The sequence below is a fragment of the Micromonospora sp. NPDC005686 genome (assembly GCF_042871665.1).
In the GTDB taxonomy this organism is placed as follows: domain Bacteria; phylum Actinomycetota; class Actinomycetes; order Mycobacteriales; family Micromonosporaceae; genus Micromonospora.
On record NZ_JBIAIY010000012.1, the window covers coordinates 57672 to 114735 of the forward strand.

55 protein-coding genes, 1 pseudogene and 1 riboswitch (2 of these 57 only partly in view) are annotated in these 57064 nt (G+C 73.2%); of the genes and pseudogenes, 49 read left to right on the forward strand and 7 right to left on the reverse strand.

The window, feature by feature from the left end; all coding sequences use genetic code 11:
• The 3 genes from alaS to mltG all read left to right on the forward strand — a co-directional run.
• On the forward strand, positions 1-1036 hold the final stretch of the coding sequence (alaS, locus tag ACFYON_RS25150) for an alanine--tRNA ligase (protein WP_355095998.1). Its footprint begins 1646 nt before the window's first position; 1036 of the gene's 2682 nt are visible here — the last part of the coding sequence; the start codon falls outside the window, past its left edge; its stop codon occupies positions 1034-1036.
• Positions 1037-1163: 127 nt separating this feature from the next.
• Positions 1164-1625, forward strand: coding sequence for a Holliday junction resolvase RuvX (gene ruvX, locus ACFYON_RS25155; protein WP_354866959.1), 462 nt, complete (start codon positions 1164-1166; stop codon positions 1623-1625).
• Positions 1622-2824 carry an endolytic transglycosylase MltG gene (gene mltG / locus ACFYON_RS25160; protein WP_354866957.1) on the forward strand — a complete coding sequence of 401 codons (1203 nt, stop codon included), beginning with the start codon at positions 1622-1624 and terminating at the stop codon, positions 2822-2824. The genes ruvX and mltG overlap by 4 nt, the downstream gene beginning before the upstream one ends.
• A 73-nt stretch (positions 2825-2897) precedes the next feature.
• Here the strand turns inward: mltG and ACFYON_RS25165 are convergent, their stop codons facing one another.
• On the reverse strand, positions 2898-3149 hold the full coding sequence (locus ACFYON_RS25165) for an RICIN domain-containing protein (RefSeq protein WP_355096000.1): 252 nt from the start codon (positions 3147-3149) through the stop codon (positions 2898-2900).
• 437 nt (positions 3150-3586) lie between these two features.
• On the opposite strand from ACFYON_RS25165, the gene ACFYON_RS25170 reads away from it, so the two are divergent.
• From ACFYON_RS25170 to ACFYON_RS25180, 3 genes are all read left to right on the forward strand, one after another.
• Positions 3587-4411, forward strand: coding sequence for a shikimate dehydrogenase (locus ACFYON_RS25170; protein WP_354866953.1), 825 nt, complete (start codon positions 3587-3589; stop codon positions 4409-4411).
• Positions 4412-4569: 158 nt separating this feature from the next.
• Positions 4570-5748 carry a chorismate synthase gene (gene aroC / locus ACFYON_RS25175; RefSeq protein ID WP_354866951.1) on the forward strand — a complete coding sequence of 393 codons (1179 nt, stop codon included), beginning with the start codon at positions 4570-4572 and terminating at the stop codon, positions 5746-5748.
• The gene (locus ACFYON_RS25180) at positions 5745-6254 is read left to right on the forward strand and encodes a shikimate kinase (RefSeq protein WP_354866949.1); all 510 of its coding nucleotides are present in this window, start codon (positions 5745-5747) and stop codon (positions 6252-6254) included. Before aroC ends, ACFYON_RS25180 begins: the two co-directional genes overlap by 4 nt.
• Positions 6255-6483: 229 nt before the next feature.
• Here the strand turns inward: ACFYON_RS25180 and ACFYON_RS25185 are convergent, their stop codons facing one another.
• Complete coding sequence (locus ACFYON_RS25185; protein WP_355095084.1) at positions 6484-7284, reverse strand: cytochrome c oxidase assembly protein; 801 nt, start codon at positions 7282-7284, stop codon at positions 6484-6486.
• Complete coding sequence (locus ACFYON_RS25190; RefSeq protein WP_355095082.1) at positions 7281-7823, reverse strand: DUF2243 domain-containing protein; 543 nt, start codon at positions 7821-7823, stop codon at positions 7281-7283. Before ACFYON_RS25190 ends, ACFYON_RS25185 begins: the two co-directional genes overlap by 4 nt.
• Positions 7824-7916: 93 nt before the next feature.
• Between ACFYON_RS25190 and aroB the strand changes: the two genes are divergently transcribed.
• From aroB to nusB, 4 genes are all read left to right on the forward strand, one after another.
• Positions 7917-8993, forward strand: a complete 1077-nt coding sequence (gene aroB / locus ACFYON_RS25195) for a 3-dehydroquinate synthase (protein ID WP_355095080.1) — start codon at positions 7917-7919, stop codon at positions 8991-8993.
• The gene (gene aroQ / locus ACFYON_RS25200) at positions 8990-9430 is read left to right on the forward strand and encodes a type II 3-dehydroquinate dehydratase (RefSeq protein WP_355095078.1); all 441 of its coding nucleotides are present in this window, start codon (positions 8990-8992) and stop codon (positions 9428-9430) included. Before aroB ends, aroQ begins: the two co-directional genes overlap by 4 nt.
• An 86-nt stretch (positions 9431-9516) precedes the next feature.
• On the forward strand, positions 9517-10074 hold the full coding sequence (gene efp, locus ACFYON_RS25205) for an elongation factor P (protein WP_354866941.1): 558 nt from the start codon (positions 9517-9519) through the stop codon (positions 10072-10074).
• Positions 10075-10097: 23 nt separating this feature from the next.
• Positions 10098-10508 carry a transcription antitermination factor NusB gene (nusB, locus tag ACFYON_RS25210; RefSeq protein ID WP_174361785.1) on the forward strand — a complete coding sequence of 137 codons (411 nt, stop codon included), beginning with the start codon at positions 10098-10100 and terminating at the stop codon, positions 10506-10508.
• 62 nt (positions 10509-10570) lie between these two features.
• On the opposite strand, the gene ACFYON_RS25215 is transcribed toward nusB, so the two are convergent.
• Positions 10571-11059: a transcriptional regulator gene (locus tag ACFYON_RS25215; protein ID WP_013285505.1), complete on the reverse strand. Its 489-nt coding sequence runs from the start codon at positions 11057-11059 to the stop codon at positions 10571-10573.
• Positions 11060-11343: 284 nt separating this feature from the next.
• Here ACFYON_RS25215 and pyrR point away from each other — a divergent pair, with 284 nt between their 5' ends.
• From pyrR to ACFYON_RS25315, 20 genes are all read left to right on the forward strand, one after another.
• Positions 11344-11928 carry a bifunctional pyr operon transcriptional regulator/uracil phosphoribosyltransferase PyrR gene (gene pyrR, locus ACFYON_RS25220; RefSeq protein WP_354866938.1) on the forward strand — a complete coding sequence of 195 codons (585 nt, stop codon included), beginning with the start codon at positions 11344-11346 and terminating at the stop codon, positions 11926-11928.
• Positions 11925-12851, forward strand: coding sequence for an aspartate carbamoyltransferase catalytic subunit (locus ACFYON_RS25225; RefSeq protein ID WP_354866936.1), 927 nt, complete (start codon positions 11925-11927; stop codon positions 12849-12851). Before pyrR ends, ACFYON_RS25225 begins: the two co-directional genes overlap by 4 nt.
• On the forward strand, positions 12848-14125 hold the full coding sequence (locus ACFYON_RS25230) for a dihydroorotase (RefSeq protein ID WP_354866934.1): 1278 nt from the start codon (positions 12848-12850) through the stop codon (positions 14123-14125). The genes ACFYON_RS25225 and ACFYON_RS25230 overlap by 4 nt, the downstream gene beginning before the upstream one ends.
• Positions 14126-14186: 61 nt before the next feature.
• The gene (gene carA / locus ACFYON_RS25235) at positions 14187-15359 is read left to right on the forward strand and encodes a glutamine-hydrolyzing carbamoyl-phosphate synthase small subunit (RefSeq protein WP_355095086.1); all 1173 of its coding nucleotides are present in this window, start codon (positions 14187-14189) and stop codon (positions 15357-15359) included.
• Entirely contained in the window at positions 15352-18699 is a 3348-nt protein-coding gene (carB, locus tag ACFYON_RS25240; RefSeq protein ID WP_357706822.1) for a carbamoyl-phosphate synthase large subunit, read from the forward strand. Before carA ends, carB begins: the two co-directional genes overlap by 8 nt.
• 130 nt (positions 18700-18829) lie before the next feature.
• Positions 18830-19843, forward strand: a complete 1014-nt coding sequence (locus ACFYON_RS25245) for a quinone-dependent dihydroorotate dehydrogenase (RefSeq protein WP_387189136.1) — start codon at positions 18830-18832, stop codon at positions 19841-19843.
• Positions 19844-19971: 128 nt separating this feature from the next.
• The gene (locus ACFYON_RS25250; RefSeq protein WP_354866928.1) at positions 19972-21246 is read left to right on the forward strand and encodes an adenosylmethionine--8-amino-7-oxononanoate transaminase; all 1275 of its coding nucleotides are present in this window, start codon (positions 19972-19974) and stop codon (positions 21244-21246) included.
• 86 nt (positions 21247-21332) lie between these two features.
• Positions 21333-22172, forward strand: a complete 840-nt coding sequence (gene pyrF / locus ACFYON_RS25255; RefSeq protein ID WP_355096938.1) for an orotidine-5'-phosphate decarboxylase — start codon at positions 21333-21335, stop codon at positions 22170-22172.
• 175 nt (positions 22173-22347) lie between these two features.
• Positions 22348-22665: an integration host factor, actinobacterial type gene (gene mihF / locus ACFYON_RS25260; protein ID WP_013285515.1), complete on the forward strand. Its 318-nt coding sequence runs from the start codon at positions 22348-22350 to the stop codon at positions 22663-22665.
• 25 nt (positions 22666-22690) lie between these two features.
• Positions 22691-23242: a guanylate kinase gene (locus ACFYON_RS25265; RefSeq protein ID WP_355096936.1), complete on the forward strand. Its 552-nt coding sequence runs from the start codon at positions 22691-22693 to the stop codon at positions 23240-23242.
• A gap of 3 nt (positions 23243-23245) precedes the next feature.
• Positions 23246-23512, forward strand: coding sequence for a DNA-directed RNA polymerase subunit omega (gene rpoZ / locus ACFYON_RS25270; RefSeq protein ID WP_013285517.1), 267 nt, complete (start codon positions 23246-23248; stop codon positions 23510-23512).
• Positions 23513-23526: 14 nt separating this feature from the next.
• Positions 23527-24735 carry a bifunctional phosphopantothenoylcysteine decarboxylase/phosphopantothenate--cysteine ligase CoaBC gene (coaBC, locus tag ACFYON_RS25275; RefSeq protein ID WP_354866921.1) on the forward strand — a complete coding sequence of 403 codons (1209 nt, stop codon included), beginning with the start codon at positions 23527-23529 and terminating at the stop codon, positions 24733-24735.
• 82 nt (positions 24736-24817) lie between these two features.
• Positions 24818-26023: a methionine adenosyltransferase gene (metK, locus tag ACFYON_RS25280; RefSeq protein WP_355015143.1), complete on the forward strand. Its 1206-nt coding sequence runs from the start codon at positions 24818-24820 to the stop codon at positions 26021-26023.
• Between the two features lie 59 nt (positions 26024-26082).
• Positions 26083-28077: a primosomal protein N' gene (locus ACFYON_RS25285; RefSeq protein WP_354866917.1), complete on the forward strand. Its 1995-nt coding sequence runs from the start codon at positions 26083-26085 to the stop codon at positions 28075-28077.
• 223 nt (positions 28078-28300) lie between these two features.
• Positions 28301-29278: an AAA family ATPase gene (locus tag ACFYON_RS25290; RefSeq protein WP_354866915.1), complete on the forward strand. Its 978-nt coding sequence runs from the start codon at positions 28301-28303 to the stop codon at positions 29276-29278.
• 94 nt (positions 29279-29372) lie between these two features.
• Entirely contained in the window at positions 29373-30635 is a 1263-nt protein-coding gene (locus tag ACFYON_RS25295; RefSeq protein ID WP_354866913.1) for a cytochrome P450, read from the forward strand.
• Between the two features lie 42 nt (positions 30636-30677).
• A complete protein-coding gene (def, locus tag ACFYON_RS25300; RefSeq protein ID WP_354866911.1) occupies positions 30678-31238 on the forward strand; it encodes a peptide deformylase in 561 nt (186 codons plus the stop codon).
• Positions 31239-31243: 5 nt separating this feature from the next.
• Positions 31244-32170: a methionyl-tRNA formyltransferase gene (gene fmt, locus ACFYON_RS25305; RefSeq protein ID WP_354867595.1), complete on the forward strand. Its 927-nt coding sequence runs from the start codon at positions 31244-31246 to the stop codon at positions 32168-32170.
• On the forward strand, positions 32167-33714 hold the full coding sequence (locus ACFYON_RS25310; protein WP_354866909.1) for a transcription antitermination factor NusB: 1548 nt from the start codon (positions 32167-32169) through the stop codon (positions 33712-33714). Before fmt ends, ACFYON_RS25310 begins: the two co-directional genes overlap by 4 nt.
• A gap of 235 nt (positions 33715-33949) precedes the next feature.
• A complete protein-coding gene (locus tag ACFYON_RS25315; RefSeq protein ID WP_354866907.1) occupies positions 33950-35695 on the forward strand; it encodes a M28 family peptidase in 1746 nt (581 codons plus the stop codon).
• Between the two features lie 46 nt (positions 35696-35741).
• Here ACFYON_RS25315 and ACFYON_RS25320 read toward each other — a convergent pair whose 3' ends face one another.
• Both ACFYON_RS25320 and ACFYON_RS25325 read right to left on the reverse strand, forming a co-directional pair.
• Positions 35742-36632 carry a septum formation family protein gene (locus ACFYON_RS25320; RefSeq protein WP_354866905.1) on the reverse strand — a complete coding sequence of 297 codons (891 nt, stop codon included), beginning with the start codon at positions 36630-36632 and terminating at the stop codon, positions 35742-35744.
• Between the two features lie 76 nt (positions 36633-36708).
• Positions 36709-37596, reverse strand: coding sequence for a septum formation family protein (locus ACFYON_RS25325; protein ID WP_355095666.1), 888 nt, complete (start codon positions 37594-37596; stop codon positions 36709-36711).
• A 261-nt stretch (positions 37597-37857) separates the two neighbouring features.
• Between ACFYON_RS25325 and rpe the strand changes: the two genes are divergently transcribed.
• The 16 genes and pseudogenes from rpe (at position 37858) to pheT (ending at position 52137) form a co-directional block, all read left to right on the forward strand.
• A complete protein-coding gene (gene rpe, locus ACFYON_RS25330; RefSeq protein ID WP_354866902.1) occupies positions 37858-38538 on the forward strand; it encodes a ribulose-phosphate 3-epimerase in 681 nt (226 codons plus the stop codon).
• A 1-nt stretch (position 38539) separates the two neighbouring features.
• Positions 38540-39496: a response regulator gene (locus tag ACFYON_RS25335; RefSeq protein ID WP_354866900.1), complete on the forward strand. Its 957-nt coding sequence runs from the start codon at positions 38540-38542 to the stop codon at positions 39494-39496.
• Between the two features lie 80 nt (positions 39497-39576).
• Positions 39577-39749: riboswitch (FMN riboswitch) on the forward strand.
• Positions 39750-39917: 168 nt separating this feature from the next.
• Complete coding sequence (gene ribD, locus ACFYON_RS25340) at positions 39918-40979, forward strand: bifunctional diaminohydroxyphosphoribosylaminopyrimidine deaminase/5-amino-6-(5-phosphoribosylamino)uracil reductase RibD (RefSeq protein WP_355095665.1); 1062 nt, start codon at positions 39918-39920, stop codon at positions 40977-40979.
• 1 nt (position 40980) lies between these two features.
• Positions 40981-41602 (forward strand): annotated as a pseudogene (locus ACFYON_RS25345) (riboflavin synthase); the annotation flags it as partial.
• The gene (pnuC, locus tag ACFYON_RS25350; RefSeq protein ID WP_354866894.1) at positions 41592-42287 is read left to right on the forward strand and encodes a nicotinamide riboside transporter PnuC; all 696 of its coding nucleotides are present in this window, start codon (positions 41592-41594) and stop codon (positions 42285-42287) included. The pseudogene ACFYON_RS25345 and the gene pnuC, both read left to right, overlap by 11 nt.
• Complete coding sequence (locus ACFYON_RS25355; protein WP_354866892.1) at positions 42284-43549, forward strand: bifunctional 3,4-dihydroxy-2-butanone-4-phosphate synthase/GTP cyclohydrolase II; 1266 nt, start codon at positions 42284-42286, stop codon at positions 43547-43549. Before pnuC ends, ACFYON_RS25355 begins: the two co-directional genes overlap by 4 nt.
• A 4-nt stretch (positions 43550-43553) precedes the next feature.
• Positions 43554-44051 carry a 6,7-dimethyl-8-ribityllumazine synthase gene (ribH, locus tag ACFYON_RS25360; protein ID WP_355097335.1) on the forward strand — a complete coding sequence of 166 codons (498 nt, stop codon included), beginning with the start codon at positions 43554-43556 and terminating at the stop codon, positions 44049-44051.
• A gap of 26 nt (positions 44052-44077) precedes the next feature.
• Positions 44078-44359 (forward strand): phosphoribosyl-ATP diphosphatase, encoded by a 282-nt coding sequence (locus ACFYON_RS25365; protein ID WP_198039659.1) that lies wholly within the window; start codon positions 44078-44080, stop codon positions 44357-44359.
• 43 nt (positions 44360-44402) lie between these two features.
• Entirely contained in the window at positions 44403-45248 is an 846-nt protein-coding gene (gene hisG / locus ACFYON_RS25370; RefSeq protein WP_357706808.1) for an ATP phosphoribosyltransferase, read from the forward strand.
• Between the two features lie 86 nt (positions 45249-45334).
• Positions 45335-45808, forward strand: coding sequence for a PH domain-containing protein (locus ACFYON_RS25375; protein WP_354866884.1), 474 nt, complete (start codon positions 45335-45337; stop codon positions 45806-45808).
• 322 nt (positions 45809-46130) lie between these two features.
• Positions 46131-46778: a translation initiation factor IF-3 gene (gene infC / locus ACFYON_RS25380; protein ID WP_354867591.1), complete on the forward strand. Its 648-nt coding sequence runs from the start codon at positions 46131-46133 to the stop codon at positions 46776-46778.
• Positions 46779-46797: 19 nt separating this feature from the next.
• Positions 46798-46992 (forward strand): 50S ribosomal protein L35, encoded by a 195-nt coding sequence (rpmI, locus tag ACFYON_RS25385; RefSeq protein WP_184684674.1) that lies wholly within the window; start codon positions 46798-46800, stop codon positions 46990-46992.
• Positions 46993-47024: 32 nt separating this feature from the next.
• Entirely contained in the window at positions 47025-47417 is a 393-nt protein-coding gene (gene rplT / locus ACFYON_RS25390; RefSeq protein WP_354866882.1) for a 50S ribosomal protein L20, read from the forward strand.
• A 32-nt stretch (positions 47418-47449) separates the two neighbouring features.
• Complete coding sequence (locus ACFYON_RS25395; RefSeq protein ID WP_354866880.1) at positions 47450-48334, forward strand: RNA methyltransferase; 885 nt, start codon at positions 47450-47452, stop codon at positions 48332-48334.
• Between the two features lie 168 nt (positions 48335-48502).
• Positions 48503-49564 carry a phenylalanine--tRNA ligase subunit alpha gene (pheS, locus tag ACFYON_RS25400; RefSeq protein ID WP_355096094.1) on the forward strand — a complete coding sequence of 354 codons (1062 nt, stop codon included), beginning with the start codon at positions 48503-48505 and terminating at the stop codon, positions 49562-49564.
• A 26-nt stretch (positions 49565-49590) separates the two neighbouring features.
• Entirely contained in the window at positions 49591-52137 is a 2547-nt protein-coding gene (pheT, locus tag ACFYON_RS25405; protein WP_387189137.1) for a phenylalanine--tRNA ligase subunit beta, read from the forward strand.
• 66 nt (positions 52138-52203) lie between these two features.
• Here the strand turns inward: pheT and ACFYON_RS25410 are convergent, their stop codons facing one another.
• Positions 52204-53121 (reverse strand): helix-turn-helix transcriptional regulator, encoded by a 918-nt coding sequence (locus ACFYON_RS25410; RefSeq protein ID WP_354867589.1) that lies wholly within the window; start codon positions 53119-53121, stop codon positions 52204-52206.
• Between the two features lie 397 nt (positions 53122-53518).
• On the opposite strand from ACFYON_RS25410, the gene ACFYON_RS25415 reads away from it, so the two are divergent.
• The 3 genes in view from ACFYON_RS25415 to ACFYON_RS25425 are tightly spaced (at most 37 nt apart) and all read left to right on the forward strand, a layout consistent with a single transcriptional unit that may run on beyond the window.
• Positions 53519-53779, forward strand: a complete 261-nt coding sequence (locus ACFYON_RS25415; RefSeq protein ID WP_354866874.1) for a hypothetical protein — start codon at positions 53519-53521, stop codon at positions 53777-53779.
• A 37-nt stretch (positions 53780-53816) separates the two neighbouring features.
• Entirely contained in the window at positions 53817-55586 is a 1770-nt protein-coding gene (locus tag ACFYON_RS25420; RefSeq protein WP_387187889.1) for a BTAD domain-containing putative transcriptional regulator, read from the forward strand.
• Positions 55583-57064: the 5' portion of a TOMM precursor leader peptide-binding protein gene (locus tag ACFYON_RS25425; RefSeq protein WP_354866872.1), read on the forward strand. The gene runs 678 nt beyond the window's last position; the window shows 1482 of its 2160 coding nt (coding positions 1-1482); the start codon lies at positions 55583-55585; the stop codon falls past the right edge of the window. Before ACFYON_RS25420 ends, ACFYON_RS25425 begins: the two co-directional genes overlap by 4 nt.

Below are 57064 nucleotides of genomic sequence, written 5' to 3' on the forward strand. Positions count from 1 at the left end.
CCGGGCGAAGGTGCTGCGCGGCGAGGTGCGGGCCGGGGAGACCGGGTACGCCGAGATCGACGCGTCCCGCCGCCGGGCGATCTCCCGCTCGCACACCGCGACGCACCTGGTGCACCAGACGATGCGCAACTTCCTCGGCGAGTCGGCGACCCAGGCGGGTTCGCTGAACGCGCCGGGCCGGCTGCGGTTCGACTTCAACACTCCGACGGGTGTGGCGCCGAGCGTGCTGCACGACGTGGAGCAGCAGGTAAACGAGGTGCTGCTGGCCGACCTGGAGGTGCACGCGTTCGTCACCAGCCAGGAGGAGGCCCGCCGGATCGGGGCGATGGCCCTGTTCGGCGAGAAGTACGGCGAGCGGGTCCGGGTCGTCGAGGTCGGCGACTACGCCCGGGAGCTGTGCGGCGGCACCCACGTGGCCCGCTCCGCCCAGCTCGGCCTGGTGAAGATCCTGTCCGAGGCGTCCGTCGGCTCCGGGGTACGCCGGATCGAGGCGCTCGTCGGCATGGACGCGTTCGGCTTCCTGGCCCGTGAGCACCTGCTGGTGTCCCGGCTGGCCGAGCTGTTCCGGGTGCCGGGGGAGCAGGTCGCCGACCGGGTGGAGCAGACGGTCACCCAGCTGCGCGACGCGGAGAAGGAGCTGGAGAAGCTGCGCGCCCAGCTCGTGCTCGGCGGGGCCGGCGCCCTGGCGGCGCAGGCGAAGGACGTGCGCGGCGTCGCGTACGTCGGCACCGAGGCGCCGGAGGGCGCGGCCGCGAACGACGTGCGGACCCTCGCGCAGGAGATCCGGGGCCGGATCGACGCGGCCCGTCCGGCGGTGGTCGCGGTGGCGGCCCGCGCCAACGGCAAGGCCTCGCTGGTGGTGGCCGTCAACCAGGCCGCCCGGGGCCGGAACCTGAGCGCGAAGGACCTGGTCAAGGCGGCGTTCTCCGGCCGGGGTGGAGGCAGCGACGACCTGGCCCAGGGCGGCGGCCTGCCCGCGACGGAGGCGCCGAACCTGCTGGTCACCGTCGAGCGGGCGGTCGCCGGCACGGCATGAGCGAACGCACCGAGCGAAGCGAGGGCCGTGAGGGCATGCCCAGCCGGCACGGCATGAGCGAACGGATGTACGCCAGGGCGGACCACCCGGTCCGCCCTGGCCCATACCGGCGGGGAGGTGTCCGTCAGTGACCGAGCTGTCCCGAGGCGTCCGGCTGGGTGTCGACGTCGGTCAGGTCCGGGTGGGGGTGGCCCGCTGCGACCCGCACGGCATCCTCGCCACGCCCCTGGTGACGCTGGCCCGCGATCTGACCGCCGAACCGGATGCGGTGCCCGCCGACATGGCCGAGCTGGTCCGGCTCGCCGCCGAGCACGAGGCGGTGGGGATCGTGGTCGGGCTGCCGGTCAACCTCGCCGGAAAGCACGGCCCCGCAGCGGTGAACGTATCAGCATATGCCAGCCGATTGGCTGATGTAATGGGGCCGATTCCGGTGACGCTGACGGACGAGCGGATGTCTACCGTCGTCGCGAGTCGTAGGCTGGCTGAACGGGGCGTCCGGGGAAAACGCCAACGAGCGGTGGTCGACCAGGCCGCCGCGGTGGAGATTCTGCAGAGCTGGTTGGACGCACAGCGGAGGCGGACGCAATGATCGACGATCTTGATCTGGGGTTCGACGAGCCGGACAGGGGGGAGAAGGGCCGGCACCGGCGCGGCGCGGTGCGCCGGCGCCAGGGCAAGTCCGGCGGCGGCCGGGGCAAGACCCTTCTCGCCTTCGCGCTCGCGCTGATCCTGCTGGGCGGGATCGGCGGCGGCGTGTACTACGGCTTCGACCGGGTCCAGAACTACTTCGTCACCCCCGACTACGACGGCTCCGGCTCCGGCGAGGTGACAGTCGAGATCAAGCAGGGCGCGCTGATCGCCGACATGGCCGACGCGCTGGTCGCGGCCGACGTGGTGAAGAGCACAAAGGCGTTCATCGAGGCCGCCGAGGAGAACTCGCGCAGCAAGAATATCCAGCCCGGCACGTACAAGCTGCGCAAGCAGATGAGCGGTGACGCGGCGGTCGTGGCGCTGCTGGACCTCAAGAACAAGATCGTCAACGGGATCACCATCCCCGAGGGGCTCACCGCGAAGACGGTCTACAAGCGGCTGTCCGAGAAGACCGACATCCCGGTCAAGGACTTCGAGGCCGCCGCGAAGGACCCGGAGGCGCTCGGCGTACCGGACTGGTGGTTCAAGCGCTCCGACGGCAAGAAGGTCAAGCCGTCGGTCGAGGGCTTCCTGTTCCCCGACACCTACGAGATCCCGCCGAAGGCCACCGCGGAGACGGTGCTCAAGCTGATGGTGGACAATTTCCTCACCGTCACCGGGAACCTGAAGTTCGCCGAGAACGTGCAGGCGAACCGTGGCGGCATTACCCCATACGAGGTGCTGATCGTCGCATCACTCGCGCAGGCGGAGGCGGGAAACAAGGACGACCTGGGCAAGGTTGCCCAGGTCGCCTACAACCGGGTCTACAAGGGCAACTTCGACTGCGGCTGTCTGGAGATGGACGTCACGGTCAACTACTATTTGGAGCTGACCGGGCAGAAGACCAAGGCCTCCAAGGACATGACCGGCGCCGAGCTGGACAATCCGAAAAACCCGTACAACCGCAAGCTGCGCGGCTTGATCCCCACCCCGATCAACAACCCGGGCAAGCAGGCCCTTGAAGGAGCGATGGACCCGCCGCCGGGAAAGTGGCTCTTCTTCGTAGCGATTGACAACAAGGGGCATTCGGCCTTCGCGGAGACTTACGAAGAGCACAAGCGCAACGAGGCTAAGGCCAAAGAGGCTGGAATCATCTGAGTGCAAGCAAGCGCCCAGCGTGCCGCAATTGACGCTGGGCGCTTGCGGCTGGGCTACCGCCCAGCCGTGGCGCCTAGTACCAGAGCTGGTTGTAGTTGTTGTCGCCAGCGCAACCCCAGATCTGAATCTTGTTGCCATCGGCCGTGGAGCCGGTGGCATTGTCCAAGCATCTGCCGGTAGCGACGTTAACGAAGCGATAATATGTGTTCCCGGCGCCCTCGAAGCGCCGTTCTTGTCGCCATTGTTGCCGAGTGTCCCCGTAGTTGCAGGTCTGTTGGTTAACGGCGGTTCCGTTTGCGGTGCGGTGCCTTGCAGGCCAATACATTTCCCACTGTATTTGTTACGCAGAAGGCGAGTATTGCTCGATGCGCCTGGTATGCCGTCAGCGAGGTACCAGTACTGGCTGTTTCCGCCGTAGAACTCCCACAGGTGGACCTTTGCGTACTCTGCCGTGGTGGGACCTTGGACATCGATCACCGACCGAGTCGACCCGCTGTTTGCCGAAGCCCACCAGAAGGGTCCGGCATCGGCTGCGGCGGCGGGGCTTGGAGCTAAGGGCAGTGTCGGAAGGAGGGCGCCAAGGGTGACTGTGGCAAGGGCATGGTGAAGCTTCATGGGGCTCCTTGGTGTAGGGAAAATTGGCAATGTAACCAGGTGTTTGCGAGCGAGTGCAAGGGGTTGCTATGTTCTCCGAAATGATCTATGGAGTCACTCAGCGTAATGAATTTGTGGTCCCTCGTGTCGTTGGGTGGCCTACGCGCTGTGCATAATCCCGAAAGAGGCCCGAGCCGTGCCGCTGTGGTCGGCAAGCCGATCGCCCACTCGCTGTCCCCGGTGATCCACACCGCCGGGTACGCGGCGGCCGGGCTGACCGGCTGGTCGTACACCCGGATCGAAGCCGGCGCCGACGAGCTGCCCGGCCTGGTCGCGGGCCTCGGCCCGGAGTGGGCCGGCCTGTCGGTGACCATGCCGGGCAAGGAGGCGGCGCTCGCGCTCGCCGACGAGGTCTCGCCGGTCGCCGCCGCCGTCGGCGCCGCCAACACGCTGGTACGCCGGCCCGACGGCACCTGGTACGCGGACAACACCGACGTCACCGGCATGGTCGAGGTGCTCACCGGCGCCGGCTGCGTGGCCGGGGCGGTCGTCACCGTGCTCGGCGCGGGCGGCACGGCCCGGGCCGCGATCGCGGCGGCGGCCCGGATCGGGGCGGCCGAGGTGACAGTGGTGGCCCGCCGCCCGGAGGCGGTCGACGAGCTGCGCCCGGTCGCGGCGGCGGCCGGGGTGCCGCTGGCGGGCGCGGAGTGGGACGGGGCACCGGCGCACGCCCGCGCCGACGTGGTGATCTCCACGGTGCCGAAGGGCGTCGCCGACCCCCTGGCCGACAACTTCGACTGGCGGCCGGAGTCCGTCTTCTTCGACGTGGTCTACGACCCGTGGCCGACGCCGCTCGCCGCGGCGGCGCTCGCCGCCGGCTGCCGGGTGGTCTCCGGGCTGGATCTGCTGCTGGCCCAGGCGTTCGGTCAGTTCGAGCAGTTCACCGGCGTCCCCGCTCCACGGGCCGCGATGCGCGCCGCGCTGCCGGTGTAAGGAAGGGCCCCTTCTTAACGCCTCCGGTAGAGGAGGGGTCCCCTGTTGACACCTCACGGACCGCGCGGGTGACCGGTGCGCGGAGATGGCCTGTCCGCAGGGCGGGACGCGGCGGGCGGCGTACGCCGGTGACCACCGGGCGTGACAGACTGACCGTCGTGTTGCGCTGGCTGACTGCAGGTGAATCGCACGGACCCGCCCTCGTCGCGATGCTGGAGGGCGTACCCGCCGGCATCGAGGTGACCACCGGGGAGATCTCCGGCGAGCTGGCCCGGCGCCGGCTCGGCTACGGCCGGGGTGCCCGGATGTCGTTCGAGCAGGACGAGGTCGAGATCATCGGCGGGCTCCGGCACGGGGTGACGCTCGGTAGCCCGGTGGCGATCCGGGTCGGCAACTCCGAGTGGCCCAAGTGGCGCACCGTGATGGCCGCCGACCCGGTCGACCCGGACGAGCTGGCGAGCCAGGCCCGCAACGCGCCGCTGACCCGTCCCCGCCCGGGGCACGCCGACCTGGCCGGCATGCAGAAGTACGGGCACACCGACGCCCGGCCGATCCTGGAGCGCGCCAGCGCCCGGGAGACCGCCGCCCGGGTCGCCGTGGGCACCGTCGCCAAGGCACTGGTCCGTCAGGCGCTCGGCGTCGAGATCGTCTCGCACGTGGTCGAGCTGGGCCCGGTGGCGGTCAAGCCGGGGCTGCGCCCCACCCCGGAGGACGCCGCGCGCATCGACGCCGACCCGCTGCGCTGCCTCGACGCCGAGGCCAGCGCCCGGATGGTCGCCGAGGTCGACGCCGCGAAGAAGGCCGCCGACACGCTCGGCGGCGTGGTCGAGGTGCTCGCGTACGGGGTGCCGCCGGGCCTGGGCAGCCACGTGCAGTGGGACCGCAAGCTCGACGCGCGCCTGGCCACCGCGCTGATGTCGATCCAGGCGATCAAGGGCGTGGAGATCGGCGACGGGTGGCAGCAGGCGCGCTCGCGCGGCTCCGAGGCGCACGACGAGATCGTGCCCACCGCCACCGGGGTACGGCGGATCACCGACCGGGCCGGCGGCCTGGAAGGCGGCATCACCACTGGTGAGCCGCTGCGGGTGAAGGCGGCCATGAAGCCGATCTCGTCGCTGAACCGGGCCCTCGCGACCATCGACGTGACCACCGGCGAGCCGGCCACCGCGATCAACCAGCGTTCCGACGTGTGCGCGGTCCCGGCGGCGGCGGTGGTGGCCGAGGCGATGGTGGCGCTGGTGCTGGCCGAGGCGGCGGTGGAGAAGTTCGGCGGCGACTCGGTCGCCGAGATGCGCCGCAACCTGAACGGTTACCTCGACAGCCTGGTGATCAGGTGAGCACCCGGCCGGTCTGCGTGCTGGTCGGGGCGCCCGGCTCCGGCAAGACCACCGTCGGCACGGCACTGGCCGAGGCGCTCGGCGTCGGCTTCCGGGACACCGACGCCGACATCGAGGACCTCGCCGGCAAGCCGATCCCGGACATCTTCGTGGACGAGGGGGAGGAGCACTTCCGTACCCTCGAACGGGCCGCCGTGGCGGCGGCGCTCGCGTCGCACGCGGGCGTGCTCGCGCTCGGCGGCGGCGCGGTCCTGGCCGAGGAGAACCGGGCCGCGCTGATCGGCCACACGGTGGTGCACCTGTCGGTGGAGCTGCCCGACGCGGTCAAGCGGGTCGGTCTGGGCGCCGGGCGGCCGCTGCTCGCGCTGAACCCGCGCGCCACGCTCAAGCACCTGATGGACCAGCGCCGCCCCCTCTATGCCGAGGTGGCGACCGCGACGGTGGTCACCGACGGGCGTACCCCGCAGGAGCTGGCCGCGGAGATCGCCGCGCTGCTCAAGCCCTGACCTGCCCAGCCACGCCCGGCTCCCGGCTCCCTCGGTGGAACGCCGTGGGCGTCTCCGGAGGCGTTATGCACCCATGGCGTTCCAGCCGCCGTGGATGACGTCGGTGGGTGGAGCGCTGTGGGTGTCTCCCGAGGGTTGTGGCACCCGTGGAGTTCCAGTCGGCGCGCGTGACGTCGGTGGGTGGAACGCCATGGGCGAGTGAGAGGGCGTGCCGGCGCGAGGTGGACGGTCAGGCGTTGGCCGTGGCGGTCCCGGCCGTCCGGCGTCCGGCCCGGCGGCGAGGGCTCCGCTCCGGTCGCCAGGTGGCGAGCAGCGCCAGCGCCAGCGCGATCTCGGCCAGGTCACCCAGGTAGTACATGAGCGTGGCCCCGGCCCGCAGCTCGGCGGCGGTGGCCGGCACGTCGACGAACAGCCCGGCGTAGAGCAGCTGGGCGATGGTGGCGTGCGCGGCGACCCCGAACCCGATCACCACAAGCCGCACCGGTACGCGGGGGCGGTGCGGTCCCGGGTCCGGCCCGGCGATCGACCAGGCGAACAGGCAGCCGCTGAGCAGGAAGTGCAGGTTCACCAGCGTGTGCAGGACCGGGCTGTCCAGCGTGGCCCGGTAGAGCGGGGTGAGGTAGAGCAGCCAGAGCCCGCCCGCGGTGAGCAGCAGACCGGTGACCGGGTGGCCGAGCACCCGCGCGGCCGGGTGCCGCAGCAGGTGGACCAGGGCCCGGCCGGTACGCCGGTCCAGCGTGCGCAGCAGCAGCGTGACCGGGGCGCCGAGCACCAGCGCCAGCGGCGCCAGCATGCCGATCAGCAGGTGCTGCCACATGTGCCCGACGAAGTCGCCGGCCGGCCACAGCAGCCCGGCCGTCAGCAGCAGCGCGCCCAGCCCGAAGCTCGCCGTGCGGGCGTGCGGCCAGCTCGGCCCGCCCGGGTCACGCAGGCGCAGCGCGGCGGCCAGGTACGCCCAGAACAGCGCCACCGGGACCAGCGCGGTCGCCGGGAAGCCGCCGCCGGCGTGCCCGGCGTGGGCCAGGATCACCGCCGCTCCGGCGCGCAGAGGTCCACGTCGCGGGCCCGGCGCTGGATCGCCCAGCCGGCCGCGATCAGCACCACGCCGAGGGCGAGGAACCCGAGGTCCCACCAGAGCTGGTTCGGGCCGCCGCGGACGTGGTGGATGCCGAGCAGGTGGTGGTCGACGACGCCCTCGACCAGGTTGAACAGGCCCCAGCCGATCAGCGCCCAGCCCCACAGCATGGGCGAGCGCCACAGCCGGCCCCGCGAGGTGGTGACCCGGGCGTAGAGCAGCGCCAGGCCGGTCAGCACCGCCACCCAGGTGACCACGTGGAACAGCCCGTCCCAGAGCGTGTTCATCTGCAACCCGGACACGGTGTCGACCGGGTACTCGCGGATGCCGGCCCGGTCGCTGCCGGTGCTGCTGAGCATGTGGTGCCACTGGAGGACCTGGTGCAGGACGATGCCGTCGACGAAGCCGCCGAGCCCGACGCCGAGGATCGTGGCGGGCAGCCGGATGCTCGTCGCGGACTCAGGTCGGGTCGCGTGTGCCGTCGTCTCGCTCATTCCGGCCCCCGTACCCTCGATCCGGGCGGGCAAACACCCAGCCAGTGGACAGTCGCCCCCGCGAGGTCGGCGCGCTGGACTAGGCTGCCCGCGATGGACGAGGTGACCCGGATCCCGGTCGGCGGCGAGCGGCCGTACGACGTGCTCGTGGGACGTGACCTGCTCGACCCGCCGCCGGTGCTGCTGCCCGGCGCCGAGCGGGTGGCCTTCCTGCACGCGCCGCCGCTCAAGGCGCTGGCCGACCGGCTCGCCGACGGCGTCCGCGAGGGCGGCGTGACGCCGCTGCTCATCGAGGTGCCGGACGCGGAGGCGGGCAAGCACGTCGACGTGGCGGCGGCCTGCTGGGACCGGCTCGGCGCGGCCGGGTTCACCCGTACCGACGCGGTGGTCGGGGTGGGCGGTGGCGCGGTCACCGACCTGGCCGGGTTCGTCGCTGCGACCTGGCTGCGCGGCGTGCGCTGGGTGCCGGTCGCCACCTCGCTGCTCGGCATGGTCGACGCCGCAGTGGGCGGCAAGACCGGCATCAACACCGCCGCCGGCAAGAACCTGGTCGGCGCGTTCCATCCGCCGGCGGGCGTGCTGGCCGACCTGGCGACGCTGGACAGCCTGCCCTCGGCCGACCTGGCCGCCGGGATGGCCGAGGTGGTCAAGTGCGGGTTCATCGCCGACCCGGTCATCCTCGACCTGGTCGAGCGGGATCCGGCCGCCGCGCTGGACCCGGCCGGGCCGGTGCTGCGGGAACTGGTCGAGCGCGCGGTCCGTGTGAAGGCCGACGTGGTCGCCGGGGACCTGCGCGAATCCGGGGTACGCGAGGTGCTCAACTACGGGCACACGCTGGCGCACGCGATCGAGAAGGTGGAGGGGTACCGCTGGCGGCACGGTCACGCCGTGTCGGTCGGCCTGGTGTACGCCGCCACGCTGGCCCGGCTCGCCGGCCGCCTCGACGCGACCGACGCCGAGCGGCACCGCCGGGTGCTGACCGCGCTCGACCTGCCCACCAGCTACCGGGCCGACGCCTGGCCGCAACTGCTCGCCGCGATGCGGGTGGACAAGAAGGCCCGGGGGAGCCGGCTGCGGTTCGTCGTGCTCGACGGGCTCGCCCGCCCGGCGATCCTGGAGGCGCCGTCGGACGACCTGCTCGCCGCCGCGTACGCGGAGATCAGCTCATGAGGGTGTACGTCCTGAACGGGCCGAACCTGGGCCGGCTCGGCACCCGGCAGGTCGACGTGTACGGGGTGACCAGCTACGCCCAGCTCGTGACCGACTGCGAGCGGCACGGCCGGGAGCTGGGCCTGGACGTGGTGGTCCGGCAGACCGACGCCGAGCACGAGATGCTCGCCTGGCTGCACGAGGCGGCCGACGAGGCGGCGGCGGTGGTGCTGAACCCGGCCGCCTGGTCGCACTACTCGATCGCGGTGCGGGACGCCTGCGCCATGCTCCGCGGCCCGCTGGTCGAGGTGCACATCTCCAACATCCACGCCCGGGAGGAGTTCCGGCACCACTCGGTGGTCTCCGCGGTGGCCACCGGCGTGATCTGCGGTCTCGGCGTGGACGGCTACCGGCTGGCCCTGCACCACCTGGCCGACCGGCTCGCCGCGGGCGCCTGAGCCGGTCCTTTCCGTGGCGCGAGTCCGATTCGACAGAGCGAGTAGACTTGGCCGGTCTGTCCGCCAATTGATGATCAAGGCAGGAAATGGCCACCACCAACGACCTGAAGAACGGCCTGGTACTCAACCTGGACGGCGAGCTGTGGGCCGTCGTCGAGTTCCAGCACGTCAAGCCCGGTAAGGGTGGTGCCTTCGTGCGCACCACGCTGAAGAACGTGCTGTCCGGCAAGGTGGTCGACAAGACCTTCAACGCGGGCACCAAGGTCGAGACCGCGACCGTGGACAAGCGCACCATGCAGTACCTGTACGCCGACGGCGAGGACTACGTCTTCATGGATCTGGAGACGTTCGACCAGATCACCGTCCTCGGCAACACCGTCGGCGAGGCGGCCAACTACCTCCTCCCGGAGGCCGAGGCGACTGTCGCCACCCACGAGGGCGTGCCGCTGTACATCGAGCTGCCGACCTCGGTCGTGCTGGAGGTCACCTACACCGAGCCGGGCCTGCAGGGCGACCGGTCGACCGGCGGCAACAAGCCGGCCACCGTCGAGACCGGCGCGACCGTGCAGGTGCCGCTGTTCATCACCACCGGTGAGAAGATCAAGGTCGACACCCGCGACGGCCGTTATCTCGGCCGAGCCTGATGGCCGAGGGCCCCAAGCAGCAGATGCCGGCGCGCCGCAAGGCGCGCAAGCGGGCGCTGGACGTGCTCTTCGAGGCCGACCTGCGGGACCGCCCGCCGGTCGAGGTACTCGCCGGTTACCTGGAACGGATCGAGCAGCCGCGCCCCGACCACCTCGGCTACGCGGTCGGGCTGGTCGAGGGCGTGGCGGCGCACCTCGACCGGATCGACGAGACGATCGCCAGCTACGCCGAGGGGTGGACGCTGGAGCGGATGCCGGTGGTCGACCGCAACCTGGCCCGGATCGCCGTGTACGAGCTGCTGTACGTCGACGAGATCGACGACGCGGTGGCGATCAGCGAGGCCGTGGAGCTGGCCCGGCAGATGTCGACCGACGACTCGCCACGGTTCCTCAACGGCATCCTCGGCCGGATCGCCGAGTACGCCACGCGCTGACGCGCCGCAACAACGACGAAGGGCCCGTGCCAGCCGGCACGGGCCCTTCTCGTACGGGGATGTCAGGACGCGAAGAACGCCCGCGGGTCGGCGACCAGCACGCCGTGCTCGGTCAGCCGCTCGATCAGGCCCGACGGTGAGGCGTCGTAGACGATCGCGAGGGCGCGCAGGTCGTCGGCGCGGATCGAGAGCACCCGGCCGTTGTAGTCGCCGCGCTGCTGCTGGATGGCACGCGCGTACCGGGCCACGTACGCGAGGTCCTCGGAGGCCTCGTCGTAGAGCCGCTCCAGGTCCAGCACGATCTTGCTGGTGGGCTCGTGACGCACCCCACTGCCGTCGGGCAGCAGCTCCGAGACGGGAACGCGGTAGAAGTCGGCCAGCTCCGCCAGGCGGGACACGGTGACGGCGCGGTCGCCGCGCTCGTACGAGCCGACCACCACGGCCTTCCACCGCCCGTTCGACTTCTCCTCCACCCCCTGCAGGGACAGGCCCTGCTGCTGGCGGATGGAGCGCAGGCGGGCGCCCAGCGACTTGGCGTATTCAGAGGGCATTCGGACACTCCCAGTGCTGTTCGGGTTCTCCGAGCTATCGCTACGGAGCGTGACGGTACGGGGATTGCGACATGTGGTCAAGTGTTGCCGTACTCGGGGTCCGGTGCCCTGTGTGGCTTGTCCCCATTTCTCCGGGCTGACCAGCAGGTCAGGACCGGCGGCGGACGGCCCGGTGACCGCTGGTAACGTGGCGTGAAGCCCCGGTCCGGGCCCCTGCGGGCCGGCCGGAGCCGACCAGACGTCCTTTAACGACCCGTCCCGTGAGGCGGGGAAGGAGGTCCGCCGTGGCCTACCCACCGGCTGCCCACTCGTCGCCGCCGCGACAACCCTCGGTGAAGGTGATCCTCGCCGCAGCGGACGTGTCGCGGGTGGTCGACCGCATCGCCCACCAGATCCTGGAGAAGACCCAGGGCGCCGCCGACACGGTGCTGCTCGGCATCCCCACCCGGGGTGTGCCGCTGGCCCACCGCCTCGCGGCGCGGATCAGCACCTTCGAGGACGTCACCGTCCCGGTCGGCGTGCTCGACATCACGCTCTACCGCGACGACCTGCGCCGGCACGCCACCCGCGCGGTCGGCCCGACCGACCTGCCGCCGGGCGGGATCGACGGCAAGCGGGTGATCCTCGTCGACGACGTGCTGTTCTCCGGCCGCACCGTGCGGGCCGCGCTGGACGCGCTCAGCGACGTCGGCCGGCCCGCGTCCGTGCAACTCGCGGTCCTGGTCGACCGCGGCCACCGCCAGCTGCCGATCCGCGCCGACTACGTCGGCAAGAACATCCCCACCGCGCTGGCCGAGAACGTCAAGGTCACCCTCGCCGAGACCGACGGCACGGACGAGGTCAAGTTGTACGGGGGTACACCCGCATGATCCGGCACCTGCTCTCCGGCGCCGACCTGGACGCCGCCACCGCCACCCTGGTCCTGGACACCACCGCGGAGATGGCGACGGTGGCCGGGCGCGAGGTCAAGAAGCTGCCCGCGCTGCGCGGGCGCACAGTGGTCAACCTCTTCTACGAGGACTCCACCCGGACCCGGATCTCGTTCGAGGCGGCCGCCAAGCGGCTCAGCGCCGACGTGATCAACTTCTCCGCCAAGGGCTCCAGCGTGGCCAAGGGGGAGAGCCTGAAGGACACCGCGCTCACGCTGCAGGCCATGGGCGCGGACGCGGTGGTCGTCCGGCACCCCGCCTCCGGCGCCCCGCACCGGCTCGCCGAGTGGGTGGACGGGTCGGTCGTCAACGCCGGTGACGGCACCCACGAGCACCCCACGCAGGCGCTGCTCGACGCGTACACGATGCGGTCCCGGCTGGGCCGGCTCGACGGCCTGCACGTGGCGATCGTCGGCGACGTGCTGCACTCCCGGGTGGCCCGCTCCAACGTGCTGCTGCTCTCCACGCTCGGCGCGAAGGTCACCCTGGTCGGCCCGCCCACGCTCATTCCGGTCGACATCGCCGCCGCCCTGGCGCCCGGCACCGACGTCTGTTACGACCTCGACGCCGTTCTCCCAGATGTGGACGTGGTGATGATGCTGCGGGTGCAGCGTGAACGGATGGGTGACTCCTACTTCCCCTCGGCCCGCGAGTACGCGCGCCGCTACGGGCTCGACGGGCCGCGCATGCGCCGGCTGCCCGAGCACGCGATCGTCATGCACCCCGGCCCGATGAACCGGGGCATGGAGATCACGCCCGAGGTGGCCGACTCACCCCGCTCCACCATCGTCGAACAGGTCGCCAACGGGGTCTCCGTGCGGATGGCCGTGCTCTACCTGCTGCTCGGAGGGAACAACCGGTGACCGCGTACCTCATCACCAACGTCAGTGTGGTCGGCGGCGAGCCGACCGACCTGCTCATCCGCGACGGCGTGGTGGCCGAGACGGGCCGCGGGCTCGCCGCTGACGACGCCACAGTCATCGACGCGACCGGCCTGGTCGCGCTGCCCGGCCTGGTCGACCTGCACACCCACCTGCGCGAGCCCGGCCGGGAGGACGCCGAGACGGTCGAGTCCGGCTCCCGGGCGGCGGCGCTCGGCGGCTACACGGCGGTGTGCGCGATGGCGAACACCTCGCCGGTCGCCGACACCGCGGGCGTGGTGGAGCAGGTCTGGCGACTCGGCCGGGAGGCCGGCCTGGTCGACGTGCAGCCCATCGGCGCGGTCACGGTCGGGCTGGCCGGTGAGCGCCTGGCCGAGCTGGGCGCGATGGCCGACTCGGCGGCCGGGGTGCGGATCTTCTCCGACGACGGGCACTGCGTGTCCGACCCGCGGCTGATGCGCCGGGCGCTGGAGTACGTCAAGGCGTTCGACGGCGTGATCGCCCAGCACGCCGAGGAGCCCCGGCTGACCGAGGGCGCGCAGATGCACGAGGGCGAGGTGTCCACCCGCCTCGGCCTGACCGGCTGGCCGGCCGTCGCCGAGGAGGCGATCATCGCCCGGGACGTGCTGCTGGCCGAGCACGTCGGCAGCCGCCTGCACGTCTGCCACGTCTCCACCGCCGGCAGCGTCGAGGTGCTGCGCCAGGCCAAGGCGCGCGGGGTACGGGTCACCGCCGAGGTGACGCCGCATCACCTGCTGCTCACGGACGCCAAGGCGGAGAGCTACGACCCGGTCTTCAAGGTCAACCCGCCGCTGCGTACCGCCGCCGACATCGCCGCGCTGCGGGAGGCGCTGGCCGAGGGCGTGATCGACGTCATCGCCACCGACCACGCGCCGCACGCGGTGGAGGACAAGGAGTGCGAGTGGGCGTACGCCCGGCCGGGCATGCTCGGCCTGGAGACGGCGCTGTCCATCGCGCTCGACGTGTTCGGCCCCCGCTGGGACCTGATCGCCGAGCGGATGTCCCGCACGCCGGCCCGGATCGCCGGGCTCGCCGGGCACGGCCTCGACCCGGCGCCCGGGGTACCGGCCAACATGACCCTTGTCGACCCGGCCGCCCGGCGCGTCATCGAACCGGCGGAGCTGGCCAGTCGCAGTCGCAACACCCCGTACGCCCGCATGACGCTGCCGGGTCGCATCGTGGCGACCTTCCTGCGCGGCGAGCCGACGGTCCTGGACGGAAAGGCTGTCAAGTGATCCGAGCGAGGAACGTAGCGGAGCGGAGTCCCGCAGTCCGGATCGAAGGGGGCGCAGCATGGTGAAGCGTAGATCGGCGATCCTCGTCCTGGAGGACGGGCGCACGTTCCACGGCGAGGCGTACGGCAGCGTCGGGGAGACCTTCGGCGAAGCCGTCTTCAACACCGGCATGACCGGCTACCAGGAGACGCTCACCGACCCCTCGTACCACCGGCAGGTGGTGGTGCAGACCGCGCCGCACATCGGCAACACCGGCGTCAACAGCGAGGACGACGAGTCCGACCGGATCTGGGTGGCCGGGTACGTGGTGCGCGACCCGGCCCGGATCAGCTCGAACTGGCGGGCCGGCGGCGGCCTGGAGGACCGGCTCGCCGCCGAGGGCGTCGTCGGCATCAGCGGGGTGGACACCCGGGCGCTGACCCGGCACCTGCGCGAGCGCGGCGCGATGCGGGTCGGCATCTCCAGCGTCGAGGACGACCCGGCCGCCCTGCTGGAGCGGGTGCGCCGCTCGCCGCAGATGGTCGGCGCGAACCTGTCCGACGAGGTGACCACCGCCAAGCCGTACGTCGTCGAGGCGCAGGGCGAGCACCGGTTCACTGTCGCCGCGGTGGACCTGGGCATCAAGCGCAACGTGCCGCGCCGGCTCGCCGCCCGCGGCGTCACCACCCACGTGCTGCCCGCCGGGTCGACGATCGAGGACCTGCTCGCCACCGGCGCGGACGCGGTCTTCTTCTCGCCCGGCCCGGGCGACCCGGCGACCGCCGACGGCCCGGTGGCGCTGGCCCGGGAGGTGCTGACCCGGCGGATTCCGCTGTTCGGCATCTGCTTCGGCAGCCAGATCCTCGGCCGGGCGCTCGGCTTCGGCACCTACAAGCTGGGGTACGGCCACCGCGGCATCAACCAGCCGGTGCTCGACCGGGCCACCGGCAAGGTCGAGGTGACCAGCCACAACCACGGCTTCGCCGTGCAGGTGCCGGGCGCCGGGGACGGCGCCGTGGTGCCGGATCAGGTGATCCAGACCGAGTTCGGCGGTGTCCAGGTGTCACACGTCTGCCTCAATGACAACGTGGTCGAAGGGCTGCGGGCCGTGGACGTGCCCGCCTTCACCGTCCAGTACCACCCGGAGGCGGCGGCCGGCCCGCACGACGCGGACTACCTCTTCGACCGCTTCGCCGAGTTGATCGAAGGCCGTGGCTTCGACCAGAACCAGAGTGAAGGCGGCAAGAATGCCTAAGCGGACCGACCTCAAGCACGTTCTGGTGATCGGCTCCGGGCCGATCGTGATCGGACAGGCCTGTGAGTTCGACTACTCGGGCACCCAGGCCTGCCGGGTGCTGCGCAGCGAGGGGATCCGGGTCAGCCTGGTCAACTCCAACCCGGCGACGATCATGACGGACCCGGAGTTCGCCGACGCCACGTACGTCGAGCCGATCACCCCGGAGTTCGTCGAGCTGGTCATCGCCAAGGAGCGCCCCGACGCGCTGCTGCCGACGCTCGGCGGGCAGACCGCGCTGAACACCGCCGTCGCGCTGCACGAGGCGGGCGTGCTGGAGAAGTACGGCGTCGAGCTGATCGGCGCGAACATCGAGGCGATCAACCGGGGCGAGGACCGGCAGCTGTTCAAGGAGATCGTCGCGAAGGCCGGCGTACGGCTGGGCCTGGACGATCCGTCCGCGCTGGTGCCGCGCTCGCGGGTCTGCCACTCGATGGACGAGGTCCGCGAGACGGTCGCCGACCTGGGCCTGCCGGTGGTCATCCGGCCGTCGTTCACGATGGGCGGCCTCGGTTCCGGCATGGCGCACAACGACGAGGACCTGGAGCGCATCGCCGGTGCGGGCCTGGCGGCCAGCCCGGTGCACGAGGTGCTCATCGAGGAGAGCGTGCTCGGCTGGAAGGAGTACGAGCTCGAACTGATGCGCGACCGCCACGACAACGTGGTGGTGGTCTGCTCGATCGAGAACGTCGACCCGATGGGCGTGCACACCGGCGACAGCGTCACCGTCGCGCCGTCCATGACGCTCACCGACCGGGAGTACCAGCGGCTGCGTGACCTCGGCATCGCCGTGCTGCGCGAGGTCGGCGTGGACACCGGCGGCTGCAACATCCAGTTCGCGGTCGACCCGGCCGACGGGCGGATCGTCGTGATCGAGATGAACCCGCGGGTGTCGCGTTCCTCGGCGCTGGCGTCGAAGGCCACCGGCTTCCCGATCGCCAAGATCGCCGCGAAGCTCGCCATCGGCTACACCCTCGACGAGATCCCGAACGACATCACGCTCAAGACGCCCGCCGCGTTCGAGCCGACACTCGACTACGTGGTGGTGAAGATCCCCCGGTTCGCGTTCGAGAAGTTCCCCGGCGCGGACCCGGAGCTGACCACCACGATGAAGTCGGTGGGCGAGGCGATGAGCCTGGGCCGCAACTTCACCGAGGCGCTGAACAAGGCGATGCGCTCGATGGAAACCAAGGCGTCCGGTTTCTGGACCGTGCCGGACCCCGACGGCGCCACCAGGGAGAACACCCTCGCCGCGCTGCGCACGCCGCACGACGGCCGGCTCTACACGGTCGAGCGGGCGCTGCGTCTCGGCGCGTCGATCGCCGAGGTGTCCGAGGCGTCCGGCGGCATGGACCCGTGGTTCCTGGACCAGATCGCCTCGCTCGTCGAGCTGCGCGCCGAGATCGTGGACGCGCCGGTGCTCGACGGCGCGCTGCTGCGCCGGGCCAAGCGGGCCGGGCTGTCCGACCGGCAGCTCGCCGCGCTGCGTCCCGAGCTGGCCGCCGAGGACGGCGTACGCATGCTGCGGCACCGGCTCGGTGTCCGGCCGGTCTACAAGACGGTGGACACCTGCGCGGCCGAGTTCGAGGCGACCACGCCGTACCACTACTCGACGTACGACTCGGAGACCGAGGTGGCGCCGTCGGCCCGGCCCAAGGTGCTCATCCTGGGCTCCGGGCCGAACCGGATCGGTCAGGGCATCGAGTTCGACTACTCGTGCGTGCACGCTGTTCAGGCGCTGCGGGCCGTGGACTACGAGACCGTCATGGTCAACTGCAACCCGGAGACGGTCTCCACCGACTACGACACCGCCGACCGGCTCTACTTCGAGCCGCTGACGTTCGAGGACGTGCTGGAGGTCTGGCACGCCGAGGACACCTCCGGCAAGGAGGCGGGCGGCCCCGGCGTGATCGGGGTGATCGTGCAGCTCGGCGGTCAGACCCCGCTCGGTCTGGCCCAGCGGCTCAAGAACGCCGGAGTGCCGATCGTCGGCACCTCCCCGGAGTCGATCCACCTGGCCGAGGAGCGCGGCGCGTTCGGCACGGTGCTGGCCCGGGCCGGCCTGCGCGCGCCCGCGCACGGCATGGCCACCTCGTACGACGAGGCGAAGGCGATCGCCGACGAGATCGGGTACCCGGTGCTGGTCCGCCCCTCGTACGTGCTCGGCGGTCGCGGTATGGAGATCGTGTACGACGACGCCACGCTGCGTGACTACATCGGCCGGGCCACCGCCATCTCACCGGATCGGCCGGTGCTGGTGGACCGCTTCCTGGACGACGCCATCGAGATCGACGTGGACGCGCTCGTGGACGCCGACGGCGACGTCTACCTCGGCGGCGTGATGGAGCACATCGAGGAGGCCGGCATCCACTCCGGCGACTCGTCCTGTGCGCTGCCGCCGATCACCCTGGCCGGCTCGCACCTGGCCCAGGTGCGGCACTACACCGAGCAGATCGCCCGCGGCGTCGGGGTGCGCGGCCTGCTCAACGTCCAGTACGCCCTGCAGGGCGACATGCTCTACGTGCTGGAGGCCAACCCGCGCGCCTCCCGGACCGTGCCGTTCGTCTCGAAGGCCACGGCGGTGCCGCTGGCGAAGGCGGCGGCCCGGATCGCGCTCGGCGCCACCGTCGCGCAGCTGCGCGCCGAGGGGATGCTGCCGCCGACCGGCGACGGCGGCACCATGCCGGCCGACGCGCCGATCGCGGTCAAGGAGGCGGTGCTGCCGTTCAAGCGGTTCCGCACCCCGTCCGGCAAGGGCATCGACGTGCTGCTCGGCCCCGAGATGAAGTCCACCGGCGAGGTGATGGGCATCGACACCGGTTTCGGTCAGGCGTTCGCCAAGTCGCAGGCCGCCGCGTACGGGTCGCTGCCCACCGCCGGGAAGATCTTCGTCTCGGTCGCCAACCGGGACAAGCGTGGCATGATCTTCCCGATCAAGCGCCTGGCCGACCTGGGCTTCGAGATCGTGGCCACCACCGGCACGGCCGAGGTGCTGCGCCGGCACGGCATCGCCTGCGAGCAGATCCGCAAGCACTACGAGTCGGGTGAGGGCGCGGACGCGGTCTCGCTGATCCTCGGCGGGGACGTGGCGCTCGTGGTGAACACGCCGCAGGGCTCCGGGGCGAGCGCCCGCTCCGACGGGTACGAGATCCGCAGCGCGGCGGTGAGCGCGGACATCCCCTGCGTCACCACCGTGCCCGGCGCCGCCGCCGCCGTCATGGGCATCGAGGCGCGCATCCGGGGCGACCTGAAGGTCCGCCCGCTGCAGGACCTGCACGCCGCCCTGCGGGCGGGCGAGTGACCCGCCACTCTCCTGCGTCGACCATGAGGTTGGCGGCGGTTACGGAGATCCACATCGCCGCCAACCTCATGATCACCGAGCGTTCCGAGCGGGCCGGGCGGGCCGGGCGGGCCGGGCGGGGGACCGGGGCGTGATCTTCGAACAGGTGGTGCGGCCCCGGTTGTTCTCGCTCGCGGGCGGGGACGCGGAGGGGGCGCACGAGTGGACGCTGGCACGGCTGGCCGCGGTGTCGCGGCGGCCGGCGGTCCTCGCCGCGCTGCGGGCGGCGTACTTCCGGCCGGCGCCGCGGACCGTGTTCGGGGTGCGCTTCCCCAACCCGGTCGGGCTGGCGGCCGGGATGGACAAGAACGGCGTCGCGTTGCCGGCCTGGCCGGCGCTGGGCTTCGGCTTCGTCGAGGTCGGCACCGTGACCGCGCACGCCCAGCCGGGCAACCCCCGGCCCCGGCTGTTCCGGCTGCGCGACAGCGAAGCGGTGATCAACCGGATGGGCTTCAACAACGCGGGCGCGGCGGCGCTCGCGGACCGGCTGGCCGCGTTGCCGCGCCCGCTGGGCGTGCCGCTGGGCATCTCGCTGGGCAAGTCCAAGGTGACCCCGCTGGACGAGGCGGTCGAGGGCTACCTCGCCTCGTACCGGGCGCTCAAGGACCACGGTGACTACTTCGCGGTCAACGTCTCCTCGCCGAACACCCCCGGACTGCGCTCGCTTCAGGACCGGTCCCACCTGGACGCGTTGCTCGCCGCGCTGGTGGGGGAGAAGCCGGTGCTGGTGAAGATCGCCCCGGACCTGACCGAACCCGCCGTGGCCGAGCTGCTGGAGGTGTGCCTGGAGCGGGGCGCGGCCGGGGTCATCGCCACCAACACCACGCTCGCCCGCGACGGGCTCGCCGCGGCCGACCGGGAGCGCGGCGCCGAGACCGGCGGGCTGTCCGGCCGACCGCTCACCGCCCGGGCCCGGGAGATGGTCGCGTTCGTGCACCGCGAGACCGGCGGACGGCTGCCGGTGATCGGCGTGGGCGGCATCCTGCATCCCGACGACGCCACCCGCATGTTCGACGCCGGCGCTTCCCTGCTCCAGCTCTACACCGGCTTCATCTACCGGGGCCCGGCCCTGACCCGAGCCATAACCCGGACCACCCGACCCTGACCCACCCCCTGCACCCGCGCGATCTTGCACTACCGGCCCCGGCACACCGCCTCATTCCGGGCGCGGCCGGGGCGGCAACTGCAAGATCGCGAGGGAGAGAGAGGGGGAGGGGTGACGGAGGAGGAGACGTGACGCCCGAGGAGATTCTGGAGGCCGACCGGCGGCACGTGTGGCATCCGTACGCGGCGATGCCCGGCGCGAGCGCGCCGTACGTGGTGCGCAGCGCCGAAGGGGTGCGGCTGCGGCTCGCCGACGGGCGGGAGCTGGTCGACGGCATGTCGTCGTGGTGGGCGGCGATCCACGGCTACCGGCACCCGGTGCTCGACGCCGCGGTGACCGACCAGCTCGGGCGGATGAGCCACGTCATGTTCGGCGGGCTCACCCACGAGCCCGCGGTACGCCTGGCGCGCACGCTCGTCGAGCTGACCCCGGACGGCCTGGAACACGTCTTCCTGGCCGACTCCGGCTCGGTGAGCGTCGAGGTCGCGGTGAAGATGTGCCTGCAGTACCAGCGGGCGCGGGGACGCCCGCGACGCCGCCGGCTCGGCACCTGGCGGGGCGGCTACCACGGCGACACGTTCCACCCGATGAGCGTGTGCGACCCGGAGGGCGGCATGCACCACCTCTGGGGCGACGTGCTGCCCCGGCAGGTGTTCGCGCCGGCGCCGCCGCCCGGCTTCGACGCGCCGCCGGATCCGGCGTACGAGGCGGCGCTGGTGGAGGCGGTCGAGCGGCACGCCGACGAACTGGCCGCGGTGATCGTCGAGCCGGTCGTCCAGGGCGCCGGGGGCATGCGGTTCCACCATCCGCACTACCTGCGCGTGCTGCGCGAGGTGACCCGCAGGCACGGCATCCTGCTGGTCTTCGACGAGATCGCCACCGGCTTCGGCCGGACCGGCCGGATGTTCGCCGCCGAGCACGCCGGAGTCGCCCCGGACGTGCTCTGCGTCGGCAAGGCGCTCACCGGCGGGTACCTGACGCTGGCCGCGGCGCTGTGCACGCCGGAGGTGGCGCGGGCGATCTCCGCCGACGGGGTGCTGGCGCACGGGCCGACGTTCATGGGCAACCCGCTCGCCTGCGCGGTCGCGAACGCCTCCCTGGACCTGCTGCGGGCCGGGGACTGGGCGGGACGGGTGGCGGGCATCGAAGCGGGCCTGCGGGCCGGCCTGGCGCCGTTGCGGGACGCGCCCGGCGTGGCCGACGTACGCGTGCTCGGCGCGATCGGCGTGGTGCAGCTCGACCACGAGGTGCACCTGCCCCGGGCGACGGCCGCGGCGGTGGCCGAGGGGGTGTGGCTGCGTCCGTTCCGGGATCTCGTCTACACGATGCCGCCGTACGTCTGCGACGCCGCGGACGTGGCGCGGATCACGGCCGGAGTGGCCGCGGCGGTCAAGGCCGGCTGAGCCCGGCCGGGTTCGACAGGGCGCGACGGGAGGCCGTCGCCGGACACGCCAGGCGGCCCGGGGCCGCCGGGAGAGGGAGAGACACGATGGAGACGTTCGGCGCCCGCCTGCACCGGGCCGTGGCGGAACGAGGGCCGCTCTGCGTGGGGATCGACCCGCACCCGGGGTTGCTGACCGCCTGGGGCCTGCCCGACGACGTGACGGGCCTGGAGCGGTTCTGCCGCACGGTGGTGGAGGCGATCGGTGACCGGGTCGCCGTGATGAAGCCGCAGTCGGCGTTCTTCGAGCGTTTCGGCGCGCGCGGCGTCGGCGTACTTGAGTCAACTATCCGACAGTTGCGAGATATGGGAACGTTAACTCTGCTTGACGTGAAGCGCGGCGACATCGGCTCGACGGTCGCCGCGTACGCCTCGGCGTACCTCGATCCATCCAGCCCTCTGTATGTCGACGCGGTCACCGCGAGCCCCTACCTGGGAGTAGGTTCGCTCGCCCCGATGTTCTCCGCCGCCGCCGAGCACGGGGGCGGGGTCTTCGTGCTGGCGCTCACCTCCAACCCGGAGGGGGCCTCCGTGCAGCGCGCCGTGGGTGCCGACGGACGCACCGTGGCGCAGACCGTGATCGACGCGATTTCCCAGCTCAATCAGGGCGCGGAGCCGCTCGGCAGCTTCGGTCTGGTGGTCGGCGCGACGGTCGGTGAGACAGGTCACGATCTGGAATCGGCAAACGGGCCGCTGCTCGCGCCGGGGATGGGCGCGCAGGGCGGAACGCCCGCCGGGCTGCGTACCGTGTTCGGCGCCGCGCTGCCGTCGGTGCTTCCGTCGTACTCCCGGGAGGTGCTCGGCGCGGGCCCCGACCCGGCCGGCCTGCGGGCCGCGACGGAGCGGGTGCTGGCCGACTGCCGGGCCGCCCTGGGCGTCGCGGACTGACTGACGGCTCGGTCACTTTGTGTTGATCATCGCGCGTCCACGTTGCCGAAATCTCCGTTGACCGCTAGTTTTCCCCGCGCTGGGAACCACGGACCCCTTTGGTTGCCAGCGACACCACGTTTCACAGATGCGGTGGGGCGCTCAGCCCGCCGTACTAGGGACCTGAGGAGAACTGGTGCCGCTCCCGTCACTGACCCCCGAGCAGCGCGCTGCCGCGCTGGAGAAGGCCGCGGAGATCCGCAAGGCCCGCGCTGAGCTGAAGGAGCAGCTCAAGCAGGGCAAGACCACCCTCGCCACCGTCCTCGAGCGGGCCGAGTCCGACGACGTCGTGGGCAAGCTGAAGGTTTCGGCCGTGCTCCAGGCGATGCCGGGCATCGGCAAGATCCGGGCCACCCAGATCATGGAGAAGCTCAAGATCGCGGACAGCCGTCGCCTGCGCGGCCTCGGCGAGCAGCAGCGCAAGGCTCTGCTCGGAGAGTTCGCCGCGAACTGAACGGCCCGCCGTGTAGAAACAAGCGGTGAGCACGGATGACGAGGCGCGCCCGGTGGCTCGGCTCACTGTCCTGACCGGTCCCTCCGGGTCCGGCCGGAGCAGTGTCGTCGAGGCCGTCCGGGCGCGCCTTGTGTCTGTCTGGGTCCCGGTGGTCGCCACCACCCGGCCACCGCGCCCGGACGAGCGTGACGGCGTCGACCGCGTCTTCCTCGACGCGCCCGGCTTCGACCGCCTGATCGCCGCCGGGGAGCTGCTGGAGTGGTGCCGGATCGGGCCGTACCGCCGGGGGGTGCCCCGGGCCCAGGTACGCGCGCGGCTGGCCGAGGGACGGCCGGTGCTGCTGCCGCTGGACCCGGCCGGCGCGCTGGCGGTACGGGCGGCGGCGCCCGGCGCCCGGCTGGTGCTGCTCGCGCCGCCGGCGTACCGGGCCGACCCGGACGTCGCGGCCGTCCTCGCCCACGAGGTGGCACACGACCACACTGATCGCGCCGCGGCGGAGCTGGTAGGATTACTCGGTTCGTCCTTCCTGGCTCCGGCCCGACCGCCCGCGGGCGGCGCACGAGACGCAGAGGTTTAATTCGTGGGATCCATCGCCACCAACCCCGAGGGCATCACCAACCCGCCGATCGACGAGCTGCTCGAGAAGACCACCTCGAAGTACGCGCTCGTCATCTTCGCCGCCAAGCGTGCCCGTCAGGTGAACGCCTACTACAGCCAGCTCGGTGAGGGCCTGCTGGAGTACGTCGGCCCGCTGGTGGAGACCACCCCGCAGGAGAAGCCGCTCTCCATCGCCATGCGCGAGATCAACGCGGGCCTGCTCACCGCCGAGCCGACCGACCAGCCGTAACCGCGCCCGCGCCGATGCCCGCCGAGATCGTCCTCGGGGTCGGCGGCGGCATCGCCGCCTACAAGGCGTGCGAGCTGCTCCGGCTCTTCACCGAGTCGGGTCACCGGGTCCGGGTGGTGCCGACCGCCTCGGCGCTCCGCTTCGTCGGGGCGCCGACCTGGGCGGCCCTGTCCGGCCGGCCGGTCGCCGACGACGTCTGGTCCGACGTGCACGAGGTGCCGCACGTGCGGCTCGGGCAGCACGCCGACCTGGTCGTGGTCGCCCCGGCCACCGCCGACCTGATCGCCAAGGCCGCCCACGGCCTCGCCGACGACCTGCTCACCAACACGCTGCTGACCGCGCGCTGCCCGGTGCTGCTGGCCCCGGCCATGCACACCGAGATGTGGGAGCACCCGGCGACCGTGGCGAACGTGGCCACGCTGCGCTCGCGCGGCGTCCGCGTGATCGAGCCGGCCGTGGGCCGGCTCACCGGTCGGGACACCGGCAAGGGCCGGCTGCCCGACCCGGCGGAGATCTTCGCGGTGGCCCGCCGGGCGCTGGCCCGCGGCGTCCAGGGCGAGGCCGACCTGGCGGGCCGGCACGTGGTGGTCACCGCCGGGGGCACGCGGGAGCCGCTGGACCCGGTGCGGTTCCTGGGCAACCGGTCCTCGGGCAAGCAGGGGTACGCGTTCGCCCGCGCGGCCGTGGCCCGGGGCGCCCGGGTCACGCTCGTCGCGGCCAACGTGGCGCTGCCCGACCCGGCCGGGGTGGACGTGGTGCGGGTGGGCACCACCGAGGAGCTGCGCGCCGCCACGCTCGCGGCGGCCGCCGACGCGGACACCGTGGTGATGGCCGCCGCGCCCGCCGACTTCCGGCCCGCCACCTACGCCAGCGGGAAGATCAAGAAGTCCGACGACGGCGTGGCGCCGACCATCGAGCTGGTCACCAACCCGGACATCGCCGCCGAGCTGGGCCGCCTCCGCCGTCCCGGGCAGGTGCTGGTGATCTTCGCCGCCGAGACCGACGACGCGGAGGCCAACGGCCGCGCCAAGCTGGCCCGCAAGGGGGCCGACCTGATCGTGGTCAACGAGGTCGGCGTGGACAAGGTCTTCGGCGCCGACACCAACGCGGCCACCGTGATCGGCGCCGACGGCGCCGTGCACCGGCTGTCTGAGCAGCCCAAGGAGGCCCTGGCCGACGCGGTCTGGGACCTCGTCTGCCCGCGATTGCCGTTGCCTTCCTGACGGTTGGTCAGCACGTTTTAAGAGGGTCGGGTCGGAACGAGGACGGTTAAACTGCCGCCGAGCGACCTTTAGAAGTCTTCACATGCTTAGGAGTGCCGTGACACGTCTCTTCACGTCCGAATCGGTCACGGAGGGCCACCCGGACAAGATCGCCGACCAGATCAGTGACGGCATTCTCGACGCCCTGCTCGCCCAGGACCCGCACAGCCGGGTCGCGGTGGAGACGCTGATCACCACCGGCCAGGTGCACGTGGCCGGCGAGGTGACCACGAAGGCGTACGCCGACATCCCGACCATCGTCCGGGAGACCATCCTCGGCATCGGCTACGACTCGTCGAAGAAGGGCTTCGACGGCGCGTCCTGCGGCGTCAGCGTGTCCATCGGCGCCCAGTCGCCGGACATCGCCCAGGGTGTCGACAACGCCTTCGAGCTGCGTACCGGCGGGTCGGAGAGCGCGCTGGACGCGCAGGGCGCCGGTGACCAGGGCATGATGTTCGGCTTCGCCTGCTCGGAGACGCCCGAGCTGATGCCGCTGCCGATCGCGCTCGCGCACCGGCTGGCCCGCCGGCTCGCCGCGGTGCGCAAGGACGGCACCGTTCCCTACCTGCGGCCGGACGGCAAGACCCAGGTGACCATCGAGTACGACGGGCTGCGCCCGGTCCGGCTCGACACCGTGGTCGTGTCCAGCCAGCACGCGGCGGACATCTCGCTGGAGTCGCTGCTCACCCCGGACATCCGGGACCACGTCATCGAGCCCGAGCTGGAGGGCCTCGGCCTGGACACCGAGGGCTACCGGCTGCTGGTGAACCCGACCGGGCGGTTCGAGATCGGCGGCCCGATGGGCGACGCCGGCCTGACCGGCCGGAAGATCATCGTGGACACGTACGGCGGCTACGCCCGGCACGGCGGCGGCGCGTTCTCCGGCAAGGACCCGTCGAAGGTCGACCGGTCGGCCGCGTACGCGATGCGCTGGGTCGCCAAGAACGTGGTCGCCGCCGGGCTGGCCGAGCGGTGCGAGGCGCAGGTCGCGTACGCGATCGGCAAGGCGCACCCGGTGAGCCTGTTCATCGAGACGTTCGGCACCGAGACCGTGCCGGTCGCCTCGATCGAGAAGGCCGTGGCCGAGGTGTTCGACCTGCGTCCGGCCGCCATCATCCGGGACCTGCACCTGCTGCGCCCGATCTACCAGCAGACCGCGGCGTACGGCCACTTCGGCCGGGAGCTGCCGGAGCTGACCTGGGAGGGCACCGACCGGGCCGCCGACCTCAAGTCGGCCGCGGGAGCCTGACCGCCACCACGCGCCGCGACCGGCGACCCGCGCAGGGGTCGCCGGTCGCGCGCGTCTGTGTGGACGTCCCGCTGCCCCACCTCGACCGCCCGTTCGACTACCTGGTGCCCGAGGCGCTCGACGCCGACGCCCGGCCCGGGGTGCGGGTGAAGGTGCGGTTCGCCGGGCAGCTCGTCGACGGCTGGCTGCTGGAGCGCGCCGAGTCGTCCGAGCATCCGAAGCTGGCGTACCTGGAGAAGGTCGTCTCCCCGGTGCCGGTGCTCTCCCCGGAGGTGGCCCGGCTGGCCAGGGCGGTCGCCGACAGGTACGCCGGCAGCCTGGCCGACGTGCTCCGGCTCGCGGTGCCGCCCCGGCACGCCCGCGCCGAGAAGGCCGTCACGGACGCCGCCGCGCCGTCCACCGACGTGCCCGCGCCCGACGGCGGTCAAGCGCCCGCCGACGGCACCGAACCCGCCGACAGCCCCGCGCCCGCCGGCGGCGCCGTGCCCGCCCTGGCGGAGGTGGACCCGCGCGGCTGGCGGGACTACCCGGCCGGGCCGGCGCTGCTGCGCGCGCTCACCGACGGCCGGCCCGCCCGCGCGGTCTGGTCCGCGCTGCCGGGGGAGGACTGGGCCGACCGGTACGCCGACGCGGTCGCCGCCACGGTGGCCGGCGGCCGGGGCGCGGTGGTGGTGGTGGCCGACGCCCGGGACCTGGACCGCCTCGACGCCGCCCTGACCGCCGTGCTGGGCGCGGGACGGCACGTCCGGCTCACCGCCGCAGACGGCCCGGCCCGCCGCTACCGGGCCTTCCTCACCGCCCGCACGGGCGAGGTGGACGTGGTGGTCGGAACCCGGGCGGCGATGTTCGCCCCGGTGCGGCGGCTCGGCCTGGTGGCGGTCTGGGACGACGGCGACGACCTGCACGCCGAGCCGCGCGCGCCCTACCCGCACGCCCGGGACGTGCTGCTCACCCGGGCGCAGCTCGGCGACGTCGCCGCGCTGGTCGGCGGGTACGCGCGTACCGCCGAGGCGCAGTTGCTGGTGGAGACCGGCTGGGCGCGCGAGGTGACGGCCGACCGGGCGGTGGTGCGCGCGCGTACCCCGGCCATGGCGCCCACCGGCGACGACCCGCAACTGGCCCGCGATCCCGGCGCGGCCTCGGCGCGGCTGCCGAGCCTGGCCTGGACCACCGCCCGGGACGCGCTGCGCGGGGACCTGCCGGTGCTGGTGCAGGTGCCCCGCCGGGGCTACGTGCCGTCGGTGGCCTGCGCCGACTGCCGCGCCCCGGCCCGCTGCGAGCACTGCGCCGGGCCGCTCGCCCTGCCCTCGGCGCAGGGCACGCCCGCCTGCCGCTGGTGCGGCCGGGTGGCCGCCGCGTACGCCTGCCCGGAGTGCGGCGGGCGGCGGCTGCGCGCCTCGGTGACCGGCGCCCGGCGGACCGCCGAGGAACTGGGCCGGGCGTTCCCCGGCGTGCCGGTGCGCACCTCGGGGCGGGAGGAGGTGCTGGCGAGCGTGCCGGGCGGGGCCGGGCTGGTGATCGCCACCCCGGGCGCGGAGCCGGTCGTCGAGGGCGGCTACGGCGCGGTGCTGCTGCTCGACTCGTGGGCGCTGCTGACCCGGGCCGACCTGCGGGCCGGTGAGGAGGCGCTGCGGCGCTGGATGGCCGCCGCCGCGCTGGCCCGGCCCGGTACGGCGGGCGGCCGGGTGGTGGTGGTCGCGGACGGCGCGCTTGCCCCGGTGCAGGCGCTGCTGCGCTGGGACTCCGCGTGGTTCGCCGCCCGGGAACTGGCCGAGCGGCGGGAGCTGGGCTTCCCGCCGGCGGTGCGGATGGCGAGCGTCACCGGTGCGGCCGAGGCGGTGGCCGACCTGCTCGCCGGCGCCCGGCTGCCGGGCGACGCCGAGGTGCTCGGCCCGGTGCCGGCCGACGAGGGCCGGGAGCGGATGCTGGTCCGGGTGCCCCGGTCCCGGGCCGCCGCGCTGGCCGAGGCGCTGCACGCCGCCGCCGGGCGGCGCAGCGCCCGCAAGGCGGCGGACCCGGTGCGGCTCCAGGTCGATCCGCTCACCCTGTTCTGACCGGCGACCGGAGTGACGGTGCGCACGCGCGCCCTCGCGCACGGTCGTGAGCTGGGGTTTGCCGCACACCTGGTCCGGCAATCGAGTAGCGGGCGGTGATAGCATCGCCCGTCATGCCCAGCCGCGCGGTTTCCCCGCGCGGGACGCGGCGCGGCGGGTGCCAGAGCACGTCGGGCCGACACTCGATGTCGTCAGTCAGCCGGTGAGCAGGGGTGGACCAGTCGTGACCGTTCGTCAGTCGATCGTCTTCAACGGTGACCTCGGCAGTGGCAAGAGCACCGTCTCGGTCGAGATCGCCAAGCGGCTCGGGCTGCGCCGCGTCAGCGTCGGCGACCTCTACCGCCAGATGGCCCAGGAGCGGCAGATGACCGCCCTCCAGCTCAACCTGCACGCCGAGCTGGACCAGGCCGTCGACGGCTACGTCGACCAGCTCCAGCGCGACATCGCCGCCTCCGGCGAGTCCCTGGTCATGGACTCCCGCCTGGCCTGGCACTTCTTCACCGACGCGCTCAAGGTGCACATGATCACCGAGCCGAGCGAGGCGGCCCGGCGGGTGCTGGCCCGCCCGTCCGGCCCGGCGGAGAGCTACACCTCGCTGGAGGAGGCGCGGGCCAAGCTGCGCGAGCGCAGCGAGAGCGAGCGCAGCCGGTTCATCGTCCGGTACGGCGTCGACAAGGCCCGCCTGCGCAACTACGACCTGGTCTGCGACACCACCCGGGCGAACCCGGAGCAGGTCATCCAGCACGTCGTCGACGTCTACGAGGGCCGCCTCGGCGCGGACGTGCTGCGCGCCGGCAGGCCGCTGCTGCTGCTCGACCCGAACCGGGTGTACCCCACCGAGGACGTGTCGACGCTGCGCGGCCTCTGGGACGCCGACGCCGCCGAGGCGGCCGGCAGCGGCGACGAGCCGGAGCCGCTGAGCATCGGCTACACCGGCGAGTACTTCTTCGTCGTCGACGGGCACCGGCGGCTCAGCGCCGCCGTGCGCGCCGGCCTGCCGATGGTCGCGGCCCGGCTGGTCGCCGAGGTGGACGAGCCGGTGGTCGGCGGGATCAGCGCCGTCGACTACTTCACCGCGCAGGCCCGGCCGGGGCTGATCCACGACTGGGAGGACGCGCACGGCATCGCGCTGCCGCTGCCGGAGCACGCGCTGCTCGGCGGCGGCCCGGTGCTCGCCGGGGAGCCGGGCGCCGGCGCCTGAGGGCGCGCGACACCGCCACCTCGCCGGCGAGGGTTCACCCGATCCGGCGGGCCGGAGCATGATGAAGGCCTCCGATGCCTGGGGAGGCGGAATCGTGGATCCCACCGACGCGCTCGCGCTGCTGATGTCCCCCGAGGGTCGTCTCGACCCCTACCCGACGTACGAACGGCTGCGCGCACACGGCCCGGTGGTCCAGGCCGGGCCGGTCTTCTACGTGGTCACCGGGTACGCGGAGGCCGACGCGATCCTGCGCGACGCGCGGTTCGGGGTGATGGACGACGCGCTGCGCGACCAGTTCCTGCCCGGCTGGCGGGAGAGCCCGGCGTTCCTGTCGATCTCCCGGTCGATGCTGCGCACCAACCCGCCCGACCACAGCCGGATGCGGCGGCTGGCCGCCGGCGCGTTCACCCCGCGCCGGATCGCCGCCATGCGTGACGTGGTGCGGGCACAGGCCGACGAGCTGGTCGACGCGATGCTCGCCGCCGACGAGCCGGTCGACTTCATGGCCGCGTTCGCGTACCCCCTGCCGGTCGGCGTGATCTGCGCGCTGCTCGGCGTGCCGGCGGCGGACCGGCCGCTGTTCCGGCGCTGGGCCACCGACCTGACCGGCGTGCTCGAACCGGAGATCACCGCCGACGAGCTGGCGGTGGCCGACCGCGGCGCGGCGGAGCTGCGCGCCTACTTCACCGAGCTGGTGGCGGCCCGCCGCCGGGCGCCGGCCGACGACCTCACCACCGCGCTGGTCCAGGCGCACGACGGCGGCGACCGGCTCTCCGGCGACGAGCTGCTGGCCAACCTGATCGTGCTGCTGGTGGCCGGCTTCGAGACGACCACCAACCTGCTCGGCAACGGCCTGGTGGCCCTGCTGGAGCATCCGCGCGCCGCGGCGGCGTTGCGCGAGCGGCAGGACCTCGCCCCCGCCTACGTCGACGAGCTGCTGCGCTACGACTCGCCGGTGCAGCTCACCTCGCGGATGAGCACCGCGCCGTCCCGGCACGGCGACGTCGACCTGCCGCCGGAGAGCTGGGTCATCGTGATGCTCGGCGCGGCCAACCGCGATCCCCGCCGCTACCCGGACCCGGCCCGTTTCGACCCGTCGCGGGCCCAGATCGCGCCGCTGTCCTTCGGTGCCGGGCCGCACTACTGCCTCGGCGCGGCGTTGGCCCGGCTGGAGGCGCAGGTGGCGTTCCCGCTGCTGCTGCGCCGGCTGCCGGAGCTGGCCCTCGCGGGCCGGCCCGAACGGCGGGTCCGGCTCACCCTGCGTGGTCACGCCACGATGCCGGTGCGCGTGGGCCGGGAGGCGTCCCCGGTCACCGTTGCCGGTACGCCGCCCGGGGCGGCCGGGCCGACTCCGTAGACTGGACGCGCATCGTTCGACCCAGACAAGGAGCCACGCCGAGTGACCGTCCAGCCCATCCGTCTGTTCGGCGATCCGGTGCTGCGCACGCCGGCCGACCCGGTCGTCGACTTCGACGTCGAGCTGCGCAAGCTGATCACCGACCTGACCGACACGATGCGCGAGCAGAGCGGCGCCGGCCTGGCCGCGCCGCAGCTCGGGGTGGGCCTGCGGGTGTTCACCTTCGACGTCGACGACGTCCTCGGCCACCTGGTCAACCCGGTGCTGGAGTTCCCCGACGCCGAGGAACAGGACGGCCCGGAGGGCTGCCTGTCCATCCCCGGGCTCTACTTCGACACCAAGCGCCGGCAGAACGTGATCGCCAAGGGCTTCAACGGCTACGGCGACCCGTTGCAGATCGTCGGCACCGGCCTGATGGCCCGCTGCGTGCAGCACGAGACCGACCACCTCGACGGCGTCCTCTTCGTCGACCGGCTCGACCAGGCCGGCCGCAAGGAGGCCATGAAGGCGATCCGCCAGGCCGAGTGGTACGACCAGGCCGCCCCGCCCACCGTCAAGCTCAGCCCGCACGCCGCCGGCAACCCGTTCGGCCTGGGGCGGTGACCCGGATGCGCCTGGTCTTCGCCGGCACGCCGGCTGTCGCCGTACCGGCCCTGGACGCGATCGCCGCCTCCGGGCACGAGTTGCTCGCCGTGGTCACCCGCCCCGACGCCCCGGCCGGGCGTGGCCGTGGGCTGGTCCGTTCGCCGGTCGGCGCGTGGGCCGACGCGCACGGCGTCGAGGTGCTCACCCCGGCCCGTCCACGCGAGCCGGAGTTCCTCGACCGGCTGCGCGAGCTGGCGCCGGACTGCGTACCGGTGGTCGCCTACGGCGCGCTGGTGCCGCCGGTGGCGCTGGAGATCCCCCGGCACGGCTGGATCAACCTGCACTTCTCGCTGCTGCCCGCCTGGCGCGGCGCCGCCCCGGTGCAGCACGCCGTGCTGCACGGCGACGAGCTGACCGGAGCCAGCGTCTTCGAGCTGGAGGAGGGGCTGGACACCGGCCCGGTCTACGGCACCGTCACCGACGAGATCCGCCCCGCCGACACCTCCGGTGACCTGCTGGGACGGCTCGCGCACTCCGGCGCCGGGCTGCTGGTCGCCGTCCTCGACGCGATCGGCGCCGGCACCGCCCGGGCCGTGCCGCAGCCCGCCGACGGCGTTTCGCTCGCCCCGAAGCTGACCGTGGAGGACGCCCGGGTCCGCTGGGGCGACCCCGCGTTCGCGGTGGATCGGCGCATCCGCGCCTGCACGCCCGCGCCCGGCCCGTGGACCACGTTCCGCGACGACCGGGTCAAGCTCGGCCCGGTCACCCCGGTTGCCGACGGTCCGGAGCTGAAGCCGGGGGAGCTGCACGTGGAGAAGTCCGGCGTGCTCGTCGGCACCGCCACCACGCCGGTGCGCCTCGGCGAGGTGCGCGCCGCCGGCAAGAAGGCCATGCCAGCCGGCGACTGGGCGCGCGGCGCCCGGGTCACCGCCGGGGAGGTGTTCGCGTGACGGGGCCGACGCGTCCGGACCGGCCCGTCGAGGGCGAGCGCTCCCGGGGGTACGCGCGCGAGCACGCCGACCGGCCCGCCTCCGAGCGCCGGGGTGACGACCGGTTCGGCAACCGTGAGCGTGCCGACCGGCGCGGCGGCGACCGGCGCGGCGGCGACCGCCGGGGCGAGCGCCGTCCGGCCCGTCCGGCGGTGGACCTGCCCCGGCAGGTCGCCTACGAGGTGATCGCGGCGGTGCACCGCGACGACGCGTACGCCAACCTGGTGCTCCCGGCGATGCTGCGCGAGGCCGGGCTGACCGGCCGGGACGCCGCGTTCGCCACCGAGCTGACCTACGGCACGCTGCGGCACACCGGCACGCTCGACGCGATCGTCACCGACGCGGCCGGGCGGGACGTGCAGCGCATCGACCCGCCGGTGCGCGACGCGCTGCGGCTCGGGACGTACCAGATCCTGCACACCCGGGTGCCCCCGCACGCGGCGGTGTCGTCGACCGTGGACCTGGTCCGATCCGTGGGGCCGGGCGCCACCGGGTTCGCCAACGCGGTGCTGCGCGAGATCACCACCCGGGACGCCGACGCCTGGGTGGCCAGGCTCGCCCCGGCGCAGGAGACCGACCCGGTCGGGCACCTCGCGCTCGCGTACAGCCACCCGCAGTGGATCGTGCGGTCGTTCGCCGAGGCGCTCGGCGGCGACATGGGTGAGACGACCCGGCTGCTCATCGAGGACAACGAGCGCCCGCCGGTGCACCTGTGCGCCCGGCCGGGCCTGGCCGATCCGGTGGCGCTCGCCGACGAGGTGGGCGGCGCCCCCGGCGCGTTCTCGCCGTACGCGGTCTACCTCTCCGGCGGCGCGCCGGGTGACCTGCCGGCGGTGACCGACGGCCGCGCGCACGTGCAGGACGAGGGTTCCCAGTTGGTGGCGGACGCGCTGGTGGCCGCCCCGCTCGACGGCCCGGACGGCCGCTGGCTTGACCTGTGCGCCGGCCCGGGCGGCAAGTCGGGCCTGCTCGGCGCGCTCGCCGCGCCCCGTGGCGCGCGGCTGACAGCGGTCGAGGTGGCCGAGCACCGGGCCCGACTGGTCGCCCAGGCCACCCGCGGGCTGCCGGTGACCGTGCTCAACATCGACGGGCGCACCGTGGGCGGCGACCCGGAGCTGCCGGAGGGGCACTTCGACCGGGTGCTCGTGGACGCGCCGTGCACCGGGCTGGGCGCGCTGCGCCGCCGCCCGGAGGCGCGGTGGCGCCGCCAGCCCTCGGACCTGCCGCCGCTGACCCGGTTGCAGCGGGAACTGCTCACCGCCGGGCTGCGGGCGGCCCGGCCGGGCGGCCTGGTCGCGTACGTGACCTGCTCGCCGCACGTGGTGGAGACGCACGTGACGGTGACCGAGGCGGCCCGGCGGTGCGGTTTCGCCGTCGACTTCGTCGACGCGCGGCCGCTGCTGCCGGCCGGCATGCCGGGCCTGGGTGACGGCCCCACGGTGCAGCTCTGGCCGCACCGCCACGGCACCGACGCCATGTTCCTCGCGGTCCTCCGCCGCGTCTGACCCGCTCTTCCCGCAGTCGATCAAGGAGTTCGTGTCCTCGGGGCCGCCGTGCCCGGACACGAACTCCTTGATCATGCGGAGAAATGGGGAGGGATGGAGCGTGTGCGGCATCCCGGTGGAGGGAGGGGGCCGGTGGGATGTGACAGCCCGTTGACTGTGTGATCGATGCATGTAACTGTTTCGACCACCGGTCCCGGCACCCCCGCCCGCCGCGAACCCCCCACGAGGAGTCTCCATGAGACGTAGAACGCCGACCACGAGCCTCGCGCTCGCCCTCGTCGCCACGCTGACGACGGCGAGCCTGGCCGGCACCGCCTCCGCCGCGCCCGCCCCGGCCGCCCCCGCCCCGGCCGTCGCCGCGCTCGCCGCGCCCGACGTCTCCCTGAGCAACATCCAGGCCCACCTCACCCAGTTCAACTCCATCGCCACCAGCAACGGCGGCAACCGGCGCTCCGGCTCGGCCGGCTACACGGCGTCGGTCAACTACGTCAAGGGCAAGCTCCAGGCCGCCGGCTACACGGTCACCGAGCAGAACTGCTCCACCTGCACCTACCCGGGCAACAACCTGATCGCCGAGTGGCCGCAGGGCCCGTCCGACCAGGTCGTCATGTTCGGCGCGCACCTGGACGGCGTCGCCGCCGGCCCGGGCATCAACGACAACGCCTCCGGCTCGTCGGCACTGCTGGAGAACGCGCTGGTGCTGGCCGCGCAGAACCCGACCATGACCAAGCGGGTCCGGTTCGCCTGGTGGAACGGCGAGGAGCAGGGCCTCCAGGGCTCCAAGCACTACGTCAACCAGCTCAGCTCCACCCAGCGCGGCTACATCAAGGGCTACTACAACTTCGACATGGTCGGCTCGCTCAACGGCGGCTACTTCATCAACCGGATCACCTCGGCCACCGCCGCGCCGCTGAAGGCGTACTGGGACTCCTTCGGCATCTCGCCCGAGGAGAACACCGAGGGGCAGGGCCGCTCGGACGACTACTCGTTCGCCAACGCCGGCATCCAGACCTCCGGCTACGCGGCGGGCGCCAGCTACACCAAGAGCTCGGCGCAGGCCAGCAAGTGGGGCGGCACCGCGGGCGCGGCGTACGACGGGTGCTACCACCGCTCCTGCGACAACACCAGCAACATCAACACGACCATCCTCAACCGGGCCGCCGACGGCGTGGCGTACACGATCTGGCAGCTCGCGGTCGGTGGCGGCACGCCGACGAACGACTTCTCCGTCTCGGTGAGCCCCACCTCCGGCAGCGTCGCCCGGGGCGGCTCCACCACCGCCACGGTCAGCACCGCCACCACCGCAGGCAGCGCGCAGACCGTGGCGCTGTCCGCCAGCGGCGCCCCGAGCGGCGTCTCGGTGAGCTTCAGCCCGTCCTCGGTCACCTCGGGCGGCTCGGCCACCATGACCGTCACCGCCTCGTCGTCGGCCACCACCGGCACGTTCACCCTCACCGTGACCGGCACCGGCTCGGCCACCCGCACCGCCAGCTACACGATCACCGTGACCGGCGGCAGCGGCGGCTGCACCGGCGGCCAGCTCATCGGCAACAGCAGCTTCGAGTCCGGCACCGCGCCGTGGACGGCCAGCTCCGGCGTGATCACCAACAGCTCCAGCCAGGCGGCCCGCACCGGGTCGTACAAGGCGTGGATGAACGGGTACGGCTCCTCGCGTACCGAGTCGCTGTCCCAGTCGGTCACGCTGCCGGCCGGGTGCAGTAGCTACACGTTCTCGTTCTGGCTGCACATCGACACGGCCGAGACGACCACCTCGACCGCGTACGACAAGCTGACCGTGCAGGTCGGTTCGACCACGCTGGCCACGTACTCGAACCTGAACAAGGCCACCGGCTACACCCAGCGCACCTTCAACCTGGCCGCGTACGCCGGTCAGACGGTCACGCTGAAGTGGACCGGGGTCGAGGACTCCTCGTTGCAGACCAGCTTCGTCGTGGACGACGTGACGCTGCAGGTCGGCTGAGCGGCCCCGGGCGGGGTGGGCGAGCGTGCCCGCCCCGCCCGGGTCTTTAGTTGATCGGCAGCGCCTTGGCGCCAGCGCCCTTGACCGAGCGGGTCAGCGTCCGCCCGGAGACCCACAGGAAGCACTGCACTCCCCGGTCGCCGTCACGCCACTGCTCCTCGTACGGGTGGTAGATGATGGTGCCGGCCCGGTACTGCATGTTGCCGTCGTTCGGCAGCCCGGCGTACTTGGCGATGAGGCCGCGGCAGGCCTTGTGCGTCCGCAGTGACGTGCGCTCGAACTCCGCGTAGCTGATGTCCGGCGCCTGGTGGACGCCGACGAACTCGGCGTGGTGCTTGCTGGCGCAGGCCACCGGCCGCATCGACTGCACCTCGTTCTTGCTCAGCTTCGGGTTGAAGCAGCCGAGCGCGAGCTTCGATCCGGGCTTCAACGCGCCGCGCAGGCTGCCGGTGCGCTGCGACACGGCGCCCTCGTCCAGGTCGGTGATCTCCGCGACGTCGCAGCGGTACCAGCGGGCGCCGCCGGACCACGCGAGCGCCGAGGGGAAGACCACTGCCAGGCGCATCCGCCCGCCGCGCCAGTCCCCGCCGACGGCCCGGGTGACCTGGCGGGCGCAGTCGGCGTGCGCGGCACGCATTCCCGCCGAGCCGGTACGCGGCGGCGCGGAACGCTCCGCCTCCGCTCCGGTCATCGTGCCCACGTGCAGCGTCTCGGTGCGGTGCGGGGTGGCGCAGTCGACCGGCTGGTAGCCGCTGAGGTAGCCGACGTCGGCGACCGTGGGATGACAGGCCCCGGACTGCGGCACGAACCCGGCCGGCGCGGCGAACGCGGGCCAGTCGTCGACCAGGTCACGGTCCACTCCGGCCGGCGCGGCACAGCCGCCGAGCGCCAGTGCCAGCGCCGCGCCCACGGTGACCGCCACCCGCCATCGCCGCATCCCGACCGACCTCCCCGCGCGTCCGGCGCCGCCCGGTCGACCGGTACGCCTCGGCGGTGCAGCATACGGCAGCCGCTCAGGCGACAGGCAGTCCCTCGGGTCCGGCGCCGCGCACCGAGCGGTTCAGCTTGCGGTCGTCGCTCCACAGGAAACAGCGCACGCCCCGGTCGCCCTCCTCCCACTCCCGCTGCGACGGCGGGTAGAAGATGGACCCGGCCCGGTACGGCAGTTCGGCGTTGTCCGGCACCTCGGCGAACGCGGCGATGAGCGTCATGCAACGCCGGTGCGTGGCGGGCGCGCCCCGGGTGAACTCCGCCCAGCTCATGTCGCGTTCCTCGTACACGCCGACGAACTCCGCCCGGTGCGGTTCGGTGCAGAGCACCGGGGCCATGTAGTTGAGGTTCTGGCCGATCAGTTTCGGGTCGAAGCACCTGTGCAGCAGCGGGTTGTCGCCGACGAGCGCGCCCCGCAGGCTGCCGACCCGGTTGACCGGCCGGGTGTTGTCGATGCTGTCGGTCTCGGCCAGGTCGCAGCGGAACCAGCGGGCGCCGGACGTCCAGGCGGTGACTGTCGGCAGCGCGATGTTCAGCGCGAGCCGGGCGGCCCGCCAGTCCCCGCCGATCATCTCCCGGGCCCGCTGGTCGCACTCGGCGCGCGCGGTGCGCAGCGCCGGGGAGCCGGGTTCCGGGCGTACGCCCTGCGCCGCCGCCCCGTTGAAGCGGCCGACGTGCACGGTCTCGGCCAGGTGGCTGCCCGCGCAGTTCACCGTCTCGTACGTGGCGGCGGCCACCACGGTGCCCAGCCGTGGCAGGCACGTCTCGGACGCCGGGACGAACGGTTGCGGCGCCGGCAGCGCCGCCCAGTCGTCGATCAGGTCGCCGTCGGCCCGGTGTGCCTGAGCGCAGCCCGCGAGCACCGCGGTCGCGGCACCGGCCAGCGCGAGCACGAGGAGCCACCGTCGCATCGTCCGCCCCTTCCGGGAGAGATGGCAGCCGGTCGGCGCAGGCTCGACCGGCGTCCCCCGCGCCCGGGCGTGCAGCATACGTGACCGTCCCTGTAGGAGTTTCGTCATCTTTCAATCGATCGGCCAGTCACCGACGACTATTCGTGCCGATTTTCTCTCCGGACGGCCGGATTGTGCACCGCGGGTGACGGCGAGGTCACCGATGGTCGCTCCGGGAGGCGCGCCGCGACCTCCGGATCATCGCGTTCGTACACTGGCCCGGTGACCGTACCGCCGCCGATCGTCGCGCCGAGCATTCTGGCCGCCGATTTCGCCCGCCTCGCCGACGAGGTCCGTGCCGTGGAGTCCGCCGCCGACTGGCTGCACGTGGACGTCATGGACAACCACTTCGTGCCCAACCTGACCATCGGGCTGCCGGTGGTGCAGAGCCTGCGCGCCGTCACCGGGATCCCGTTCGACGTGCACCTGATGATCACCGACCCGCGCCGCTGGGCGCCCGGGTACGCCGACGCCGGGGCGTACAACGTCACGTTCCACGCCGAGGCGTGCGACGACCCGGTGGCGCTGGCCAAGGACCTGCGTTCGGCCGGGGCGAAGGCGGGGCTGGCGATCGACCGGGACACCCCGATCGAGCCGTACCTGGAGCTGCTGCCGAGCTTCGACACGCTGCTGATCATGACGATCAAGGCCGGCTTCGGCGGCCAGCGATTCCTGCCGCACCTGCTGGACAAGGTGCGCGCGGCCCGCCGGCACGTCGACAGCGGGCACCTGGAGCTGCGCATCGAGGTCGACGGCGGCATCGCCGCGGACACCATCGAGCAGGCCGCCGCGGCCGGTGCCGACGCGTTCGTCGCGGGCACCGCCGTCTACGGCGCCGACGACCCCGCGGAGGCCGTACGCCGCCTGCGGGGCCTGGCGGAACGCGCGATGACCGGGGCCTGAGATGGACCCGGCCGGCGAGCGACCCGACGTGATCCTCGTCGTCGACGACGACGAGGACATCGCCCGCTTCGTCGAGTTCAACCTGCGCCTGCACGGCTTCGAGGTGCTGCACGCCGCCGACGGCCAGGAGGCGCTGGAGATCATCGAGCGGCAGCGGCCCGATCTGGCCGTGGTCGACCTGATGATGCCGCGCATCGACGGGCTGGAGCTGACCCGGCGGCTGCGCGCCGACCCGATGACCTCGGCTCTGCCGGTGATCATGCTCACCGCCAAGGGGATGACCCAGGACAAGGTCAACGGGCTCAGCGTCGGCGCCGACGACTACCTGGTCAAGCCGTTCGACACGCTGGAACTGGTGGCCCGGGTCAACTCCACGCTGCGGCGTAACAAGGAGTTCCGGGAGGTCTCGCCGCTGACCGGCCTGCCCGGCAACAGCCGGATCCGGCGGGAGATCAGCGACCGGGTACGCGACGGCGTCGACTACGCCGTCGGCTACATCGACATCGACCGGTTCAAGAGCGTCAACGACCGGTACGGCTTCGTGCGCGGCGACGAGTTCATCTCGGCGCTGGCCCGCAGCCTGCACCGGGCGGTGGTGTCGATCGGGGTCCCGCCGGCGTTCCTCGGCCACGTCGGCGGCGACGACTTCGTCATCGTCTGCACCCCCAGCCAGGTCCGGCCGCTGACCAGCCGGGCCGTGGTCGACTTCGAGAAGGCCGCGGACGCGCTCTACGACTCCACCGACCGGGAACGCGGCTTCGTGGAGCTGAAGGACCGGCGGGGCAACATCCGCCGCGCCGCGCTCGTCACACTCTCCATCGGCGTGTCGCTGTCCGATTCCGGCAAGCGTTTCACCGATCCGCTGGAGGCCATCGCCATGGCCTCCGAGATGAAGACGGTGGCCAAGAGCCAGCCCGGGTCGTACGTGGCGGTGGACCGCCGCCGCGGCGTTACGTGATCGTGCGGTCCTGCTGTGAGGTAGCTCGCCTCTGTGGCGCGCGCCGCGGTGGAACGTGTAAGACTTCCCGTATACCCACCACGCGCTGGCGGGGCTCGGTGAAATTCCGAACCGGCGGTGATCCACGGTCCGACCGTGGTAAGCCCGCGACCCGGACGGCTTCGGCCGGACGGTGGACCTGGTGAGAATCCGGGGCCGACGGTTGGGGTGCGGCTCGTCCGTCCCCAGAAAGTCCGGATGGGAGACAGCGCGCGGAACGGGGGAGGCCCCTGCCGGCCGCTGAGCACCCTCAGCCGCCGCGTGGGCTCCCCGGGGTCGGCGTCGCCGTCCCCGGGTTCTCCGCCGCCGCGTGTCCGCGGCTTTCGTGGCCGTTCCTCCCGAACCGCCCGCGCGCGACCGGCGAGCGGGAGGACAGGCGGCCATGGCGAGCGTCTCAGTCGACGAGGCGATGCGGCGTGCCATCGAACTGGCCGCGCGCGGACTCGGCACCACGAGCCCCAACCCGGTGGTCGGCTGCGTGCTGCTCGACGCCGACGGCGAGGTGGTCGGCGAGGGCTTCCACGCGTACGCCGGCGGCCCGCACGCCGAGATCGTCGCGCTGGCACAGGCCGGCACGCGCGCCCGCGGCGGTACCGCCGTCGTCACCCTGGAACCCTGCGACCACACCGGCCGCACCGGCCCGTGCAGCCACGCGCTCATCGCCGCCGGGGTGTCCCGCGTGGTCATCGCGGTGCCCGACCCCAACCCGATCGCCTCGGGCGGCGCGGCCACGCTGCGCGCCGCCGGGGTCCGGGTCGCCCTGGGGGTACGCGCGCACGAGGCCGAGGCCGGCAACGTCGCCTGGCTCACCTCGATGCGCCGCGGCTGGCCGTACCTGATCTGGAAGTACGCGGCCACGCTCGACGGGCGCTCCGCCGCCGCCGACGGCACCAGCATGTGGATCACCTCCGAGGCGGCCCGGATCGACGTGCACGCGCTGCGCGGCACCGTCGACGCGGTGCTCGCGGGGGTGGGCACCGTGCTCACCGACGATCCGCGCCTGACCGCCCGCAACCTGCGCGACGGCACCCTGGCCATCCGGCAGCCGCTGCGGGTGGTGGTGGACAGCTCGGGGCGTACCCCGGCCGACGCCCGCGTGCGCGACGGCGCCGCCCGCACCTGGGTGGCCACCGCCGCGGAGGTCGGCGCCGGGCCGGACGGCCGGGTCGACCTGGCCGCGCTGCTCGCGGAGCTCCACCACCGGGGCGTGCGGGCCGCGCTGCTGGAGGGTGGGCCGACGCTGGCCGGCGCGTTCCTCGCCGCCGGCCTGGTCGACCGGATCGTCGGGTACGTCGCGCCGAAGCTGCTCGGCGCCGGCCCGACCGCGCTGCTCGGCGCCGGCGTGACGACCATCGCCGACGCCATCGACCTGGAGATCACCGACGTTACGCGGGTCGGCCCCGACCTGCGGATCACCGCGTTGCCCCGGAAGAGGGAGGCCTGACATGTTCACCGGCATCGTCGAGGAACTGGGCGAGATCGTCCGGAGCACCGAGACCGGCGACGACTCCGCGCTGGTCGCCATCCGCGGCCCGCTCGTCACCTCGGACGCCCGGCACGGCGACTCCATCGCGGTCAACGGCGTCTGCCTCACCGTGGTCGACGTCGACGGCGGCGTGTTCACCGCCGACGTGATGGGCGAGACGCTGCGCCGCACCGCGCTCGGCGCGCTGCGCCCCGGCGACCCGGTCAACCTGGAACGGGCCGCCGCGCTCAACAGCCGCCTCGGCGGACACCTGGTCCAGGGCCACGTCGACGGCGTCGGCGAGATCATCGCCCGGGAGCCGGCCGCGCAGTGGGAGACGGTGCGGTTCCGGCTGCCCGCCGGGCTGGCCCGCTATGTGGTGGAGAAGGGCTCGATCACCGTCGACGGCGTGTCCCTGACCGTCGCCGAGGTGGGCGACGACTGGTTCTCCGTCGGCCTGATCCCCACGACGCTGAAGCTCACCGTCCTCGGTACGAAGCAGCTCGGCGACCCGGTCAACCTGGAGGTGGACGTGCTGGCCAAGTACGTCGAGCGGCTGCTCGGCGACCGGAACGCGGGGGGTGCCCGGTGATGGGCCCGCTCGGCTGGCTGCTCGACGCCCAGGTGCACGTGGCGGGTTCGCCGGTGCTGGTCCGGGAGATCGTCGGCAACGTCTTCGGGCTCGCCTCGGCGCTGCTCGGGCTGCGCCGGGTGGTCTGGGCCTGGCCGGTCGGCATGATCGGCAACGCGCTGCTGCTCACCGTGTTCCTCGGCGGCGTCTTCGTCACCCCGCAGGCGCACGACCTCTACGGCCAGGCCGGCCGGCAGGTCTTCTTCTTCGCCGTCAGCGTCTACGGCTGGTGGCGCTGGTCGCGCAACCGCCGCGCCGGCGGCGGGGACGAGCCGGCCGTGGTGCCGCGCTGGGCCACCTGGCGGGAGCGGCTCGGCCTGCTGGTGGCCGCCGCCGTCGGCACCGCCGCCGCATACCCGGTGCTCGCCGCGCTCGGCTCGTGGGGCCCGCTGCCGGACGCCTGGATCCTGGTCGGCAGCCTGCTCGCCACCTACGGCATGGCCCGCGGCTGGGTCGAGTTCTGGCTGATCTGGATCGCCGTCGACGCGGTCGGCGTGCCGCTGCTGCTGCGCGGCGGCTTCTACCCGTCGGCCGCCATGTACCTGGTCTACGGCGCGTTCTGCGCCGCCGGCATGTACAGCTGGTGGCGCACCTCCCGGGCCGTCGCGACCGCGCCCGCCCCGATCCCGGCGACGTACTCGGAGGCAGTGGCATGACCACTTTCGGATCGATCGAGCAGGCGGTGGCGGACATCGCCGCCGGGCGCCCCGTCGTCGTGGTCGACGACGAGGACCGCGAGAACGAGGGCGACCTGATCTTCGCGGCCGAGCTGGCCACGCCGGAGCTGGTGGCGTTCATGGTCCGCTACACCTCCGGCTACATCTGCGTGCCGCTGACCGAGGACGAGTGCGACCGGCTCGACCTGCCGCCGATGCACCACACCAACCAGGACCGGCGCGGCACCGCGTACACGGTGACGGTGGACGCCCGGGAGGGCGTCAGCACCGGCATCTCGGCCGCCGACCGGTCGCACACCATCCGGCTGCTCGCCGACGCCGCCACCGGCCCGACCGACCTGGCCCGGCCCGGTCACGTGGTGCCGCTGCGCGCCCGCGCCGGCGGGGTGCTGCGCCGCCCCGGGCACACCGAGGCGGCGGTGGACCTGACCCGGCTGGCCGGGCTGCGCCCGGCGGGGGTGCTCTGCGAGCTGGTGAACGACGACGGCACCATGATGCGCCTGCCGGACCTGGAGAAGTTCTGCGCCGAGCACGGGCTGACCCTGGTCACCATCGCGGACCTGATCGCCTACCGGCGGCGTACCGAGAAGCAGGTCGAGCTGGCCGCCGAGGCGCGCATGCCCACCCCGTACGGCGTGTTCCGGGCGCTCGGCTACCGCGTCGAGCACGACCCGGCCGAGCACGTCGCGCTGGTCATGGGTGATCTCGGCGACGGGCGGGACGTGCTGGTGCGGGTGCACTCCGAGTGCCTCACCGGCGACGTGTTCGGCTCGCTGCGCTGCGACTGCGGGCCGCAGTTGCAGGCCGCGCTGGCCCGGGTCGCCGCCGAGGGGCGCGGCGTGGTCCTCTACGTGCGCGGGCACGAGGGCCGCGGCATCGGCCTGCTGCACAAGCTCCAGGCGTACCAGCTCCAGGACCAGGGCCGCGACACCGTTGACGCGAACCTCGACCTGGGGCTGCCGGCCGACGCCCGCGACTACGGCACCGGCGCGCAGATCCTCTACGACCTGGGCGTCCGCTCGATGCGGCTGCTGACGAACAACCCGGCCAAGCGGGCCGGCCTGGAGGGGTACGGCCTCACCGTGACGGGCCGGGAAGGGCTGCCCGTGCGGTCCAACCCGGAGAACGTGCGTTACCTGCGCACCAAGCGGGACCGGATGGGTCACCTGCTGGACGGACTGGACGAGGTGACCGAGGCGCCGATGGGCCGCCCGGTCGCCGGTGACGAGATCGGAGCGTAGGGCGATGGCGGGTTTCGGTGAGCCGGGCGTGACCGCTGTGGACGCGGCCGGGATGACTGTCGGTGTGGTGGCCGCCCGATGGCACGGCGAGCTGACCGACCACATGACCGAGCGTGCGGTGGCCGCCGCGCAGGCGTGCGGGGCGCGGGCCGTGGTGGCCCGGGTGGCCGGCTCGGTGGAGCTGCCGGTGGTGGCCCAGGCGATGGCCCGCCGCTACGACGTGGTCGTCGCGCTCGGCGTGGTGGTACGCGGCGCGACAGCGCACTTCGACTACGTCTGCCAGTCGGTCACCGAGGGGCTGACCCGGGTGGCGCTGGACGAGGGCAAGCCGGTGGCGCACGGGGTGCTGACCGTGGACACCATCGAGCAGGCGCGGGACCGGGCCGGGCTGCCCGGCTCGGCCGAGGACAAGGGCTGGTCGGCGACCGTAGCGGCGCTGGACGCCGCTCTCGCGATCCGTGGCCTGGACGCCCAGTCCGCCCACCGCGTCGGCTTCGCCTGACCCACCCGGCCCGTCACCAGCAGCGGCTGGAAGAATCGCCTTCCGTGAAGACGTTCGAGGAGTTGTTCGCCGAGCTGCAGGCCAAGGCCGCCGCCGGCACCCCGGGCTCGGGCACCGTCGAGGCGCTCGCCAAGGGCGTGCACTTCATCGGCAAGAAGGTCGTCGAGGAGGCGGCCGAGTCGTGGATGGCCGCCGAGCACGAGGGCCCGGAGCGGGCCGCCGAGGAGATCTCCCAGCTGCTCTACCAGGCGCAGGTGCTGATGCTGGCCACCGGTCTGGAACTGAAGGACGTCTACCGACATCTGTGAGTGCCCGTCCGCTGATCATCCGATCGAACGAAGGAGCACTCCCATGCTGCGCGTCGCCGTACCCAACAAGGGCACCCTGGCCGAGTCGGCTGCCCAGATGCTGCGCGAGGCGGGCTACCGCCAGCGCACCGACCCGAAGGACCTGGTCTGCCGGGACGAGCAGAACGACATCGAGTTCTTCTACCTGCGCCCCAAGGACATCGCCACCTACGTCGGCTCCGGTGACCTGGACGTCGGCATCACCGGGCGGGACCTGCTGATCGACTCCGGCGCCCCGGCCGAGGAGATCCTGGACCTCAACTTCGGGCGGGCCACCTTCCGGTTCGCCGCCCGGCCCGACGACGTCGCCTCCGTCCAGCAGCTCGGCGGGCACCGCATCGCCACCGCGTACCCCGGTCTGGTCGAACGGCACCTGGCCGAGCTGGGCGTCAAGGCCGACGTGATCCGCCTCGACGGCGCGGTGGAGAACGCCATCCGCCTCGGCGTGGCCGACGTGGTCGCCGACGTGGTGGAGACCGGCGCGACGCTGCGCCAGGCCGGCCTGGTGGTCTTCGGGGAGCCGCTGCTGCGCTCCTCGGCGGTGCTGGTCCGCCGGGCCGGCGCGCCCGGCGGCGCGCAGCAGGAGCAACTGCTGCGCCGGCTGCACGGCGTCCTGGTGGCCCGGCGCTACGTGATGCTCGCCTACGACGTGCCGGCCGGGCTGCTCGACCGGGCCAGCTCGCTGACCCCGGGCATCGAGTCGCCCACGGTCTCGCCGCTGCACCGGGAGGGCTGGGTCGCGGTGCAGGCGATGGTGCTCCGCGACGACGTGCACCGGATCATGGACGAGCTGTACGAGCTGGGCGCCCGCGCGATCCTGGTCACCAACATCCACGCCTGCCGGCTGTGAGGCCGGTGCCGCTCCGGGTCGCGCCGGAGCGGCCCGGACCGTGTGGCGGCCGAAGACGCGCGCGAGCCGGATGGCAGACTGGTCGGGTGAGCGATTCCGTGGTGACCGTGCGACCCCGCCGCGTCCGGGTCGTCTGCTGGGTGTCGGCCGTCACGCTGTTCGTGGTGTTCAGCCTCGTCGCGACGTCGCTGACCGGCGCCACCGGCAACGGCTACGGCACGTTCCAGCGCGGCGACCAGTTCGCCATGATCGGTCTGGGCGTCTTCGGCGCGCTCGGCTTCCTGCTGTTCACCCGCCCCCGGGTGGTCGCCGACGCCAAGGGCGTGCGGGTGCGCAACGTGTTCAGCTCGTACGAGCTGCCCTGGGAGGTCGTCCGCGGTGTCCGGTTCGACAGGGGCGCCCCGTGGGCCAGCCTGGAGCTGCACGACGACGACCTGCTGCCGATGGTCGCGTTGCAGGCCGCCGACAAGGAGAGCGCGGTCGAGGCCGTCCGCGCGCTGCGCCGCCTGCACCAGGCGCACCTGGTGGCGCTGTCCGCCGGCCAGCCGGCACCCCGCTGACCAGCGATCCCGGTTTGGGCGGCCCTGGGCCGAGGGTGTAGTGTTGCGGAGTCGACCAGACTGCCTCCGTCACTGACGTGCGGGCGGTCGAGAAGCGGAGCGCCCGCTCCCACCCGAGTCGCCGCCACGGTGGCCGGGTCCGGTCCCGGTTTCGGGCACGTCCCGACGCCGGATGCGCGATCCTGTGATCGTGCCGACCGGTCGAGTGGGCCCTGGCATACGCCGGGGCCTTCTGCTTTCCGGGTCGGCTCCCACCTGGGAGCCCACGGAGTCGGCATTAGGAGACTCGACTCGAGGAGGCCCCATCAGCGTCGAACCACGCGTGAACGAGCAGATCCGGGCACGTGAGGTCCGACTGGTCGGTCCTGAGGGTGAGCAGGTGGGCATCGTCCCGCTGGAGCGCGCCCTGCAGCTGGCCGCGGACGTCGACCTGGACCTGGTCGAGGTTGCGCCGATGGCGCGCCCGCCGGTGTGCAAGCTCATGGACTTCGGCAAGTTCAAGTACGAGAGCGCACTGAAGGCGCGCGAAGCGCGGCGTAACCAGCAGCAGACCGTCATCAAGGAAATGAAACTCCGGCCGAAGATCGACCCGCACGACTACGAGACCAAGAAGGGTCACGTGGTGCGGTTCCTCAAGGCCGGCGACAAGGTCAAGGTGACGATCATGTTCCGCGGTCGGGAGCAGAGCCGCCCGGAGCTGGGCTACCGGCTCCTGCGCCGGCTCGAGTCCGAGATCACGGACCTTGGATACGTCGAGGCCGCGCCGAAGCAGGACGGCCGAAACATGATCATGGTTCTCGCTCCGCACCGGGCCGTGAAGGCCTCCGCGGTCGCCGCCACGGCGTCCCGCGGTGGACCGCGCGACCGGACCGCGGAGGAACCGGCCGCTCCGGCCGGCGAGACCCCGACGGCCGGCGAGACCGCAGCAGCCGGTGAGACCGGCACGACCGCTGAGACCAGCGGCCAGTAACAGGGGAGAAGACGTTCCAATGCCGAAGATGAAGAGCCACACGGGCATGGGTAAGCGGGTCAAGGTGACCGGCAAGGGCAAGATCGTTGCCCAGCAGGCCGGCCTTCGCCACAACCTGGAGAAGAAGCCCAGCACCCAGACCCGTCGGCTGACCGGCACCGTCGAGCTGGCCAAGGCCGATATCAAGCGCATCAAGAAGCTGCTCGGCCGCTGACGCGCGCCACCTGAACCGAAGAAGGAGTTGAGATGGCACGCGTCAAGCGGGCTGTGAACGCCCAGAAGAAGCGTCGTACCCTGCTGGAGACCGCGAGCGGCTACCGCGGTCAGCGCTCCCGGCTGTACCGCAAGGCCAAGGAGCAGGTGCTGCACTCGATGCAGTACGCCTACCGGGACCGTCGCGACCGCAAGGGCGACTTCCGGCAGCTCTGGATCCAGCGGATCAACGCCGGCGCCCGGGCCAACGGCCTGACCTACAACCGGCTGATCCAGGGCATGCGCCTGGCCGGCATCGAGGTCGACCGGAAGATCCTGGCCGACATGGCCGTCAACGACGCCGCGGCCTTCGCGGCGATCGTCGAGCTGGCCCGCGCCGCCGTGGCGGCCGAGGGCACCGGTGGCGCCGCGGCCCAGGCCGCCTGACCCACCCCGTACGGCAGATCGAGGCGTCTCCCATGCAGTCATCGTCGCAGGGGAGGCGCCTCGACGCCGTTCCCGGGCCGTTCACCGCGCGTACCCCGAGGGTGGTGGCGGCCCGCCGGCTGCAACGCCGGCGCGACCGCGACCAGGCCGGCCGGTTCCTGGCCGAAGGGCCGCAGGCGGTCCGGGAGGCGCTCGCCCGCACCGGCACCGTGGTCGAGCTGTTCGGCACCCCGGCCGCGCTGGACCGGTACGCCGACCTCGCCGCCACCGCCGCGCGGGCCGACGTGCCCGTCTCCGAGGTGACCGACGACGCCCTGGCCGCGCTGGCCGAGACCGTCGCCCCGCAGGGCCTGGTGGCGGTCTGCCGCCACCTCGACGTACCCCTGGAGCAGGCCGTGGCGCGCGGGCCGCGACTGGTCGCGGTGCTCGCCGGGATCCGTGACCCGGGCAACGCCGGCACCGTGCTGCGTACCGCCGACGCGGCGGGCGCGGGCGCCGTGGTGTTCGCGGGCGAGGCGGTCGACCCCTACAACGGCAAGTGCGTGCGGGCCTCCGCCGGCAGCCTCTTCCACGTCGACGTGGTCCGCGCCGCCGACCCGCTCGCCGCCGTTCAGGCGCTGCGGGCCGCCGGCCTGGAGATCCTCGCCACCACCGGGTACGGCGACAGCGACCTGGATGACCTCGCCGACGCCGGGCGGCTGGCCGCCCCCACCGCGTGGCTGTTCGGCTCGGAGGCGCACGGCCTGCCCGAGGAGATGACCGGCGCCGCTGACGCCCGGGTCCGGGTGCCGCTGCACGGGCGCGCGGAGAGCCTGAACCTGGCTGCGGCGGCGGCCGTCTGCCTGTATTCTTCCGCCAGAGCACTGCGTGCCCCCCGGGGCACGCGAGACACAGCAGGGGAGTCCGCCTCGTCATGAACGCGCCACGGCGTTCGTTTAGCCAGCCCGCCGGTGTCGGCGGGCGGCGGGCCTGACCCTTCCCCCTGCACGACTCCCCACCGGCGGGCTGCGGCGAAGCCGCGCGTCCGTAGACTCGCCTAGCCACCCGCGAGGGTCGGTGCCGCCGTGAGGGAGTGCCCGTTCACCATGAGTTACCGCAACGATCCGTACGACCCGAAGCAGGTCGCCCTGCTCGACCCGGACGCCCTGGCCGGGGCCGTGGCCGACGCCGAGAAGGCGTTCGCCGGGGCCGCCGACCCGGACGCGCTCGCCGCGCTGCGCCCCGCGCACCTCGGCGACCGCTCCCCGGTGTCGCTGGCCCGCCGGGAGATCGGCGCGCTGCCGCCGGCCGCCAAGGCCGACGCCGGCAAGCGGGTCAACGAGGCCCGCCGGGCCGTCGAAGCCGCGTACGCCGCCCGGCAGGAGATCCTGGACCGGGAGCAGGCGGAGCGGGTGCTGGTCGAGGAGCGGGTCGACGTGACCCTGCCGTACGACCGCCGGCCGCGTGGCGCCCGCCACCCGCTGAGCGTGTTGATGGAGCAGATCAGCGACCTGTTCATCGGCATGGGCTACGAGGTGGCCGAGGGCCCCGAGGTCGAGCTGGAGTGGACCAACTTCGACGCCCTGAACATCCCGGCCGACCACCCGGCGCGCGGCCTGATGGACACGTTCCACATCGCACCCGAGGGTTCCGGCCTCGTTCTTCGCACGCACACGTCGCCGGTGCAGGCGCGCACCATGCTCAGCCGCAAGCCGCCCATCTACGTGGTGGTGCCCGGCCGGGTCTACCGCACCGACGAGCTGGACGCCACCCACGCGCCGGTCTTCCACCAGGTCGAGGGCCTGGTGGTGGACAAGGGCATCACCATGGCGCACCTGCGCGGCACGCTCGACCACTTCGCCCGGGCCATGTTCGGCGAGGGGGCGAAGACCCGCTGGCGCCCGCACTACTTCCCGTTCACCGAGCCGTCGGCGGAGTTCGACGTCTGGTTCCCGGAGCACCGGGACGGTCCGCAGTGGGTCGAGTGGGGCGGCTGCGGCATGGTCAACCCGCGGGTGCTGCGCGCCTGCGGCATCGACCCGGAGGTCTACTCCGGATTCGCGTTCGGCATGGGCATCGACCGGACCGTGATGGTCCGGCACGGCGTCAGTGACATGCGGGACATGGCCGAGGGCGACGTGCGGTTCACCCGCGCGTTCGGCGCCTGAGCTACGGGAACGGTGGTTTAACAGTCATGCGAGTCTCTGTCAGTTGGCTGCGGGAGTACGTGGACCTGCCGGCCGGCCTGCCCACCGGCGACCTGGAGCAGGCGCTGGTCGACCTCGGCATCGAGGTCGAGTCCGTGGTGGACCTGCGCGAGTCGGTCACCGGCCCGCTGGTCGTCGGCGAGGTCCTGGAGATCGAGGAGCTGACCGGCTTCAAGAAGCCGATCCGCTTCTGCCGGGTGGACGTCGGCGCCGCGAACGGCACCGGCGAGCCGCAGGAGATCGTCTGCGGCGCGCGTAACTTCGCCGTGGGCGACAAGGTCGTGGTGATCCTCCCCGGCGGCGTGCTGCCCGGCGGCTTCGCCATCGGCGCGCGCAAGACGTACGGGCGCAACTCCCACGGCATGATCTGCTCGGCGCAGGAGCTGGGCCTCGGCGACGACCACTCGGGCATCATCGTGCTGCCCGAGGACGTCAAGGCCCAGCCCGGCGACGACGCCCGGCCCGTCGTCGGCCTGGACGACGTCGTGGTCGAGATGGAGATCACCCCGGACCGCGGGTACGCGCTGAGCGTGCGCGGCATCGCCCGGGAGCTGTCGCACGCGCTCGGTGTGCCGTTCCGCGACCCGGCCGACGCGCCCGCGCCCGGCGCGACCGCCGAGCCGGCGTACCCGGTGGAGGTCCGTGACCCGGTCGGCTGCGACAGGTTCGCGGCGCGGATGGTGCGCGGCGTCGACCCGGCCGTGCAGACGCCCGGCTGGATGCGGCAGCGGCTCACCGCCGCGGGAGTGCGCAGCATCTCGCTGCCGGTCGACATCACCAACTACCTGATGCTCGAACTCGGCCAGCCGATGCACGCCTTCGACACGGACCGGATCGCCGGGACGCTCGTGGTGCGCCGCGCCGAGGCGGGGGAGAAGCTGACCACGCTGGACGGGGTGAACCGCACACTGTCCGCCGAGGACCTGGTGATCTGCGACGACACCGGTCCGATCTCGCTCGCGGCGGTGATGGGCGGCGAGACCAGCGAGGTGCTCGCCTCCACCACGAACGTGCTGTTCGAGGCGGCGCACTGGGATCCGGCGACAGTCGGCCGTACCGCTCGGCGGCACAAGCTGTTCAGCGAGGCCGCGAAGCGGTGGGAGCGCGGCGTCGACCCGGCGCTGCCGCTTGTCGCGCTGGAGAAGGCGGTCCGGCTGCTCACCGACCTGGCGGGCGGCACGGCCGGCGCCGAGGTGCTCGACATCGACCACGTCGCGCCGCGTACGCCCGTGACGCTGCCGGTGGACCTGCCCTCGCGGCGGGTCGGTGTGGCCTACTCGCCGCAGCGGGTGGCGGAACTGCTGGAGCAGGTCGGCTGCACCGTCACAGGCGGCGCCGACCGGCTCGCCGAGGACCCGGGCACCGCCGGCACGGCCGCCGGGGGCGGCGAGGTGCTGACCGTGACGCCGCCGAGCTGGCGGCCCGACCTGACCGACCCGGCCGACCTGGTGGAGGAGGTGGTACGCCTCGACGGCTACGACCGTGTGCCGTCGGTGCTGCCCACCGCGCCGCCCGGGCGGGGCCTGACCTGGCAGCAGCAGCGCCGCCGGGCCGTCGCCCGCTCCCTCACGGAGCGCGGCTACGTCGAGGTGCTGGCGCAGCCGTTCGTCGCGCCCGAGCTGGCCGACCAGCTCGGCCTGCCCGCCGACGACCCGCGCCGCCCGGCGGTACGCCTGGCGAACCCGCTGTCCGAGGAGGAGCCGCTGCTGCGCACCACGCTGCTCGGCCCGCTGCTGGGCATCGTCAAGCGCAACGTCGGCCGGGGTCAGCGGGACGTGGCGATTTACGAGATCGGCACGGTCTTCCACCCGCGTCCCGGCGCCGGGGCCCCGCCCGCGATGGGCGTGGACCGGCGGCCCACCGACGAGGAGTTCGCCGCCGCCGACGCGGTGGTGCCGGCCCAGCCGCGGCACGTCGCGGTGGCGCTCACCGGCGAGATCGAACCGGCCGGCTGGTGGGGCGCGGGCCGGCCGGCCGGCTGGGCGGACGCGGTCGAGGCGGGCCGGGCGGTGCTCGACGCCGCGGGCATCCCCGCCGACCGGGTGACGGTACGGGCCGGGGAGCGGGCGCCGTGGCACCCGGGCCGCTGCGCCGAACTGGTGGTGGACGACGTGGTCGTCGGCCACGCCGGTGAGCTGCACCCGGCCGTGCTGGCCGCGCTGGAGCTGCCCCGGCGTGCCTGCGCCATGGAACTGGACCTGGACGCGCTGCCCGCCGCCCCGCTGGTGTCCGGCCCGACCATCTCCACGTTCCCGCCGGCCCTGATCGACGTGGCGCTTGTGGTGGACGACTCGGTGCCGGCGGCCGAGGTGCGGGCGGCCCTGGTCGAGGGCGCGGGCGTGCTGCTGGAGGACGTCCGGCTGTTCGACGTCTACACCTCCGAGCAGCTCGGCGCGGGACGCAAGTCGCTCGCGTACAAGCTGACGTTCCGGGCCCCGGACCGGACCCTCGCGGGCGAGGAGGCGGTGGCCGCCCGGGACGCGGCGGTCGCCCGGGCCGCGGAACGCGTCGGCGCCACCCTGCGGGGGGCCTGACCGGCCCGCTGCCGGCGAGATCGCGGGCAACCGGCTCCCGGAGCTGGTTGCCCGCCGTCGGCGCGGTCAGATCCAGCCGCGCAGAGCCGCTTCCACACCGGCCTGGAAGCGGCTCTCGGCGTCCAGGCGCTTCATGATGTCGGCGACCGTACGGCGCACGGTGCGCTCGGACAGGCCGAGCTGGCGGCCGATCGCCTCGTCGGTACGCCCGCGGCGCAGCAGCCGCAGGATGGCGGTCGCCTGCTTGGTCAGCCCGTCGAGACTGCTCCCGGTCCACTGGGAGAACGGGACGCCCTTCTCCCACAACAGGTCGAACAACAGACAGAGCGCGGAGACCAGCCGCACGCTGCGGATTTCCACCGCGCCCCGGCCGACGTGCGATTCGATCGGCAGGAGAGCGATTCTGTGATCCACGAGCGTCATCCGCACCGGGGCCCCCGGCAGCACCCGGATGTCCTCCCCGCATTCGGCCATCTCCTCGGCATAGGCGCAGGAGGCCGGGTCCTGAAGAATGCCCTCCTGGTAGAGGTGCCGGATGGTGATGCCGCGAGCCAGTGCCATCCGGGTCAGGGCGCCTCCGCTTTCCCTGATCTGCTGCGGAATCGCCAGGCCGCCGGTCAGCATCATGACGCTCTGGGTGGCCGTGCGGGCGTGCTCGGAGAGCCGGTCCCGCAGCTCGTCGACACCCTTCAGCCGGACGATCTCCTCTCGTTCGTTGTCGTCCTGGCTGGCCGCACGGGCCAGCACGGAAGCGCGGGTCGCCTGGATCCTTGCCTGCTCAGCGACCGTCCGCTGCTCCGCCTGATCGAGCAGGACGAGCAGGCCGAGCTGCGGGCTCACCGCGCGGAGGCTGCCCGGCCGGTTCGACGAGGGCAGGATCATCGCGTGGTCGGCGAGCGCGGTGAGGGCGTCGTGGACGGCCGTCTCCGGCATGCCCAGGCCGGTCACGAGGTCCTCGACATCCCATGCCGGATTGTCGACCATCGCCCAGTAGACGGCCTCGTCGGTGGCGGACAGCCCCAATCTGTCGATCACGTTCCCTCCCCCGGGATTCGATCGTCACACTAATGGAGGCGCAGCCTCGGGTTAGATAACAGATTGATGTACGTGGCATTAACGCAAGTGATCACCGCCATTTGAGACGCGCATCTGCGGGACCGAACAGAAAATGCCTGATTTATGCGTCGGAGTACGCGGCGGAACCGGCCGTGGCCGGTTCCGCCGGTGCGCGGAGACGTGACGGGCCCGGTCCCACGCATCACCCTCGATGCAACACCCGCCGGCCGGCGGGGCGACACGGAAGGGGCGGCGATGCGGACATGCCGACGATGGGCGACGTCGAGGCGCGAACCCGGGCGGTCCGGCTCACCGGAGGTCTGCCGTGCTGCTCACCCGGCTCGCGCTGCGGCCGCCGGACGATGACCGCGGTCTCTCCGCCGGCGAGCTGACGGACCTGCTGTGGCTCAACGCCGCAGTGGCCGACGGCATCCGCCACATCCACGCCCGTGAGATCGCCGGACGGCTGGCCGTAGCGGTCTTCACCGTCGCCTCCGAACAGGCGATCTCCGACTACATCGTGCAGCGCGTCTGTGAGCGCGCGATCCGGAGCGTACCCGCGCTGCGCGGGTGGACGGTCACCTGATCGGTGCTCGTCGGATCAACCCGAAGGGAGGATCACCGTGGAATCGAACGTGGCGAGCCTGCCCGCTCGGTGTGATCCGGAGCCGGTGGCGTCCACGCCGGCCGCCGCCTTTCGCGTCCTCGGCCCGCTGACCCTGACCACGGCCGCCGACGCGCTGGTGCTGCCGCCGTCGAAGGTGACCTGCCTGCTGGCGGCGTTGCTGTTGCATCCCGACGAGGTGGTGTCGGTCGCCGCGCTGCAGCAGGCGATCTGGGGCGACGACCCGCCGGTCTCGGCCCGGGCCGCGTTGCAGACCTGCGCGCTGCGGCTGCGCCAACTGTTCCAGCGGCACGGGCTGACCGCGAACGCGATAAGGACCGTGCCCGGCGGCTACCGGATCACCGCCGGTCCGCAGACCGTCGACCTGATGCGCTTCCGTGAGCTGGCCGGCCGCACCCGCGCCGAGACGGACCCGGAGACGGAACTGGCGACGCTGGAGGAGGCGCTCGCCCTGTGGAGCGAGCCGATGCTGGCGAACGTGCCGTCGGAGGCGCTGCACCGCGACGTCGTGCCCCGGGTGAACGAGGAACGCGTCCGGGTCATCGAACGGCTCTGCGACCTCAAGATCGGGTTGGGTCGTGACCGGTCGGCGCTGGTGGATCTGTGGACCGCGACCCGCGTCTATCCGGCGAACGAGCGCTTCGCCGCGAGCCTCGTCGAGGTGCTCTACCGCACCGGCCGGCAGGCCGACGCGCTCACCGAGCTGCGCCGGATCAAGGAGCACCTCGACAACGAACTGGGCGTCGGCCCGGGTGCGGGGCTGCGGCGGCTGGAGCTGACCATCCTGCGCGGCGAGGCGCCGGCGCCGGTGGCCGCGGTGGCACCCCGGCCCGGGCCGGCGGCACCGGCCCGGCCGCCCACCTCCGTCGCGGGCTTCGTCGGCCGGGCGGCGCTGTGCCGCACCCTCGCCGACCGGCTGCGCGGGGGCACCCGCATCGTGGTGCTCAGCGGGCTGCCGGGCGTCGGCAAGACGGCCCTCGCCCAGCACGTCGCCGGCCTCGTCGCCGAGGACTTCCCCGGCGGCGTGCGGCAGCTGGAGCCGGGCGCCCCGGACGCCGTCGTGTCCTCGGGCTCCGCCACCGGCCGCCGCCTGCTGCTGGCCGACGACGTCGCCGACGCGACGCTGGCCCGGCGGTTGCCGGCGGTGCTGGGGCCGGACGACGTGCTGCTGGTGACCAGCCGGCCCAGCCTGTCCGCACTGGTCGCCCGGCTCGGCGGCTGGCTGCACCGGGTCGAACCGCTCGATCCGCAGGAGGCACTGGACCTGCTCGGGGTGGCACTGGGAGCGGAACGGGTGCGGGCCGAGTCATCGGCCGCGGCCGAACTCGCGGCGCTCTGCGAACACCTGCCGCTGGCGCTGCGGATCGCCGCCACACGCGTCCTGCTGCGTGCCCGGATGAGCCTCGACGAGGCCGTCCGGTGGCTGAGCGTCGATCCGATCGGGCGGCTGAGCCTGCCCGGCGACCCGGAGATGTCCCTGGCCGGCCGGTTCGACGAGACGCTGGCCCGGGCCGGCGACGTGCTCGCCGGCGCCTTCCTCCGGCTGGCCGCCGGAGCGCCGGGGACGATCACCGTCCCCACCGCCGCCGTGCTGCTCGACGTCGACCGGGTCCGCGCCCGTGAGCTGCTCGACGACCTCGTCGACCAGAGCCTGATGGAAGAGGCCGCGGACCAGTACCGCATCCGTGGCCTGCTGCGGCGGCACGCGCACGGTGCGGCCGGCCGAGGACCGACACCCGATGGAGTGAAGAAGGGAACCCACGGATGAGCACTGCCTACGAGACGGTGGCTCAGACCCGGCCGCGGATGCGACACGACGTGCTGTTCACCCGCACCGAGGACGGAGTGCTGTTCCACAACGCCAGCAGTGGCTTCCGGCTGACCTCCGGCACCGCCTACCGGTTGGCGACGTTGCTCGTGCCGCACCTGAACGGGCGCAACCGGGTCGCCGACATCTGCCGGCCGCTGCCGGCCGCGCGACGCGACATGATCGGCGAGTTGGTCGAGGCGCTGTACGCGCGTGGCTTCGCCCGGGACGTACCGGCCGAGGAGGATCCGGAGACGGTCCTCGACCCGGCCGTGGCCGGGACGTTCGCCGCCCAGATCGCCTACGTCGACCACTACACCGATCGGCCGGCGCACCGCTTCGCCGCCTTCCGCGACACCCGGGTCGCGGTGCTCGGCGACGGTCCCGTCGCCCGCTCCTGCGCCACCGCCCTGCTGCGCAACGGTGCCGCCGGGGTGACCGTGCGGGCCGCCGTCGCGCCCGGCCTCGCCGACGAGCTGGCCGCGCTGACCGAGGCGGGATGTCCGGCCACCGTCGACGAACTGCCCGACGGCGACGTCGGCTGGGCCGGCCTCGACGCCGACCTCGTGGTGGTTGCCGCCGGTGACGGCGCGCCCCGCGACACGCTGCGGCTGCTCGCGGCGGGCATCCCGGCCGGCCGGCTGCTCCTGCCGGCCTGGGTCTGCGGGGAGCGGATGCTCGTCGGCCCGGTGCAGGGCGTAGGACGCCGGGGATGCTGGTGCTGCGCGATGAACCGGCTCACCGACAACGACGACACCGGCGCGGCGGCCACGGTGTGGCGGGCCGCCGCCCTGCCCGCCGGATCCGCGCCGGTCGTCGCCGAGCCGGACGGGCCGCTGGCCGCGATGGTCGGCAACCTGCTCGCGTACGAGGTCTTCCGGCTCACCACCGGCGTGCTGCCGGCGGAGACCGACGGCGCGCTGATCGTCCAGCATCTGGCCTCGCTCGACGTGCTGACCGAGCCGCTGCTTCCCCACCCGCGGTGCGCCTTCTGCCGGCCGGACTCGCCGGAGCCGCCCGCGGCGGAACTCGCGCTCGACGAGCCGGCCGCCGACGGCGCCGACGAGTCGGCCCGGGCCGAGGCGGCCGTGGCCCGGCTGGCCGCCCACCAGCCGCTGCTCCAGCCGCACCTGGGTGTGTTCCGCCGTTACGACGACGAACGCTGGGACCAGACCCCGATCAAGATCGGCGCGGTCGACCTCACCGATCCGGGCGGTCGCCGCCGTACCGTCCACGCGTTCGACGTGCACCACGTCGCGGCGGCCCGGCTACGGGCGCTGCGGGCCGCCGCGGTGACAGTCACCGGCCGGTCGGCCGTCCTCCGGCCGCCCGCCGCCGACGCGGCGCGGTTCGACGCCGCCCGGCTCGGCCTCGACTCCGGCTGGGGTGAGCCGAACGGGGGCGGCTGGGCGGCGGCCCGCTCAGTGCTCACCGGCGCG

Excerpts from the sequence above, each read along its gene's own strand:
- mltG (WP_354866957.1), top strand. The coding sequence starts at position 1,622 with ATGATCGACGATCTTGATCTGGGGTTCGACGAGCCGGACAGGGGGGAG.
- ACFYON_RS25165 (WP_355096000.1), bottom strand. The coding sequence starts at position 3,149 with ATGTATTGGCCTGCAAGGCACCGCACCGCAAACGGAACCGCCGTTAAC.
- ACFYON_RS25190 (WP_355095082.1), bottom strand. The coding sequence starts at position 7,823 with ATGAGCGAGACGACGGCACACGCGACCCGACCTGAGTCCGCGACGAGC.
- aroB (WP_355095080.1), top strand. The coding sequence starts at position 7,917 with ATGGACGAGGTGACCCGGATCCCGGTCGGCGGCGAGCGGCCGTACGAC.
- aroQ (WP_355095078.1), top strand. The coding sequence starts at position 8,990 with ATGAGGGTGTACGTCCTGAACGGGCCGAACCTGGGCCGGCTCGGCACC.
- efp (WP_354866941.1), top strand. The coding sequence starts at position 9,517 with ATGGCCACCACCAACGACCTGAAGAACGGCCTGGTACTCAACCTGGAC.
- nusB (WP_174361785.1), top strand. The coding sequence starts at position 10,098 with ATGCCGGCGCGCCGCAAGGCGCGCAAGCGGGCGCTGGACGTGCTCTTC.
- ACFYON_RS25215 (WP_013285505.1), bottom strand. The coding sequence starts at position 11,059 with ATGCCCTCTGAATACGCCAAGTCGCTGGGCGCCCGCCTGCGCTCCATC.
- ACFYON_RS25225 (WP_354866936.1), top strand. The coding sequence starts at position 11,925 with ATGATCCGGCACCTGCTCTCCGGCGCCGACCTGGACGCCGCCACCGCC.
- carB (WP_357706822.1), top strand. The coding sequence starts at position 15,352 with ATGCCTAAGCGGACCGACCTCAAGCACGTTCTGGTGATCGGCTCCGGG.
- pyrF (WP_355096938.1), top strand. The coding sequence starts at position 21,333 with ATGGAGACGTTCGGCGCCCGCCTGCACCGGGCCGTGGCGGAACGAGGG.
- coaBC (WP_354866921.1), top strand. The coding sequence starts at position 23,527 with ATGCCCGCCGAGATCGTCCTCGGGGTCGGCGGCGGCATCGCCGCCTAC.
- metK (WP_355015143.1), top strand. The coding sequence starts at position 24,818 with ATGCTTAGGAGTGCCGTGACACGTCTCTTCACGTCCGAATCGGTCACG.
- fmt (WP_354867595.1), top strand. The coding sequence starts at position 31,244 with ATGCGCCTGGTCTTCGCCGGCACGCCGGCTGTCGCCGTACCGGCCCTG.
- ACFYON_RS25315 (WP_354866907.1), top strand. The coding sequence starts at position 33,950 with ATGAGACGTAGAACGCCGACCACGAGCCTCGCGCTCGCCCTCGTCGCC.
- ACFYON_RS25320 (WP_354866905.1), bottom strand. The coding sequence starts at position 36,632 with ATGCGGCGATGGCGGGTGGCGGTCACCGTGGGCGCGGCGCTGGCACTG.
- ACFYON_RS25325 (WP_355095666.1), bottom strand. The coding sequence starts at position 37,596 with ATGCGACGGTGGCTCCTCGTGCTCGCGCTGGCCGGTGCCGCGACCGCG.
- ACFYON_RS25335 (WP_354866900.1), top strand. The coding sequence starts at position 38,540 with ATGGACCCGGCCGGCGAGCGACCCGACGTGATCCTCGTCGTCGACGAC.
- ribD (WP_355095665.1), top strand. The coding sequence starts at position 39,918 with ATGGCGAGCGTCTCAGTCGACGAGGCGATGCGGCGTGCCATCGAACTG.
- pnuC (WP_354866894.1), top strand. The coding sequence starts at position 41,592 with ATGGGCCCGCTCGGCTGGCTGCTCGACGCCCAGGTGCACGTGGCGGGT.
- ACFYON_RS25355 (WP_354866892.1), top strand. The coding sequence starts at position 42,284 with ATGACCACTTTCGGATCGATCGAGCAGGCGGTGGCGGACATCGCCGCC.
- ribH (WP_355097335.1), top strand. The coding sequence starts at position 43,554 with ATGGCGGGTTTCGGTGAGCCGGGCGTGACCGCTGTGGACGCGGCCGGG.
- hisG (WP_357706808.1), top strand. The coding sequence starts at position 44,403 with ATGCTGCGCGTCGCCGTACCCAACAAGGGCACCCTGGCCGAGTCGGCT.
- rpmI (WP_184684674.1), top strand. The coding sequence starts at position 46,798 with ATGCCGAAGATGAAGAGCCACACGGGCATGGGTAAGCGGGTCAAGGTG.
- rplT (WP_354866882.1), top strand. The coding sequence starts at position 47,025 with ATGGCACGCGTCAAGCGGGCTGTGAACGCCCAGAAGAAGCGTCGTACC.
- ACFYON_RS25395 (WP_354866880.1), top strand. The coding sequence starts at position 47,450 with ATGCAGTCATCGTCGCAGGGGAGGCGCCTCGACGCCGTTCCCGGGCCG.
- pheS (WP_355096094.1), top strand. The coding sequence starts at position 48,503 with ATGAGTTACCGCAACGATCCGTACGACCCGAAGCAGGTCGCCCTGCTC.
- pheT (WP_387189137.1), top strand. The coding sequence starts at position 49,591 with ATGCGAGTCTCTGTCAGTTGGCTGCGGGAGTACGTGGACCTGCCGGCC.
- ACFYON_RS25410 (WP_354867589.1), bottom strand. The coding sequence starts at position 53,121 with ATGGTCGACAATCCGGCATGGGATGTCGAGGACCTCGTGACCGGCCTG.